Source organism: Nocardiopsis sp. NPDC058631 (assembly GCF_042716955.1).
Lineage (GTDB): Bacteria > Actinomycetota > Actinomycetes > Streptosporangiales > Streptosporangiaceae > Nocardiopsis.
Genome location: NZ_JBHXQY010000002.1, coordinates 1 through 57,671 on the forward strand (window position 1 = coordinate 1; position 57,671 = coordinate 57,671).

General features: G+C 70.1%; 46 protein-coding genes, 1 tRNA gene and 1 pseudogene (1 of these 48 running past the window's edge). 38 read left to right on the forward strand and 10 right to left on the reverse strand.

Annotated features, from left to right (window positions below; translation table 11 throughout):
* The first annotated feature begins 289 nt into the window (after positions 1 to 289).
* From ACFWTE_RS01200 to ACFWTE_RS01220, 5 genes are all read left to right on the forward strand, one after another.
* Positions 290 to 802 (forward strand): MauE/DoxX family redox-associated membrane protein, encoded by a 513-nt coding sequence (locus ACFWTE_RS01200; RefSeq protein ID WP_378776705.1) that lies wholly within the window; start codon positions 290 to 292, stop codon positions 800 to 802.
* Positions 803 to 854: 52 nt separating this feature from the next.
* Entirely contained in the window at positions 855 to 1,835 is a 981-nt protein-coding gene (locus tag ACFWTE_RS01205) for a DsbA family protein (protein WP_378776707.1), read from the forward strand.
* A 55-nt stretch (positions 1,836 to 1,890) separates the two neighbouring features.
* A complete protein-coding gene (gene lgt, locus ACFWTE_RS01210; protein ID WP_378776973.1) occupies positions 1,891 to 3,003 on the forward strand; it encodes a prolipoprotein diacylglyceryl transferase in 1,113 nt (370 codons plus the stop codon).
* A 96-nt stretch (positions 3,004 to 3,099) separates the two neighbouring features.
* Positions 3,100 to 4,332, forward strand: coding sequence for a hypothetical protein (locus ACFWTE_RS01215; protein ID WP_378776709.1), 1,233 nt, complete (start codon positions 3,100 to 3,102; stop codon positions 4,330 to 4,332).
* A gap of 156 nt (positions 4,333 to 4,488) precedes the next feature.
* Complete coding sequence (locus ACFWTE_RS01220) at positions 4,489 to 5,538, forward strand: hypothetical protein (protein WP_378776711.1); 1,050 nt, start codon at positions 4,489 to 4,491, stop codon at positions 5,536 to 5,538.
* A gap of 91 nt (positions 5,539 to 5,629) precedes the next feature.
* Here the strand turns inward: ACFWTE_RS01220 and ACFWTE_RS01225 are convergent, their stop codons facing one another.
* Positions 5,630 to 7,501 (reverse strand): bis-aminopropyl spermidine synthase family protein, encoded by a 1,872-nt coding sequence (locus ACFWTE_RS01225; protein ID WP_378776713.1) that lies wholly within the window; start codon positions 7,499 to 7,501, stop codon positions 5,630 to 5,632.
* Positions 7,502 to 8,075: 574 nt separating this feature from the next.
* Here ACFWTE_RS01225 and gltB point away from each other — a divergent pair.
* The 4 genes from gltB to ACFWTE_RS01245 all read left to right on the forward strand — a co-directional run bounded on the left by gltB (position 8,076) and on the right by ACFWTE_RS01245 (position 15,759).
* Positions 8,076 to 12,632, forward strand: coding sequence for a glutamate synthase large subunit (gene gltB, locus ACFWTE_RS01230; protein ID WP_378776715.1), 4,557 nt, complete (start codon positions 8,076 to 8,078; stop codon positions 12,630 to 12,632).
* Between the two features lie 32 nt (positions 12,633 to 12,664).
* Positions 12,665 to 14,137, forward strand: a complete 1,473-nt coding sequence (locus tag ACFWTE_RS01235) for a glutamate synthase subunit beta (protein WP_378776717.1) — start codon at positions 12,665 to 12,667, stop codon at positions 14,135 to 14,137.
* 264 nt (positions 14,138 to 14,401) lie between these two features.
* Positions 14,402 to 14,785 carry a DUF2784 domain-containing protein gene (locus tag ACFWTE_RS01240; protein ID WP_378776719.1) on the forward strand — a complete coding sequence of 128 codons (384 nt, stop codon included), beginning with the start codon at positions 14,402 to 14,404 and terminating at the stop codon, positions 14,783 to 14,785.
* A gap of 74 nt (positions 14,786 to 14,859) precedes the next feature.
* Positions 14,860 to 15,759, forward strand: coding sequence for a prenyltransferase (locus ACFWTE_RS01245; protein ID WP_378776975.1), 900 nt, complete (start codon positions 14,860 to 14,862; stop codon positions 15,757 to 15,759).
* Positions 15,760 to 15,863: 104 nt separating this feature from the next.
* Here the strand turns inward: ACFWTE_RS01245 and ACFWTE_RS01250 are convergent, their stop codons facing one another.
* Positions 15,864 to 16,571, reverse strand: a complete 708-nt coding sequence (locus tag ACFWTE_RS01250; protein WP_378776721.1) for a maleylpyruvate isomerase N-terminal domain-containing protein — start codon at positions 16,569 to 16,571, stop codon at positions 15,864 to 15,866.
* 167 nt (positions 16,572 to 16,738) lie between these two features.
* Between ACFWTE_RS01250 and pyk the strand changes: the two genes are divergently transcribed.
* A complete protein-coding gene (gene pyk, locus ACFWTE_RS01255) occupies positions 16,739 to 18,172 on the forward strand; it encodes a pyruvate kinase (protein ID WP_378776723.1) in 1,434 nt (477 codons plus the stop codon).
* Positions 18,173 to 18,295: 123 nt separating this feature from the next.
* Here the strand turns inward: pyk and ACFWTE_RS01260 are convergent, their stop codons facing one another.
* The 3 genes from ACFWTE_RS01260 to ACFWTE_RS01270 form a co-directional block, all read right to left on the reverse strand.
* A complete protein-coding gene (locus tag ACFWTE_RS01260; protein WP_378776977.1) occupies positions 18,296 to 19,255 on the reverse strand; it encodes a DUF1266 domain-containing protein in 960 nt (319 codons plus the stop codon).
* Between the two features lie 208 nt (positions 19,256 to 19,463).
* Positions 19,464 to 20,249, reverse strand: coding sequence for a transcriptional regulator (locus tag ACFWTE_RS01265; RefSeq protein WP_378776725.1), 786 nt, complete (start codon positions 20,247 to 20,249; stop codon positions 19,464 to 19,466).
* A gap of 103 nt (positions 20,250 to 20,352) precedes the next feature.
* Positions 20,353 to 20,435, reverse strand: a tRNA-Leu gene (locus tag ACFWTE_RS01270).
* Between the two features lie 146 nt (positions 20,436 to 20,581).
* Here ACFWTE_RS01270 and ACFWTE_RS01275 point away from each other — a divergent pair.
* The 5 genes from ACFWTE_RS01275 (at position 20,582) to ACFWTE_RS01295 (ending at position 25,749) form a co-directional block, all read left to right on the forward strand.
* Complete coding sequence (locus tag ACFWTE_RS01275) at positions 20,582 to 21,145, forward strand: ANTAR domain-containing response regulator (protein WP_378776979.1); 564 nt, start codon at positions 20,582 to 20,584, stop codon at positions 21,143 to 21,145.
* Between the two features lie 329 nt (positions 21,146 to 21,474).
* The gene (locus ACFWTE_RS01280; RefSeq protein ID WP_378776727.1) at positions 21,475 to 23,034 is read left to right on the forward strand and encodes a branched-chain amino acid ABC transporter permease; all 1,560 of its coding nucleotides are present in this window, start codon (positions 21,475 to 21,477) and stop codon (positions 23,032 to 23,034) included.
* Between the two features lie 12 nt (positions 23,035 to 23,046).
* Positions 23,047 to 24,036: a branched-chain amino acid ABC transporter permease gene (locus tag ACFWTE_RS01285; protein ID WP_378776729.1), complete on the forward strand. Its 990-nt coding sequence runs from the start codon at positions 23,047 to 23,049 to the stop codon at positions 24,034 to 24,036.
* Entirely contained in the window at positions 24,026 to 24,895 is an 870-nt protein-coding gene (locus tag ACFWTE_RS01290; protein WP_378776731.1) for an ABC transporter ATP-binding protein, read from the forward strand. Before ACFWTE_RS01285 ends, ACFWTE_RS01290 begins: the two co-directional genes overlap by 11 nt.
* Positions 24,892 to 25,749, forward strand: a complete 858-nt coding sequence (locus ACFWTE_RS01295) for an ABC transporter ATP-binding protein (RefSeq protein WP_378776733.1) — start codon at positions 24,892 to 24,894, stop codon at positions 25,747 to 25,749. Before ACFWTE_RS01290 ends, ACFWTE_RS01295 begins: the two co-directional genes overlap by 4 nt.
* Before the next feature lie 248 nt (positions 25,750 to 25,997).
* On the opposite strand, the gene ACFWTE_RS01300 is transcribed toward ACFWTE_RS01295, so the two are convergent.
* Both ACFWTE_RS01300 and ACFWTE_RS01305 read right to left on the reverse strand, forming a co-directional pair.
* Positions 25,998 to 27,242 carry an ABC transporter substrate-binding protein gene (locus tag ACFWTE_RS01300; protein WP_378776735.1) on the reverse strand — a complete coding sequence of 415 codons (1,245 nt, stop codon included), beginning with the start codon at positions 27,240 to 27,242 and terminating at the stop codon, positions 25,998 to 26,000.
* A gap of 501 nt (positions 27,243 to 27,743) precedes the next feature.
* Positions 27,744 to 28,172 carry a PaaI family thioesterase gene (locus ACFWTE_RS01305; protein ID WP_378776737.1) on the reverse strand — a complete coding sequence of 143 codons (429 nt, stop codon included), beginning with the start codon at positions 28,170 to 28,172 and terminating at the stop codon, positions 27,744 to 27,746.
* Between the two features lie 119 nt (positions 28,173 to 28,291).
* On the opposite strand from ACFWTE_RS01305, the gene polA reads away from it, so the two are divergent.
* The 5 genes from polA to coaE all read left to right on the forward strand — a co-directional run bounded on the left by polA (position 28,292) and on the right by coaE (position 34,917).
* Entirely contained in the window at positions 28,292 to 31,105 is a 2,814-nt protein-coding gene (gene polA / locus ACFWTE_RS01310; protein WP_378776739.1) for a DNA polymerase I, read from the forward strand.
* A 64-nt stretch (positions 31,106 to 31,169) separates the two neighbouring features.
* Positions 31,170 to 31,613 carry an alternative ribosome rescue aminoacyl-tRNA hydrolase ArfB gene (arfB, locus tag ACFWTE_RS01315; RefSeq protein ID WP_378776741.1) on the forward strand — a complete coding sequence of 148 codons (444 nt, stop codon included), beginning with the start codon at positions 31,170 to 31,172 and terminating at the stop codon, positions 31,611 to 31,613.
* Positions 31,614 to 32,052: 439 nt separating this feature from the next.
* Entirely contained in the window at positions 32,053 to 33,555 is a 1,503-nt protein-coding gene (gene rpsA, locus ACFWTE_RS01320; RefSeq protein WP_378776743.1) for a 30S ribosomal protein S1, read from the forward strand.
* A 176-nt stretch (positions 33,556 to 33,731) separates the two neighbouring features.
* Entirely contained in the window at positions 33,732 to 34,244 is a 513-nt protein-coding gene (locus tag ACFWTE_RS01325) for a GNAT family N-acetyltransferase (RefSeq protein WP_378776745.1), read from the forward strand.
* A 70-nt stretch (positions 34,245 to 34,314) separates the two neighbouring features.
* The gene (gene coaE / locus ACFWTE_RS01330; protein ID WP_378776747.1) at positions 34,315 to 34,917 is read left to right on the forward strand and encodes a dephospho-CoA kinase; all 603 of its coding nucleotides are present in this window, start codon (positions 34,315 to 34,317) and stop codon (positions 34,915 to 34,917) included.
* A 34-nt stretch (positions 34,918 to 34,951) separates the two neighbouring features.
* On the opposite strand, the gene ACFWTE_RS01335 is transcribed toward coaE, so the two are convergent.
* The gene (locus ACFWTE_RS01335) at positions 34,952 to 36,061 is read right to left on the reverse strand and encodes a hypothetical protein (RefSeq protein ID WP_378776749.1); all 1,110 of its coding nucleotides are present in this window, start codon (positions 36,059 to 36,061) and stop codon (positions 34,952 to 34,954) included.
* Between the two features lie 160 nt (positions 36,062 to 36,221).
* Between ACFWTE_RS01335 and uvrB the strand changes: the two genes are divergently transcribed.
* From uvrB to ACFWTE_RS01355, 4 genes are all read left to right on the forward strand, one after another.
* Positions 36,222 to 38,318, forward strand: a complete 2,097-nt coding sequence (uvrB, locus tag ACFWTE_RS01340) for an excinuclease ABC subunit UvrB (RefSeq protein ID WP_378776752.1) — start codon at positions 36,222 to 36,224, stop codon at positions 38,316 to 38,318.
* A gap of 193 nt (positions 38,319 to 38,511) precedes the next feature.
* The gene (locus ACFWTE_RS01345; protein WP_378776754.1) at positions 38,512 to 38,970 is read left to right on the forward strand and encodes a DUF3060 domain-containing protein; all 459 of its coding nucleotides are present in this window, start codon (positions 38,512 to 38,514) and stop codon (positions 38,968 to 38,970) included.
* A 371-nt stretch (positions 38,971 to 39,341) separates the two neighbouring features.
* Entirely contained in the window at positions 39,342 to 40,337 is a 996-nt protein-coding gene (locus ACFWTE_RS01350) for a GNAT family N-acetyltransferase (RefSeq protein ID WP_378776756.1), read from the forward strand.
* Positions 40,338 to 40,434: 97 nt separating this feature from the next.
* Positions 40,435 to 41,358, forward strand: a complete 924-nt coding sequence (locus tag ACFWTE_RS01355; RefSeq protein WP_378776758.1) for a hydroxymethylglutaryl-CoA lyase — start codon at positions 40,435 to 40,437, stop codon at positions 41,356 to 41,358.
* A 48-nt stretch (positions 41,359 to 41,406) separates the two neighbouring features.
* Here ACFWTE_RS01355 and ACFWTE_RS01360 read toward each other — a convergent pair whose 3' ends face one another.
* The gene (locus tag ACFWTE_RS01360; protein ID WP_378776760.1) at positions 41,407 to 41,769 is read right to left on the reverse strand and encodes a hypothetical protein; all 363 of its coding nucleotides are present in this window, start codon (positions 41,767 to 41,769) and stop codon (positions 41,407 to 41,409) included.
* A gap of 61 nt (positions 41,770 to 41,830) precedes the next feature.
* Between ACFWTE_RS01360 and ACFWTE_RS01365 the strand changes: the two genes are divergently transcribed.
* The 14 genes and pseudogenes from ACFWTE_RS01365 to der form a co-directional block, all read left to right on the forward strand.
* Positions 41,831 to 42,166, forward strand: coding sequence for an ArsR/SmtB family transcription factor (locus ACFWTE_RS01365; RefSeq protein ID WP_378776762.1), 336 nt, complete (start codon positions 41,831 to 41,833; stop codon positions 42,164 to 42,166).
* On the forward strand, positions 42,166 to 42,885 hold the full coding sequence (locus ACFWTE_RS01370; RefSeq protein WP_378776764.1) for a cation transporter: 720 nt from the start codon (positions 42,166 to 42,168) through the stop codon (positions 42,883 to 42,885). Before ACFWTE_RS01365 ends, ACFWTE_RS01370 begins: the two co-directional genes overlap by 1 nt.
* Before the next feature lie 388 nt (positions 42,886 to 43,273).
* A complete protein-coding gene (locus ACFWTE_RS01375; RefSeq protein ID WP_378776766.1) occupies positions 43,274 to 44,914 on the forward strand; it encodes a CTP synthase in 1,641 nt (546 codons plus the stop codon).
* 41 nt (positions 44,915 to 44,955) lie between these two features.
* The gene (locus ACFWTE_RS01380) at positions 44,956 to 45,624 is read left to right on the forward strand and encodes an NUDIX domain-containing protein (protein ID WP_378776768.1); all 669 of its coding nucleotides are present in this window, start codon (positions 44,956 to 44,958) and stop codon (positions 45,622 to 45,624) included.
* 138 nt (positions 45,625 to 45,762) lie between these two features.
* Positions 45,763 to 46,725 (forward strand): tyrosine recombinase, encoded by a 963-nt coding sequence (locus ACFWTE_RS01385; protein WP_378776980.1) that lies wholly within the window; start codon positions 45,763 to 45,765, stop codon positions 46,723 to 46,725.
* A gap of 251 nt (positions 46,726 to 46,976) precedes the next feature.
* Entirely contained in the window at positions 46,977 to 47,936 is a 960-nt protein-coding gene (locus ACFWTE_RS01390; protein ID WP_378776770.1) for a ParA family protein, read from the forward strand.
* Positions 47,909 to 48,322 (forward strand): hypothetical protein, encoded by a 414-nt coding sequence (locus ACFWTE_RS01395; RefSeq protein ID WP_378776772.1) that lies wholly within the window; start codon positions 47,909 to 47,911, stop codon positions 48,320 to 48,322. The genes ACFWTE_RS01390 and ACFWTE_RS01395 overlap by 28 nt, the downstream gene beginning before the upstream one ends.
* A gap of 130 nt (positions 48,323 to 48,452) precedes the next feature.
* Positions 48,453 to 49,298, forward strand: a complete 846-nt coding sequence (locus tag ACFWTE_RS01400; RefSeq protein ID WP_378776774.1) for a segregation and condensation protein A — start codon at positions 48,453 to 48,455, stop codon at positions 49,296 to 49,298.
* Entirely contained in the window at positions 49,295 to 49,885 is a 591-nt protein-coding gene (scpB, locus tag ACFWTE_RS01405) for an SMC-Scp complex subunit ScpB (protein WP_378776776.1), read from the forward strand. The genes ACFWTE_RS01400 and scpB overlap by 4 nt, the downstream gene beginning before the upstream one ends.
* The gene (locus ACFWTE_RS01410) at positions 49,872 to 51,713 is read left to right on the forward strand and encodes a pseudouridine synthase (protein ID WP_378776778.1); all 1,842 of its coding nucleotides are present in this window, start codon (positions 49,872 to 49,874) and stop codon (positions 51,711 to 51,713) included. The genes scpB and ACFWTE_RS01410 overlap by 14 nt, the downstream gene beginning before the upstream one ends.
* Positions 51,714 to 51,844: 131 nt before the next feature.
* Positions 51,845 to 52,207: a chorismate mutase gene (gene aroH, locus ACFWTE_RS01415; protein ID WP_378776982.1), complete on the forward strand. Its 363-nt coding sequence runs from the start codon at positions 51,845 to 51,847 to the stop codon at positions 52,205 to 52,207.
* Between the two features lie 68 nt (positions 52,208 to 52,275).
* A complete protein-coding gene (locus ACFWTE_RS01420; protein WP_378776780.1) occupies positions 52,276 to 53,493 on the forward strand; it encodes a prephenate dehydrogenase in 1,218 nt (405 codons plus the stop codon).
* Positions 53,494 to 53,707: 214 nt separating this feature from the next.
* Positions 53,708 to 54,424 carry a (d)CMP kinase gene (gene cmk, locus ACFWTE_RS01425; protein ID WP_378776782.1) on the forward strand — a complete coding sequence of 239 codons (717 nt, stop codon included), beginning with the start codon at positions 53,708 to 53,710 and terminating at the stop codon, positions 54,422 to 54,424.
* Between the two features lie 284 nt (positions 54,425 to 54,708).
* A pseudogene (gene der / locus ACFWTE_RS01430) lies at positions 54,709 to 56,151 on the forward strand (ribosome biogenesis GTPase Der); the annotation flags it as partial.
* Between the two features lie 152 nt (positions 56,152 to 56,303).
* Here the strand turns inward: der and ACFWTE_RS01435 are convergent.
* Positions 56,304 to 57,671, reverse strand: partial view of an MFS transporter gene (locus tag ACFWTE_RS01435; protein ID WP_378776784.1) — the 3' portion only. Its footprint extends 90 nt past the window's final position; the window shows 1,368 of its 1,458 coding nt (coding positions 91-1,458); its start codon lies beyond the right edge, outside the window; its stop codon occupies positions 56,304 to 56,306.

Genomic DNA, 57,671 nt, shown 5'->3' on the forward strand with positions numbered 1-57,671 from the left:
GCCCCCTGACGGGGGCGGCCCACCGCTCTTCGCGCCTGGTCAAAAGCAGGGTTAAGAGGGTGAGAATCGGGTGAGAGGCCCACTCCGGGACCCCGGAAACACTCTCCCGGAGGCCGCGTCGGTGGTGTGATGGCGGTGCCGCGCTCCCTCGGCTGCCCGACGCCGCCCTCCGGATCCGGGCGCAGCGTCACGGACTCACCACAGTCAGTAGGATGTGACGCGACACGTAGAGCAACGGAGCAGACACCGAAAGCGACACAGAGCCCCCTACTCCCTGAAGGCCGACGCGATGGACACACCCGACGAATCCCCCACCACCCTCGCAGCCCCCCGATCCCGCTGGGAGGCCGTCCAACCCTGGCTCACCCTCGCCTGCCGGGTAGGCCTCGCGGCCGTCCTCGTCTTCGCCGCCGTCTCCAAGTTCCCGCCCGCGCTCTCCGTCCAGGCGGTCGAGGCCTACGACCTCTTCCCCGACGAGATCGCCATGCTCATCGGCTACACGCTCCCCCTCTTCGAACTCGCCCTGGCCGTCCTCCTCCTCGCCGGACTCGCCACCCGCTACGTCGGAGCCGTCAGCGCGATCCTCATGGTCCTCTTCATCGCCGGGATCGTCTCCGCCATGGCCAGGGGCCTCAACATCGACTGCGGCTGCTTCGGCGGCGGCGGGCAGGTCGACCCGGGGGAGACCACCTACGGGCTCTCCATCGCCCGCGACATCGCCTTCGCCGCCATGGGCGCCGTCATCGCGGTCTGGCCCCGGTCACCCTTCGCCCTCGACCGCGCCATCGGACTGTTCCGATGACCCCGGAACCCACCACGGTCGACCACCTCCAGCAGTAGAAACAGGGGAAAGCATGGGGAGTGAAGCGCGCAAGCGCTCCCGCGAGAAACTCAAGGAACAGCGGGAACGGGAGAAGAAGACCGCCAAGCGCACCAAGACGCTCATCGTCCTCGGCGCCGCCGCCGCCGTCATCGTCCTGATCGTCGGCATCGGGTTCGCCGTACTCAACGCCGACCGCCGCGACGCCGGGTTCGAGGGGGCCCTCCCGCCCCAGACCCTCCAGGAGGACGGCAGCGTCGTCCTCGCCCAGGAGGGCGTCCAGGCACCCGTCGTCGAGGTCTACGCCGACTTCCAGTGCCCCGCCTGCCGCCAGTTCGAACTGCTCAACGGCGGCGTCCTCAAGCAGAGCGCCGCCGACGGCGAGGCCATCGTGCACTACCGGCCGGTGAGCATCTTCGCCCAGCAACCCGTGCCCATCAGCAGCAACTCGCTGCGGGCCGGCGCCGCAGCCCGCGCCGCAGCCCAGCACGGCTACTTCGTCCAGTACAACGACATCCTCTTCGAGAACCAGCCCACCGAGGGCAACGAGGGGTTCACCGTCGACGAACTCAAGGACTGGTACCGCCAGACCGACGCCTCCGCCGAGCAGGAGGGCGAGTTCGACCAGCGGATCGACGAGGAGGCGGCCGTCGTCACCACCTTCACCGAGGACTACCTGCCCGCCCTCACCGAGGACGCCATGGCCGAGATCGGCGAGGAGACCCTGGGCACCATGGTCCTGTCCGACCTGATCGCCTGGGGAGCCGACAACGGGCACGACCCCGGATTCCTCGACGGCACCTACACGGGCGAGATCATCACCGCCACGGGAACGGCTTACACTCGCTACAGCGGAGACAACACGTTCCGCGGCACGCCTTCCGTGTACATCAACGGCGAGTTGCTCGACAACAACACCGCCATGACGGTCAGGGGCCTCAACGAGGCGATCGCCTCGGCGGACGCCGGTGAGGTCGACACCCAGCCGATGGGTGACGGGGGTGGCGCGGAGTAGCACCCCTGACAACACCCCCCGCACGCGGGGCGAACCCGAGAGCAGAGCAGTGACACTGTCGTCGACAGCTTCTGAGGGCGCGGCCGAACTCGGCCGCGCCCTCGCGGCCATCCCCAGCCCGCAGATCAACGCGATCCCGATCGGCCCCCTCCAGATCCACTTCTACGCACTGTGCATCCTCGCGGGCGTCATCGTCGCGGTGGTCTGGAGCGAACGCCGCTGGGCAGCCATGGGCGGTGAGAAGGGCACCGTCATGGACATGGCGGTCTGGGCCGTGATCCTGGGCCTGATCGGTGGCCGCCTCTACCACGTCATCAGCGACGCCCAGCTGTACTTCGGCGAGGGGCGCGAACCCATCCGCGCCCTGTACGTGTGGGAGGGGGGCCTGGGCATCTGGGGCGCCGTACCCCTGGGCGCCGTCGGCGTGTGGCTGGTGGCGCGCAAGCGCGGGCTGTCCATGTCCAAGCTCTCGTTCGCCATCGCGCCCACCATCCCCCTCGCCCAGGCCATCGGCCGCTGGGGCAACTACTTCAACCAGGAACTGTTCGGGGCGCCCACGGACGTGCCCTGGGCCGTGGAGATCCTCCCCTACCCCGAGGGCCACCTGCGCCCCGGGATGGAGTTCGGCGTCACCACCTACCACCCCACGTTCCTCTACGAGTCCCTGTGGTGCCTGCTCCTGGCCGTCCTCCTGGCCTGGGCCGGACGCCGCTTCGAGGGCTCCCTCCAGGGCGGCCGGCTCTTCGCCCTCTACGTCATGGGCTACTGCGCGGGCCGGTTCTGGATCGAGTACCTGCGCGTGGACCCCGCCAACGACTTCCTGGGCATGCGCCTGAACAACTGGACCTCCATCGTCGTCCTCCTCGGCGCGCTCGCCTACTTCGTGTGGGCGGGACGCCGCATCGACTCCTTCTCCACCGCCGTCCTCCCCCACGGACACGACGCCGGCACCCAGGTGTTCGGCGCCACAGCCGGCAGTGAGGTTGCCGACGAGAGCACCGTCTACAGCGCCGTGGACAGCGAGGAATCGGCGCTCGGAACACAAACGGGCAGCTCAGAGGAGGCGGGCACGGAATACCACCCGAGCCCTGAGCGATCTAGTACCGAGGGCTCGACCGAGAACGACGCCGGAGACACGGGAACCGATTCCGGGGCGAAGCCCGAGTAGAGCAGGGCTCCCACGCGCGTCGGCCGTGTCCGACCGCGGAGCGGAGAACGCCCTGCACCTTTCGAGCAGACCACGGGTTGACGATTGAGAAAGACCGTGAGCAGAGCTGAGTCCGGGTACGGCCGCAGGGGTCGCCGAGGCGGTTCACGCCGCGCCGACCAGGCCTACACCGAGGACCACGCCGACGACTACGGCCACGACGAGGGCCACGAGCACGACTATGACCCCGAGGAGGACTTCTCCGCGGAGTACGGCCACACCACCACGCCCTCCGACGACACCGCCGACCGGGCCGGTGACGACGAGGGGTACGACGACCACGACGGCTACGAGGACGAGGACGAGGGCGGCGCGCACGCCGCGGAGGAGGCCACCGGCACCCGGCGCTCCTCCCGCCGCCGCAAGGGGCGCGGCGCGTCCGCGGCCGGACCGTCGCGGCGCAAGGCGTCCGGCGCCAAGCGCGGCGGGGTCGGCAAGGTCTCGGCCTTCTCGGCCTCCGCGATCAAGAAGGTCTCGGTCCTGGGCGACCGGCCCAACCAGATCGTCTACACCCTCGCGGAGCAGAGCAAGCGCAAGCGCGGCACCGCCGTCCTGGGCGCACTGCTGGGAGCATTCAGCATCGCTCTGGTCACCCTCCTCGGACTGCTGTCCTTCCAGCTCTTCACCGGATCGGGGGGCACCGTCCTGAGCGGCGACGACACGGTCGTGGCACCACCCGAGGGACACAGCACCCTCACACCGGAGCTGTACCTGTCCGAGCCCAACCGGGAGGACGTGTTCGGCGCCATCGAACAGCGCCCCGAGGACGCCGAACCGATGACGGAGGAATCCGTGTTCGGCTCGGTCGACGAGATCGGGCTGGACGACATGACGCTGGAGCTGCGCCAGAGCAGCGTCACCGACTCCTGCACGTCACTCGTGTGGGGTGAGGACGTGGGCCAGTCCCTGATCGACGCGAACTGCATCCAGGCGGCCACCGGTGTGTACACCGACGCCGACGAGGAGCACATCGCCCAGGTCACGGTCTTCGACCTGGCCAACGTCGACGAGGCCACCGAGGTCGCGGACTCCCTGGACCCGACCAACGCGGAGAACGGCGCCGGATTCCTGCTCACGCAGAACGGCAACGACATCCCCGGCCTCCAAGAGGGTTACAGCCAGGCCAACTCCCAGGTCATGGGCCACTACCTGGCCGTGTTCTGGGTCGCCGACACCGACGGTGCCGAACCCGACGACAACGCCGACATGGCGACGCTGAGCGTGGCCTCCATGAACGCCGCGCGCTTCGTCTACGAGGAGGTCGTCGAGGTGGAGCAGGCCGAGGAGTAGGCCTGTCCAGCCCTGTCGGACACCCCGATAGGATCTCGGACAGATCGACCCTTCCGCCAGGGTCGTGCGGGGCGGGGTGCTTCCGCCCCTCTCCCCAAGCGAACCGGGTCGGCCACGTGCGCGTGGCCGGCCCGCATCCGAGGAAAGGTCCACTGGGTGTCCCCTTCTGAACCGCCGGCGTCCGGTCCTGCCGGACGCCGGAGGAAAAACAGCGAGTCCGACGAGGTGTCGGCGGAGCGGTACTCCCGCACGGGTGGGCGCCGCCGGGCCGGAGGCCGCAGGAAGCAGGAGTCCGCAGGACGTCGAGGCCGCCCCCTCCTCGTGGTGGCCGGAGTGGCCGTCGTGGCCCTGGCGGTCCTGGGCACCGTGGTGTACCTGGGCCTCGGAGACGACGACGGAGCCGACCAGGCCGCCCAGCAGACCCGCCCCGTCGCGTACAGGGTGATCGACACGGGCCGCATGAACGACGTACTGGCCTCCCGGGAAACCGACAGCCGCGCCCTCAACGCGGGCGAGCTGTTCGAGAGCCGTAACGCGGAGATCTCCAGCCAGGAGATCGACTTCGTGCTCCGCGACGCCGACCTGAACGAGGACTGCTCCGCCGCCGTGTGGGGGGAGCAGATCCAGGCCGCCCTGGCCGACGCCGACTGCACCCAGGCCGGCCGCGCCACCTACGTGTCCGAGACCTACTTCGGCGTGACGGCCGTGTTCAACCTCGCCGACGTCGAGGGCAGCCGGGCCGTCGCCGCCGCCATGAACCCGCCCGAGGAGGCCGCGGGCGGCGGGGAGACCGACGAGGACGGCGCCCCGACAGAGAACACCGGTTTCGTACTGCCGCCCTCCGGCGCCGACCCGTTCGACCGCCTGGGGCAGGGCTACAGCGCCAGCGACGCGATCGTCAGCGGCCACTACCTGGTCGTGGTCTGGGTCCAGCCCACCGGATCGGACTCGGTCGAGGAGAGGGTCAGCCTCTCCGGCCCCCTCGTGGCCCTGGCGAACTTCCGCGACCCGCTCTACCGCCGGATGGTCCAGCTGGACGACTCCGGCGCCGGAACCGACACCGGTACGCAGGACGGGACCGTGGAGGAACCGGCCGGGACCGACGGCGTGGTGCAGGACCCGGCGGGAACCGACGGCACCGTCCAGGACCCCGCGGGCACGGACGGGACCGTCCAGGACCCGGCGGGAACCGACGGCATCGGCTGAACCGCGCAAGGAGGGGCCCGGAGGACACGTCCTCCGGGCCCCTCCCCGTTGCGGCACCCCACCCTCCCCGGGGCTCACCCGGGGAGCGGCACTACACCTGGGCGAGCAGGGCGGCGGCCACGCCCCGCAGCTCCGCGAAGCGGTGCTCGGGCAGGTCGAGCAGGGAGTGCCCGGACAGCCACCACGGCGCGGTGGACACAGCCTGGCGCGCGGTGCGCTTGTTGACCGGACGGCCCCTCCACGCACACACCTCGACGAGCCCGGCCCTCAGAGTGGCGGTGAGCGTTCCGTGCGCACGCTCCTGCACGTGGACCAGGAGGAGGTCGACAGCGGCCTCCAAACCCTCGGAGGCGTCCGCGCCCACCGCCTCCGCCGCCCCGGGGCCCGTCCCGGCCGGGCCCGCCGGAGCCGCGTCGCCCCGGGAGAGCGCACTCCGGGTCAGGCGTACCGCGGTCAGGTCGTCGGCACCGAACCCGCGCAGGAACCGCACCCGGAACCGGGGCTCCACCAGGGCACGCAGCCCCCGCTGGCCCGCGGCGTCGCGCACGCACGCCGCCGACGAGGGGACCAGGGCGTACACGGTGTCAGCGGGCGAGGCCAGCGCCGCGCGGGCCGCCAGCCGTTCCCACCCGCCGGTCAGGTTCAGGACGGCGCAGCGGCCCCCGGGAGCGGGCGCCTCCATCCAGGTGGACAGCCGCACCCTGCCCGACCCCGACACCTCGGCGGGCCACTCGCCCACCAGAGCCGGCTCCGCGCCCGCGACGCCCGCGGGTCCGTCCTCCCCGCGTCCTTCGCCCGTGTCCTCGCGGACACGGGCGAGCACGGCGCGGGCGCGCTCCGCGTCGAGCCCGCCACGGGCCTCCTTGGCGTTCACACCCTGGCTGTACACCCGGGCCGCGTCGCCCGAGGGCGGCGGCAGGGTCCGCGCGAGGGGCCGGAGCACGTAGAGGTCGGAGGCGGCCCCGATCGACTCCGCGCCGTGGTAACGGTTGAAGTCCGGCCAGACCGCCTCGAACAGCAGGTCCATGCGGGCCAGCCGCGACTGGGTGGTGGCCGCCAGCTTCGGGGTGGTCTCGCTGGCGCCGTAGGCCACCAGGACCCGTCCCCGGCGGGGGTCGGCCATCCCCTCCACACCTCGGCGCACGAACAGTTCCACCCCGTCGGCGGTGTACGGCGGATCGGTGAACACCACGTCCGCGACCCCGCGCACCGTGGGCGGCAGCCCGAGCCGCAGGTCGGCCGTGTGCGTGCGCACTCTCAGGTCCAGCCTGGCGGCCAGTGCGTCGATGTGGGCCAGCACGCGCTCGTCGATGTCGACGACCTCCGCACGGGCCCCGGGGCACACGAGCGTCAGCGCGATCGAGGTCAGGTCGTGGTCTCCCACACACAGCAGCACCCGGTCGTGGAGGTCGAACCGCGTGGCCAGGAACAGGGCCCGGCGCAGCGCCGTCTCGGCGGTCGCGGTGACGTGGTCCAGGTCCAGGTCGGAGGCGGGCCCCTCGGCGACGGCGCGCGTCAGCTCGGCCCTGGCGCGGGCGTACCGGGGCAGGAGGTGGGCGACGGGGTCGGCGAGGTCGTCGGAGGCCGCGCCGGCGTAGTCGGCGGGCCGCACCAGGCGCACGCGGCCCTGGCGGCCTCCGCTCTCGGTGACGAGCTCACCCGCCTCGACCAGCTCCTTGAGCAGGGACGACACCAGCGTGTAGGCCACACCCGTGGCCTGCACCAGGTCGTCGGTGCTCCACCACCGGCCGTTCGCGAGCAGTGCGAGGACCCGGAGCGGCCGGGGCGCGTTCACGCCGTACTCGTGCACCAGCCGGTACGCGTCCGCGGGTAGCGGCGGGGCACCGCCGGGCGGGTGCGCGGCGGAGGTGCCCGAAACCGTGACGCCAGAGGCTCGGGTGGTGTGGTCGGAGGGCGCGGAACAGTGCTCGTCCGGGCCGGGGGAAGTCGGGTGGCCTGCCATCCACCGATCGTCCCACGGGTCGGCGGGTGGCCGTGGCCGCGCAGGTCAGAGTGCCTGAACACGGGTGAGGGAGATATCACTCCCCCGCGGGGCCCGGGCCCCCTTGGGAGGTGGGTTAACACCGGGGTAATGTGGGTCAGCGGCGCGCGACGTCATGCGATCCTGCGGTGGAACGCCGACCCACAGTCGGTGTTTTATCCACTTTGGGAGGTTTAGCGGGGTTCCCTCGTGGAAAAACCGGCTAGGCCAGCCCTCATCGGGAACAACCGAGAGGGACAGCACCGCCCCCCAGGGGGAGCGAACCGCGACCAACGGCGCACCGCAGCGCCATTTGGTCTAGACCTGCGATTCGCATCGCGGCTGGACCAGCATGTATAAGAGAACCTGCCCGCAACGGGCGACCCGACCGCCACCGGCGACCACGAGGACGTGGCCGCACAACGGTAGCGGGCACGGCACCCACAGCCGGGAACCGCCGCCTCCGCGGCAACACAACTCCATCCGCACGCAGCAGGGCCAATGTCGTCCCAGATGCGCTTTTCACGAAGCCGACAAAAGACGACAGGGAGGGTAGATGCCCGCTGCTCAGGTGCGACGTTCGTCCGTCCGAACGAACGCAGAATCCACTTCCCAGGGCCTGTACGACCCCACCTTCGAGCACGACGCCTGCGGTGTGGGCTTCGTCGCCGACCTCACCGGCCGTCGCAGCCACAACATCGTCGAGCAAGCGCTCACCGTACTCCGCAACCTCGACCACCGAGGCGCCAGCGGAGCGGACCCCGACGACGGCGACGGCGCGGGCATCCTCACCCAGATCCCGCACGAGCTCTACACCCAGGTCTGCGACTTCACCCTCCCCGAAACCGGCGCCTACGCCACCGGCATCGGCTTCCTCCCCGTCGACGCCGCCGAACGCGCCACCGCCGTCGACGCCATCAACGCCATCGTCACCGACGAGGGCCTGACCCTCCTCGGCTGGCGCGAACTGCCCTTCGAACCCCAGTACAGCGGCCCCGCCGCCCGCGAAGCCATGCCCTACTTCGGGCAGCTCTTCATCACCGGCACCAAGGGCACCCCCACCGAGGGCCTCACCGGCATCGAACTCGAACGCCACGCCTACTGCGTCCGCAAGCGCGCCGAGCACGAGACCGACGTCTACTTCCCGAGCCTGTCCCCGCGCACCATCGCCTACAAGGGCATGCTCACCACCCCGCAACTCGAACCGTTCTTCCCCGACCTGTCCGACCGGCGCTACACCTCCGGCCTCGCCCTGGTCCACTCACGGTTCTCCACCAACACCTTCCCGTCCTGGCCGCTCGCCCACCCCTTCCGCTACGTCGCACACAACGGCGAGATCAACACGGTCAAGGGCAACCGCAACATGATGCGCGCACGCGAGGCCAAACTCGCCAGCGACCTCATCCCCGGCGACCTCGACCGCATCTTCCCCATCGTCGACCCCGACGACTCCGACACCGCGTCCTTCGACGACGCCCTCGAACTCCTCCACCTCGGCGGACGCACCCTCCCGCACGCAGTGCTCATGATGATCCCCGAGCCCTGGGAGAACCACACCGAGATGGACCCGGCCGTCCGGGCCTTCTACGAGTACCACTCCACCCTCATGGAGCCCTGGGACGGCCCCGCCTCGGTGTCCTTCACCGACGGCACCCTCGTCGGCGCCGTCCTGGACCGCAACGGACTGCGCCCCGGCCGCTACTGGGTCACCGAAGACGGCTTCGTCGTCCTCGCCAGCGAAGCCGGCGTCCTCGACATCGACCCCGCCACCGTCGTCCGCAAGGGACGCCTCCAGCCCGGACGCATCTTCGTCGTCGACACCGCCCAGGGCCGCATCATCGAGGACGAGGAGATCAAGGCCGAACTCGCCGCCGAACACCCCTACCAGGAGTGGATCGACTCCGGCGTCCTACGCCTCGCCGAACTCCCCGCCGCGGACCCCGTCCCCGTCACCGAACTCAACCTCGCCCAGCAGGTGTTCGGCTACACCGAGGAAGAACTCCGCATCATCCTCACCCCCATGGCCCGCACCGGCGCCGAACCCATCGGCTCCATGGGAACCGACACACCCGTCGCCGCGCTCTCCGACCGCTCCCGACAGCTCTTCGACTACTTCTCGCAGAACTTCGCCCAGGTCACCAACCCGCCCCTGGACGCCATCCGCGAAGAGATGGTCACCAGCCTGTCCACCCTCCTCGGCGCCGAACACAACATCCTCGACGCCGCACCCGGCGACACCCAGCGACTCGTCCTGCCCACACCCGTCGTCGACCAGGCCGAACTCGCCGCCATCATCGCCGCAGGCCACCACAACCCGGCACTCAAGACCTTCACCATCGACGGCACCTACCCCGTCGACGGCGGAGGCGACGCCCTCTCGGCACGCCTCGACCAGATCAACACCGAGGTCACCCAGGCCATCGCCGACGGCGCCCACATCCTCGTGCTCAGCGACCGACGGGCCGACGCCGACCGCGCACCCGTCCCCTCGCTCCTGCTCACCGGCTCCGTCCACCACCACCTGGTACGCGAGAAGACCCGCACCGAGGTCGGCCTCCTCATCGAGGCCGCCGACATCCGCGAATGCCACCACGTGGCGCTCCTCGTCGGCTACGGCGCCTCCGCCGTCAACCCGTACCTGGCACTCGCCACCGTCCGCGACATGGTCGAACGCGGCACCCTCGGCGGCGTCGACGCCGACACCGCCGTCCGCAACACCGTCAAGGCGTTCGGCAAGGGCGTCCTCAAGGTCATGTCCAAGATCGGCGTGTCCACGGTCAGCTCCTACACCGGAGCCCAGATCTTCGAGGCCCTCGGCCTCGGCCAGGACGTCATCGACCGCTGCTTCACCGGAACCACCTCCCGCCTCGGCGGCGTCGGCTTCGACGTCCTCGCCGAAGAGGTCGCCATCCGCCACCGCCGCGCCCACGCCGCCAACCCCAACGCCCACCGGCGCCTGGACGTCGGCGGCGAATACCAGTGGCGCCGCGAGGGCGAACCCCACCTCTTCAACCCCGAGACGGTCTTCAAACTCCAACACTCCACCCGCACCCGCACATACGAGATCTTCAAGGAATACACCTCCAAGATCGACGACCAGGCCGAGAAGCTCATGACCCTGCGCGGACTCTTCCGCCTCCGCGAGGGCGTACGCGAACCCGTCCCCATCGACGAGGTCGAGCCCGTCTCCGAGATCGTCAAGCGCTTCTCCACCGGCGCCATGTCCTACGGCTCCATCTCCGCCGAGGCACACGAAACCCTCGCCATCGCGATGAACCGCCTCGGCGGCAAATCCAACACCGGCGAGGGCGGCGAGGACCCCGCCCGCTTCACCCCCGACGCCAACGGGGACCTGCGGCGCAGCGCCATCAAGCAGGTCGCCTCCGGCCGCTTCGGCGTCACCTCCCACTACCTCAGCAACGCCGACGACATCCAGATCAAGATGGCCCAGGGCGCCAAGCCCGGCGAGGGCGGCCAGCTGCCCGGCCACAAGGTCTACCCGTGGATCGCCCACACCCGGCACTCCACCCCCGGCGTCGGACTCATCTCCCCGCCGCCCCACCACGACATCTACTCCATCGAAGACCTCGCCCAGCTCATCCACGACCTCAAGAACGCCAACCCGGCCGCACGCGTCCACGTCAAGCTCGTCTCCGAAGCAGGCGTGGGCACCGTCGCCGCAGGCGTCTCCAAGGCCCACGCCGACGTCGTCCTCATCTCCGGCCACGACGGAGGAACCGGCGCCTCGCCGCTCACCTCCCTCAAGCACGCGGGCACACCCTGGGAACTCGGCCTCGCCGAAACCCAGCAGACCCTCCTGCTCAACGGCCTGCGCGACCGCATCGTCGTCCAGGCCGACGGCCAGATGAAGACCGGACGCGACGTCGTCATCGCCGCACTGCTCGGCGCCGAGGAATTCGGCTTCGCCACCGCACCCCTCGTCGTCTCCGGCTGCGTCATGATGCGCGTCTGCCACCTCGACACCTGCCCCGTCGGCGTCGCCACCCAGAACCCCGCCCTACGCGAACGGTTCTCCGGCAAGGCCGACCACGTCGTGAACTTCTTCGAGTTCATCGCCCAAGAGGTCCGCGAGTACCTCGCCCAGCTCGGCTTCCGCAGCATCGACGAGGCCATCGGCGCCGTCGACCTGCTCGACACCACCGAAGCCGTCACCCACTGGAAGGCCCAGGGCCTGGACCTCGCACCGATCCTCCACGAGGTCGAACCCCGCACCGGCGACCACCGCACCCACCGCCGCACCCAGGACCACGGCCTGGAGAAGGCCCTGGACAACACCCTCATCCAACTCAGCGAAGGCGCCCTCGACTTCGGCCGGCCCGTCAAGCTCGAACTGCCCGTACGCAACGTCAACCGCACCGTCGGCACCATGCTCGGCCACGAGGTCACCAAGCGCTACGGCGCCGACGGCCTCCCCGACAACACCATCGACGTGTCCTTCACCGGATCCGCAGGACAGTCCTTCGGCGCCTTCGTGCCCAAGGGCGTCACCCTGCGCCTGTCCGGCGACGCCAACGACTACGTCGGCAAGGGACTCTCCGGCGGACGCGTCGTCGTCCGACCCTCCGCCGACACCCAACTCGTCGCCGAGGACCACATCATCGCCGGGAACGTCATCGCCTACGGAGCCACCTCCGGCGAGATCTTCCTCCGCGGCATCGTCGGAGAACGCTTCTGCGTCCGCAACTCCGGCGCCCTCGCCGTCGTCGAAGGCATCGGCGACCACGGCTGCGAGTACATGACCGGCGGCCGCGCCGTCATCCTCGGCCGCACCGGACGCAACTTCGCCGCCGGCATGTCCGGCGGAGTCGCCTACGTCCTCGACCTGGACACCGAGCGCGTCAACACCGAGATGGTCGAGATCGACGCACTCACCGACGAGGACCGGACCTACCTCACCGACGTCCTCACCCGCCACCACGCCGAGACCGGATCGGCCGTCGCCGAACGGCTCCTCGCCGACGGCGACACCGCACTCACCCGGATCGCCAAGGTCATGCCTCGCGACTACAAGCGGGTCCTGCTCGCCCAGGCCGAGGCCGAACGAGACGGCCGCGACGTCAACGAGGCCGTCATGGCCTCCGCGCAGTCCTGAGCGCCGGCCCACACGAGAGGAGGAGAAACACCATGGCCGACCCCAAGGGTTTCCTGAAGACCACCGAGCGAGAACTCCCCAAGCACCGCCCCGTCGACGTCCGCATCCAGGACTGGCGCGAGGTGTACGAGGACTTCGACCGCGCCACCGTCACCAAGCAGGCCTCACGCTGCATGGACTGCGGCATCCCGTTCTGCCACAACGGCTGCCCCCTCGGCAACCTCATCCCCGAGTGGAACAACCTCGTCCACACCCACGACTGGGCCGAGGCGATCGAACGCCTGCACGCCACCAACAACTTCCCGGAGTTCACCGGACGGCTCTGCCCCGCACCCTGCGAATCCGCCTGCGTGCTCGGCATCAACCAACCCGCCGTCACCATCAAGAACGTCGAAGTCTCCATCATCGACCGCGCCTGGGACGAGGGCTGGGTCAAGCCCCTGCCCCCCACCACCCGCACCGGCAAGAAGGTCGCCGTCGTCGGCTCCGGCCCCGCCGGACTCGCCGCCGCCCAGCAGCTCACCCGAGCCGGACACGACGTCACCGTCTACGAACGGGCCGACCGCATCGGAGGCCTCCTCCGCTACGGCATCCCCGAGTTCAAGATGGAGAAGCGGCACATCGACCGCCGCCTCGCCCAGATGACCGCGGAAGGCACCACCTTCCGCACCGGCACCGACATCGGCGCCGACATCACCGTCGACCAGCTCCGCGCCGACCACGACGCCGTCGTCCTGACCGGCGGCGCCACCGCCTGGCGCGACCTGCCCGCACCCGGACGCGAACTCAAGGGCATCTACCAGGCAATGGAATACCTGCCCCTGGCCAACAAGGTGCAGGAGGGCGACTACGACCGCGCCCCCATCCACGCCGAGGGCAAGCACGTCATCGTCATCGGCGGCGGCGACACCGGAGCCGACTGCGTCGGCACCGCCCACCGCCAGGGCGCCGCCTCGGTCACCCAGCTGGAGATCATGCCCAAGCCCCCGGCGAAGCGGCCCGACCACCAGCCCTGGCCGACCATGCCGATGCTGTACAAGGTCACCAGCGCCCACGAAGAGGGCGGCCGGCGGCTCTACTCCGTCAACACCCTGGAGTTCGTCGGCGACGACGACGGCAACGTCCGCGCGCTGAAGCTGGTCGAGGTCAAGCGAGGGGCCAACGGCTTCGAGCCCGTCGAGGGCACCGAACGCGAGATCCCCGCCGACCTGGTCACCCTCGCCATGGGCTTCGTCGGACCCCAGAAGGAGGGCCTGCTCGAACAGCTCGGCGTCGAACTGGACGGGCGCGGAAACGTCGTACGCGACAACGACTACCGCACCAGCGTCGACGGCGTGTACTGCGCCGGCGACATGGGCCGCGGCCAGTCGCTGATCGTGTGGGCCATCGCCGAGGGCCGCTCCGCAGCCGCCGGCGTCGACCGCTTCCTCACCACCGGCAGCGACCTGCCCGGCGGAACCACCCTGCCGGTGGCCATCCCGCCGACCGAGCGCCCCCTGGTCTAGAGGGCACACCGCTCAGCGGCACACACGGCAGCGCACCACGCCTCGGGCGCGGGGGGACCACACCCCCCGCGCCCGAGGCGTTCGCGCACTCAGGCGCACGCAGCCCAGGGCGCCCCGCGCCCTCCGTCCACAGGCCGACACACCCCCTGGCCCGACAAGCCACCCACAGCGACAATGGAAACAGGGAACCCGACCAGCGCCCACGGGACCCCACGACGGGCCCACCACCGGCGCCCGCACACAACGCCACCCGAGGACGAACACATGGTCTACCGGCTCATCGGCGACACCGCCATGGTTCTCCACCTGCTCTTCCTCGCCTACGTCACCCTCGGCGGGTTCCTCGCCTGGCGCTGGCCCCGCACCATCTGGCCCCACATCGCCTGCGCCCTCTACGGCCTCGGCATCACCGTCATCGGATGGACGTGCCCCCTCACCACCCTCGAAACCTGGGGCCGCGAACAAGCCGGACAAGCAGGACTCCCACCCACCGGCTTCATCGACCACTACCTCACCGGCGTCATCTACCCCCCCGAACACCTCCTCACCGTCCAACTCGCCGTCGCCGCCACCATCGCCGCATCCTGGACCGGCTACCTCATCCGCCACAGAAAACGCAGACACCACACGGTCCCGAACCGACCGTAAAGATCGCGGATGGATTACCCCCCGAGCTGTTCTCCGCACCCCACCCCAGACGTACCGTCGAAGACATGATCGTCGTGACCTGGGACTCCTTCCGCACCGCGGAACACTTCACCATGCGCAACGCCCGCCTCATCGACCGGCACCGTTTCGCCCACCTCTTCCAGAACGGCCCCACCGAACCCGTCCGCCAAGCACTCGCCGCCTACCGCAACCTCGACGGCGGATACGGCAACGGACTCGACCCCGACCTCCGCGGCCACGCCAGCCAACCCGCCGCCATCGAAATCGCCCTGCGCTACCTCGACCAACTCGGCCCCATCCCCGCCGACATCGGCCTCGGCATCTGCCGCTACCTCACCACCGTCAGCGACCCCGACGGCGGAACCCCACCGGTCCTGCCCAACGTCCGCTACAGCGAAGCCGCACCCTGGTGGCAACACCGGGACGGCCACACCGCCGACCTCGGCCTCACCGCCCTCATCGCCGGCTACCTCCACAAACACCACATCAGCCACCCCTGGCGCGACCTCGCCACCGCCTGGTGCTGGAAACACATCGACAACCTCCACTGGACCAGCCCACACGAAGCCGTCGGCATCTGCACCTTCCTCCAGCACACACCCGACCGGCACCGCGCCATACAGACCATCAACCGCCTCTACGCCATGATCCGCGCCGTCATCGACGTCAACACCAAACCCAGCGGACAACAACACGTCCACACCGCACTCGACCTCGCCAACGACCCAGGCCACATCGCCCGCCCCCTCTTCACCGAGGCCGAAATCAACCGCACCCTCGACTACTTCGAGCAGAGCCAACGCCCCGACGGCGGCTGGGACGCCACCTGGGACCACTGGGACACCGCCGCCACCCTCGAACGCGAAGGCATGCGCACCATCCAACGCCTACGCATCCTCCGCGCCTACGGCCGCGTCGCCGCGTTCCTCCCACCACCACGCCGCGACCGCTGAACACCCACCCACAGGGCCCGGCCAACCGACCGGGCCCCGCACCCACGGTCCCCACAAGGGCACCAACAGGCCAACAAACAACCCAAAACCCCGCACACCACCCACTACCCCAACGTCAAAAACCGCACCCCCGACGCCTCCCACACCCCCCGAACCCCAACACCCCCACGCCCCGTCACCGCACGCACCGCCGCCAACCCCCCCACACGACCCGACAACGCACCCGGCACCAACCCCTCAACCGCCACCGGATCCGCCTCCCCGAACAACAACCCCCGCACCACATCCAAAGCCCCACCACACACCCACGGCTCACGCCCCAACGCATCCGCCAGATCCAACCCGTGCAACGACGCCTCCACCACCCGCGTCACCAGAAAATCCGACAACAACATCCGATCACCATGCCGCGTCACCACCATCCGATCCACCGGCTCCGCAGCCAACCGCGCCACCAACGAAGACCACCGCCCCCGCAACACCCGCCCCGCCTCACCCGCATCCTCCCGACACGCCGCAGCCTCCACAGCCGAACCCACCCGCCGCGCGTTCACCCCCGCCGAAAACCGCACCCCCGGCCGGTAATACTCCCCAGCAGAAACCAACCCCCCACCCGTCACCGAAGATTCACCATCCAACATCCGCTCCACCTGCAACACCGCCCCCACCGTGTGCGCCGCCAACGCCGCCACATCCCACGGCACACACCGCGTCACCACCACCGCCTCCTCCTCCGACAACCCCCACAACACCGCATCCAACGACGCCACCTCGACCGCCAACGCACCCAGCACCACATCACGCGAGAACACAGAACCTCCCAGAATCCCAACCGACACAGGCAACCTACAGAAAGCCCCCACACCACCCAGAACCCAGTTCGTGCAACGCCCCAGTTCGTCTTCCCGCAGCCTGAGATACGTCCATTCGCAACCTGGTTTAGACCACTGCATCCCTCAGACGCTCTAAAGTGATACGTGTGACACGTCGAGCAAAAATCGTCGCGACCCTCGGTCCCGCCACGTCGAGCACGGAAGTACTCCGCAAGCTCGTCGACGCCGGACTCGACGTCGCCCGCATCAACCTCAGCCACGGAACCTACGACGACCACAGCGCCAGCCTCGCCAACCTGCGCGAAGCCGCTGAGTCAGCCCAACGAGCAGTCGGCGTCCTCGCCGACCTCCAAGGCCCCAAGATCCGCGTCGGCACCTTCCCCGACGGACCCGTCGAACTCCACGCCGGAGACGAATTCATCGTCACCATCGACGACGTCCCCGGCGACGCCACACGCGTCTCCACCACCTACAAGGGCCTCCCCGGCGACGTCCGCCCCGGAGACCGCGTCCTCATCGACGACGGCCGCATCGCCCTCGAATGCACCAAGACCACCAGCACTGACGTCCACACCCGCGTCATCTACGGCGGCACCGTCTCCAACCACAAGGGACTCAACCTCCCCGGCGTCTCCGTCAGCGTCCCCGCACTCACCGAAAAAGACGAAGCAGACCTGCGCTGGGCCCTCCACCAGGGCGTCGACATGGTCGCCCTCTCCTTCGTCCGCAGCCCCGCAGACGCCGAGGAATGCCACCGCATCATGGACGAAGAGGGCATCACCGTCCCCCTCATCGCCAAAATCGAAAAACCCCAAGCGGTCGAACGCCTCCAGGACATCATCGAGGTCTTCGACGGAGTCATGGTCGCCCGCGGCGACCTCGGCGTCGAACTCCCCCTCGAAAACGTCCCCATGGTGCAAAAACGCGCCGTCGAACGCTGCCGCGACAAGGCCAAACCGGTCATCGTCGCCACCCAGATGCTCGAATCCATGATCGGATCACCCCGGCCCACCCGCGCCGAAGCCTCCGACGTCGCCAACGCCGTCCTCGACGGCGCCGACGCCGTCATGCTCTCCGGCGAGACCAGCGTCGGCCAGTACCCCATCGAGACCGTCGAGACGATGGCCCGCATCGTCTGCGCCGCAGAACAAGAATCCCTGCGCGCCTCGCACATCCTCAACCGGGTACCCGAAACCACCGGCGGAGCCATCGCCCGCGCCGCCGCCGAGATCGGCGCCACCATCGGCGCCAAGGCCCTCGTCGCCTTCACCATGTCCGGCGAGACCGCCCGACGCCTGGCCCGCTACCGGTCACCCATCCCGCTCCTGGCGTTCACCACCGAGGACGCCACCCGCGGAACCCTCTCCCTCACCTGGGGAGTGGAGACCAACCAGGTGCCCTGGGTCGACAACACCGACGACATGGTCCGCCAGGTCGAAGCCGAACTCCTCCAGCTCGGCGACTACACCAAGGGCGACAAGGTCGTCATCGTGGCGGGCAGCCCGCCCGGAACCACCGGATCCACCAACTCCCTGCGCGTCCACCGCCTCGGCGACGCAGTCGCGCTCGGAAACGCGTAGGACCAGGCGCCCGACCAGAGGCGCCCGCTGACGTGCCGCATCAGGTCCGGCCCGGAGGAACGGCGTATGAGCCGCGCCGCCCACCGGGTCAGGACCAGGTGCGGCCGACGTGTCCCCGGGCCCCTACGGCTCCGGATGGGCCGCCAGCCCACCCTCGGGAATGACCCGCTCCAACGGCATGTCCCACGGCAACAGGTTCCACGGACTCCGCACCTCCTCGGTGAGCAGGCCCAGAGCAGCCCACACCCGGTCCGACCCGCCGTGGTCGCCCTCCACACCCTTGTCCGGCCACAGCAGGTACCCCGCGTGGAAGGCCGTCGACAACTGCTGCCACGACGAGTACCGGCGCTGGAGGTCGGAGGCCACCCGCCGCAACAGTGTCTGCGTCTCCACCGGACTCAACCAGTCCAGGGTCGCGCCCCCGCACACCAACCGGATGACGTGCACGGACCGCCACCACTGGTACGCGCCGATGATCACCGTCTCGTCGGCCTCACCGGCCTGCGTGACCACACGCAGCCGGGACACCTGCTCCGGGGTCAGTAGAACATGCGCCCCCGTCGCCCGACCGCCCTCGCCCTGCGGGAACCGCGACCGGGCGATCCCGCTGCCCAGGTCCACCACCAGGTCCAGCGAGGGACTGGTGTGCAGTTCGCCCAGGAGTCCCTCCACGGCGGTCAGGAGCGACTCGCGGTCGGTCACCTCCCACTGGCGCTCCAGCAGGCGCCGGTAGCGGCGGCGCAGTGACGGACGGGCGACCACGTCCCAGGGCTCGGCGAGCGCCACACGGAAGGGAGCGGCCACGGCGGCGGCCCAGCGCTCCGTGCTCAACGGCGCGTCCGGGTTCTTGGTACGCACGGCGGGGGACTCGCGGGCGCCGATGACCAGCTCCGCGAAGGAACCGGCGACCAGGGCCGCAGCGGGAAGGAACGACCAGCCGGGTTGCCCCACGGCCACGAGCAGGACGACGAGCAGTGCGAACGGCGTCAGCAGCCACGGCTGGCGGCGCCGGGAGCCCCAGGCCACGACGACCCAGGCGCCGATAACCAGTGCGCCGACGATTCCGGCCACCGCGGTCAGCACCTGCTGCTCCTCTCCTGAGAACTCGTTCCTGATCTTCAAGGATCGGGGACGGGCGACTGCCGGGGCGACCGAACCCACGGGTTGTACTCAGGTTGTGGCCGTGATGTGACCGGTTCGGCCGCCTTGCCCCGGGATAAAGTGACAAAAGGCCTATTTAGGGCCGTACTGGCCGGGTAGCTATGCAGGTTCCGGCCCGGCTGGCCGAACCTCAGTACTTGGGCCCGACGAACTCGTCCATCCGCGCCACGGCGGCCTTCTGGGCTACCGAGACGATGAAGGCGTCGTGGTGCGGGGGTTTCTCCTCTACTCGTCGTTTCCAAGCGATGCCGAGTCGGTCGAGGCCGTTGGTGAGGAGGTCGCTGATCTCCTGAGACGTGTTGGAGAAGAAGTAGCGCGGGTACTCGTAGTACTTCCATCCCTCGCCTGTCTTCTTGCGCACACGGTTGGAGACACGGCAGCCGTCGGAGTGGATCAGGCCTCGCACGAACGATGGGGTGTGGTCGTCGACTATCTGCTGTTGCCAGGGGTCGAGGACGATCGGCCGGGAGTGCTTCATCCCTCTGCCGTTCTGGGGGAAGACGCAGCGCCAGTGCTTCGAGGCCCCCTTGACCTCTGTGCAGCCCTTCCGCCGAACTCGGAAGACCTTCACAGGGAAGACCTTGGGTATCGCTTCAGCGCACTCCTCGATCAGGCCGGGCCATGTGTCGGAGCACGCGATTGACAGGTAGTCGACTCCGTTGCGGATGTGACCGATGTACCCGTCCCCCAGGTAGAGGCCGAGTAGGTAGCTGTAGGCCGCAGGGTCCACATCCCCGTTTGCGCAGACGGGGCAGTAGAAGCTTCGGTCGGCCGTGGTGTGAGGAGCGCGCCTGGTGCCGTAGCGCCAGTGCCGGAGCGCCTGGACAGAGACGCTGCACTGTGCGGCGATGGCGTGGTCGGTCATACCCAAGGCCTTGAGGCGCAGGGTCTCGTCAACGATTTCGCGTGAGTGCATAGCGTGAATGCTTGCTCACGCATACGACATTATTCTTTGCTGTCCCAGAGCGGGCAAACGAGAAGAGCCGCCCTGGGGCGGCTCGTCGAGGAGGGGCTGGGAGTGCCGGAAGTGGGATTCGAACCCACACACTCTTGCGAGCGGGGGCTTTTGAGGCCCCTATGTCTACCATTCCATCATTCCGGCCTGTATGTCCGGTTTGCTCCGGAGCGTCGAAAACGGTGATGCTCAGCCAACGGTGGTGTCACGATTGGCGCGCATTGCCGGTCCCGACGCTCAGCATCCTAGCGGATCTCTGTAACCTCGTGTACGTGACGAGGACGCAGAGCCGTGTGGTGATCGCGGAAGATGAGGCCCTGATCCGCCTGGACCTCAAGGAGATGCTGGAAGAGGACGGTTACGCCGTCGTCGGCGAGGCCGGTGACGGGGAGACCGCTATCCGGCTTGCCCGGGAGCTCAAGCCCGACCTGGTGATCACCGACATCAAGATGCCGGTGCTCGACGGCCTTTCCGCCGCCGAGCGCATCGCCGGGGAGCGCATCGCCCCGGTCGTCATCCTGACCGCCTTCTCCCAGCGTGAGCTGGTGGAGCGCGCGCGGGACGCCGGGGCCATGGCCTACCTGGTCAAGCCGTTCAACAAGGCGGACCTTGTGCCGGCGATCGAGATGGCCACCTCCCGCTACGCCGAACTGGCGGCGCTGGAGTCGGAGGTCAGCAACCTCCAGGACCGTCTTGAGACCCGCAAGCTGGTCGAGCAGGCCAAGGGGCTTCTCCAGAGCCGCCACGGGATGAGTGAGCCCGAGGCGTTCCGGTGGATCCAGAAGAATTCGATGGATCGGAGACTGACCATGAGGAAGGTCGCGGAGACGGTCGTCGAGACCCTCGGGGGACAGTAGGCCGACCAGGCCGACCCCCATGACGCTGAACTGGGGCCGCACCCGACCGGGTGCGGCCCCGGCGTCGTTCTGGGGTGTGCCGGGCGGAGGAGAGGTGCGTGGCGGTTCGTCGGGGGGCGGAAGCGAGACGAATGGCCACCGTCAACGGGTGATCAGTACCAGTTTGATCTCGTTTGCGCACAATGGGGTGACGGTTGGGTCACGTGGCTTTAGCCCTGCTGAATGATCAGCCTAAACCGGGCTAAACTCGCCGCACCGAACAGTAAAGGACAAGCGGTACCGAATGCTCACATTTGGTGCCGCCACCCTCAGATGCGCAAGGAGCGCGCGTGCGCACACGTCTCGTGACCGTGTTGCTCGCCCTGATCACCGCCATCCTGGTGATCCCCGGGCCAGTGGCAGCGGCAGACGAACAGGGCGGTGAAGCGCTGCACGGTCAGATTCTCAACCCGGACAACCGGGATCAAGGTGTCGAAGGCATCGGGATCACGGTCTACGGCGGTGAGGACGAGATCGGAGCAGCGGAGACCGACTCTGATGGAATGTGGGAAGTGGAGCTACCCGAACCGGGTACCTACCGCGTAGTGGTGGACCAGGAGTCCGTCCCCAGCGAGTTCGTCGTACGAGAGGGCATCATCGTCGACGGCGAGACCGAGGTCGAGGTCGAGGCCGATGACCGGCGTCCCCTCATCGTGGCTCTCGAGGGCGTCGGCGCCGGTGAGGACGACGCCTCGGCGTCCCCCTCGGAGGACGCCGCCGAGGACTCCGGTGACGAGGTCGCGGGGGAGGACGGGGCGGTCGCGCCGACGACGGGCGGTGGCAGCTCCTTCGGTGCGAAGTTCCTTCAGCTGACCGTGTCGGGGATCCTCTTCGGCCTGGTGATCGCGATCTCCGCGATCGGCCTGTCGCTGATCTTCGGTACGACGAAGATGATCAACTTCGCCCACGGTGACATGGTGACCTTCGGTGCGATGGTGGCGCTGCTGTTCAGCACGGGGGCGGCGGGTCTGGGCAACTCCCTGTTGGCGATCTTCGCCGGTCTTGGGATCGCGGTCCTGATCGGCGGGTTGTTGGAGGGCAGGCTCTCCCGGACGGTGTTGATCGTCGCCCAGTGGGTCGCGATCTTCGGCGGTATCGCGCTGGCGACGACGCTGGGTGTGATGGGCGACGCGATCGGGTGGCAGGTGCCGCTGTGGTTGGCCGCCGGGCTCGCCGTGGTGATGGGTGCTGTCCTGGGCGGGTCGATGGAGCGTTACATCTGGCGTCCGCTGCGGCATCGCAACGTGGCGCTGATCCAGATGTTCATCGTGTCGATCGGTCTTGCCCTGATCCTGCGCCATGTGATCCTGGTGATCTTCGGTGCGGGGCGCAACCGTTATGCGGGTTATCAGATCCAGGAGCTGGTCGAGTTCGGTCCGGTGGCGATGGCGCCGCGTGATCTGGTGATCATGGGTGTGGCGATCGCGGTGCTGGTGGCGGTGGCCTGCCTGTTGCAGTTCACCCGGATCGGCAAGGCGATGCGTGCTGTGTCGGACAACCGGGACCTGGCGGAGTCGTCGGGTATCGACGTGGACCGGGTGACCTTGTACGTGTGGGGTCTCGGTGGTGGTCTGGCGGCGCTGGGCGGTGTGCTCTACGGGCTCAACCAGGTGGTCGAGTACGAGATGGGCTTCCGTCTGCTGCTGCTGATGTTCGCCGCGGTCATTCTGGGTGGTCTCGGTACGGCGTACGGCGCGATGGTCGGTGGTCTGGCTGTCGGTCTGGTGGCGATGCTGTCCACCTTGTGGTTCCCGTCCCAGCTCATGCAAGCGTGGGCTCTGGCCCTGATGATCCTCATGCTGCTGGTCAGGCCTCAGGGCCTGCTCGGTCGGCGCGAGCGGGTCGGCTAGGAGAGGTAGACGATGGACATCCTTTCGATCCTCGCCGAATCAACCCGTTCGGCGTTCGGTCCGATCGCGGCGATCTATGCGCTCGCTGCTGTCGGTCTCAATATTCACTTCGGTTACACGGGCCTGCTGAACTTCGGTCAGGTCGGTTTCATGCTGGTGGGCGCGTACGGCGTCGGGATCAGTGTGGCGGTGTTCGATCTGCCGCTGGCTGTTGGTTTCGGTGCGGGTTTGTTGTGCGCGCTGGTGTTGGCGCTGCTGTTGGGTATTCCGACGCTGCGGTTGAGGGCGGACTACCTGTCGATCACGACGATCGCGGCGGCGGAGGTGATCCGTCTGGTGTATCGGGCGGGTTTCGCGGAGCCGTTGACCGGTGGTGCGTTCGGTCTGCAGAACCTGTCGGCGGACTTTCGGACGCTCAACCCGTTCGACGCGGGTGAGCGGTACGGGTTCGGTCTGTTGGCGTACAACGGCAACCACTTGTGGGTTCTGGTGGTGACGTGGGCGCTGGTGGCTGTGATGGCTGGTCTGACGTGGATGTTGATGCACAGTCCGTGGGGGCGTGTCATCAAGGGCATCCGGGAGGACGAGGAGGCGGTTCGCAGCCTGGGCAAGAACGTGTTCGCGTACAAGATGCAGGCGCTGGTGCTGGGTGGTCTGATCGGTGCGCTGGCGGGCTGCATGCTGGCGGTGTACCAGGCGTCGATCCAGCCGGACCAGTTCAAGCCGCAGGTGACGTTCTTCCTGTGGGTGATCTTGTTGTTGGGTGGTGCCGGGCGTGTGTTCGGTCCGATTCTGGGCGCGATGGCGTTCTGGTTCCTGATGACCTTCACCGACGGTGTGCTCCAGGGCATGGGTGCTCTGGGTTGGCTGCCGTTCCTGGACAGTCCTGACTACGGTGCGATTCAGCTGGCTTTCGCCGGGTTGATGCTGGTGGTGCTGATCGTGTTCCGGCCGCAGGGCATCATCGGCGACCGTAAGGAGATGTTGGTCAATGTCAAGTGACGAGGCGAACGTCGGCGCGGGTGTCGACCGGATGGTCGGCGCGGAGCCGGTTCCGGGTTCGGTGAAGTCGGATCCGATCCTGGTGGTTGATGGTGTTCGGCGTTCGTTCGGCGGTCTGACCGCTGTGGACGTCGGGCATGTGGAGGTGCAGCGGGGGACGATCACGGCGTTGATCGGTCCGAACGGTGCGGGTAAGTCCACGTTGTTCAACCTGTTGACGGGGTTCGACCGGGTGGACAAGGGCCGGTGGACGTTCGAGGGTCGGGCGATCAACGGCAGGCGTGGTCATCAGGTGGCGCGTGCGGGGATGGTGCGGACGTTCCAGTTGACGAAGGCTCTGACCCGTATGACGGTGTTGGACAACATGTTGCTGGGTGCGCAGGGCCAGTTCGGTGAGCGGATGGCCGGTGCGTTCCTGCGTCCTGTGTGGCAGGGGCAGGAGCGGGCGAATACGGCGCGTGCGTTGGATCTGTTGGAGCGTTTCAAGCTCATCGACAAGCGTGACGACATGGCGGGTTCGTTGTCGGGTGGTCAGCGGAAGCTGTTGGAGATGGCTCGTTCGCTGATGACGGATCCGAGCATGATCATGTTGGACGAGCCGATGGCGGGTGTGAATCCGGCGTTGGTGCAGTCGTTGCTGGGGCACATCACGGCGTTGCGTGACGAGGGCAAGACTGTCTTGTTCGTCGAGCACGACATGGACGTGATCATGGGCATCAGTGACTGGATCGTGGTGCTCGCGCAGGGGCAGGTGATCGCTGAGGGGCGTCCTTCGGACATCCGTTCCAACCAGCAGGTGATCGACGCCTACCTGGGTGCCCAGGAGGAGACGGTCGAGGCCCAGGGGAGTGACGAATGACTGAGAACGGCGATCTGGGGCCCGGCCCGGACGGGGTTCCGGCTGTGGCCGCGGAGGCGGCTGGGGTTCAGGAGCACCGTGAGGAGGTCTTGGAGCAGGCCCGGGCGGAGGCTGTGGAGGTGGGTGGTCCGGAGGACTACCTGCTGTTGGCCAGGGATCTGGTGGCTGGTTATGTGCCGGGGGTGAACATCCTGAACGGGTGCACCCTGACTCTCACCGAGGGTGAGGTCGTGGCGATCATCGGTCCGAACGGTGCGGGTAAGTCGACGCTGATCAAGACGATCTTCGGGTTGATTCCGGTGCGTGAGGGCGGTTTGACGCTGCGGGGTGCGAGTATCGCGGGTCTGCCGGCGCACAGCCTGGTGGAGCGCGGTGTGGGGTATGTGCCGCAGACGCAGAACGTGTTCCCTTCGTTGAGTATCGAGGAGAACTTGCAGATGGGGGCGTATCTGCGGCCCCGTTCGTTCGCGGAGCGGTTCGGGGTGGTGGCTGACCTGTTCCCGTTGTTGGGGGAGCGGCGTAAGGCCAAGGCGGGTTCGCTGTCGGGTGGTGAGCGCCAGATGGTGGCGATGGGTCGTGCGTTGATGATGAATCCGTCGGTGCTGTTGTTGGACGAGCCGACGGCGGGTCTGTCCCCGATTTATCAGGAGGAGGTGTTCCAGCGGGTGAAGGAGGTCAACGAGACGGGTGTTTCGGTGGTCATGGTGGAGCAGAACGCCCGTCGGTGCCTCCAGATCTGTGATCGGGGTTATGTCCTGGATCAGGGGCGTAACGCGTACACGGGTTCGGGTGGGGATCTGTTGAACGATCCGAACGTGATCGAGCTGTACCTGGGGACGCTCGCGAAGGGCTGACCGGGGTGTGTGTGGGGGGCGGGGCCTGCGGGTCCCGCCCCTTCGTCGTGTGCGGGGGTGGGCGGGTCCGGGGGCGTGGAGGGGTGTTGCCGGGGAGGAGTTGGTGGGCGTTTCGCCGGTCGGGGGTCTGGGCGGGAGCGGAAGGTGGGGGTGGGGGGAACGCGGAAGGCGCCCCGGGTGGTTTCCGGGGCGCCTTCGTGGTGCTGCTGTCGGGAGCGGGTCACCGTGTGGTGTCGTCCCGGCGGGGGTTATTCGACGTTGTGCTCCTCGTAGGCGAGGATCTCGTGGCCGTCGTCTCCGAAGTGGAAGATCTCGAAGGTGGCGGCGGTCGGGTCGCCGTTGTCGTCGAAGTCGATGTTGCCGCTGACGCCCTGGTAGTCGATCTCCTCACCGTCGGCGAGGAGGTCGCGGCACTCTTCGAAGCTGCCGCACTCGGTGCCTTCGGGGCGGCTGATGTTGGGCAGTTCGGCCACGTAGTCGGACGGGGCGACGCTGTCGGCGGCCTCGGCGGCCAGGGCGATGGCGGTGACGCAGTCGTAGACCTGCGGGGCGAACTGGAAGACGTCCAGTTCTTCGTTGAACGCGGTCAGGCCCTCGGTGAACTCGGGGTTGTCCGCGCTGGGCGCCACGCCGGTGATGCCGTTGACGCTGTCGGGGTCGTCCGCGTTCACGGTCTCGCCGAGGCCGGTGTCGTTGAGGCCGTCGGTGATGAAGAGCTGGTCGCCCTCGATGCCGGACTCCAGGAGCTGGGCGATGACCTGGGCGCCCTCCTCGAAGGCGATGAGTGCGACGGCGTCGGGCTCGTCGCCGCTGACGGCGTTGACGACGGAGTCGAAGGTGGTGGCCTCGGGGTCGTAGGTCTCGTTGACGGTGACCTGGGCGCCGAGGCTCTCCAGTTCGGTCTGGAGGCCTTCGGCGTAGCCGCGGCCGTAGTCGTCGCCTCGGGAGACGAGGGCGACGTTCTGGTGGCCGGCGTCGGCGATGGTGCGGGCCATCACGATGGAGGAGAGGGCGTCGCTGGGGGCGGTGCGGAAGTAGTAGCCGCCGTCCTCGATGTCGCTGAGTTCGGCGGCGGTGTTGGAGCCGGAGCACTGGACGATCTCGGCGCCGGTGATGGTGTCGTAGGTCGCCTGGGTCATGCCGGAGGCGGCGGCGCCGATGACGGCGTTGACCTCGTCGGCGACCAGGGCGTTGGCGGCTTCGTTGGCCTGGGCGTTGTCGCCGGCCTCGTCGCCCTCGATGATGGCGGGGACCTCGGTGCCGAGGATGCCGCCGGCGTCGTTGATCTCCTGGACGGCGTACTGGGCCGCGGTGATCTGGGGCGGGCCGAGGAAGGAGAGGCTGCCGGTCTGGGGGTAGAGGGCGCCGAAGGTGAACTCGTCGCCGCCGCTTGCGTCGCCGCCGCCGTCGCCGCTGTCGCTGCCACACGCGGTCAGCCCGAGTACCAGGGCCGCGGTTGCGGCTGTGAGGCCTAGGACCTTCTTGCTTGCCATGATCGTGGTCGCTCCGTTCAACCGGCGAAGCACGCGTCGCGTGTCGCAGCGGTGCCGTTGTTGCGTGTGCGCCCTGATGTCCGCGGTGTGTGGCATGACTTAATCAGGAGCGTTAGCGGAGCTTAATCATGGATGTTCTGCCGCGGAAAGCACATTTCGGGCGTTGGTGCCGACTCGCCGTCATGCTGTTACGGCTCTGTAGTCATCGCGGGGATCTCAGTGCTTCCGGTTGGACGGTCAGGAACTGTGTGCACACGGAGGGCAGCATTCTGTCGCGATGACCAGGCATGACGGAGCCCGACCGTCAAGGGTGGCGGTCGGGTCGGTGGAAAGTCACAGAAGTGCCGGACGGCGCTCTGAAGTGGTCCTTACTGAATTGGGAAAAACTCTTGGCCGTTATGCGGTGCGGTGTCGTGGGCGTCGTCGGGGCGGCCGGGTCCGGGTTCGCGGCGCGTTCCGTGTGACCCGTCCGTCCGCCGTTTTGCGACGTCTCGGCGACCGTTACGCCTGGGGCATGTCGCGGAGCATGCACGTGAGCCGGGAGGTGCACACCTTGCGGCCCCGGTCGTCGGTGATGGTGATGTCCCAGGTGGCCAGGGTGCGGCCGAGGTGGACGGGGGTGGCCACACCGGTGACGTGCCCCTCGGTGGCCGAGCGGTGGTGGGTGGCGTTGATCTCGATGCCCACGGCGATGCGGCCGAACTGGTGGGCGTGGATCGTGGAGCCGATGGAGCCCAGGGACTCGGCGAGGACGCAGGAGGCGCCGCCGTGGAGGAGCCCGAACGGTTGGACGTTGCCCTCCACCGGCATGCGGCCCACCACGCGTTCGGCGGAGGCCTCGGTGACCTCGATGCCCATGGTCTCGCCCAGGCCGCCGGTGAGGGCGCCGGTGTCGAGTACCTGGCGCAGTGCCTCGGAGTCCGTCGTCATGATGTGTGCCTTCCGATTGGGTCGAAACGAGCCCGGGTCGGGCGAATCCCCCCGGGTCGGGGGCGGGGTCCTCACGGTGGTGGCCGCGAAGTGTCCGCTCCGCATCCTAGGATTCGTCTGTGGTGACGAATCGAGAGACCCCCGACCAGACATCCCAGGCCAGCGCCGGGGCGGGTAGTACCGCCTCCGCCGGTGGCGGTGGGCGCCCCCGCCTCCTTCTCCTCGACGGCCACTCGATGGCCTTCCGGGCGTTCTTCGCGCTGCCCGTGGACAAGTTCGGCACGAGTACCGGGCAGTCGACCAACGCCGTCTACGGTTTCGCGTCGATGCTGGTCAAGTTGTTGCGCGACGAGGAGCCCACCCATGTTGCCGTGGCGTGGGACCTGTCGGGCCCGACGTTCCGCCACGAGCAGTACGAGGAGTACAAGGGCGGGCGGTCCGAGACCCCGCCCGAGTTCCCGTCCCAGGTGCCCCTCACCCAAGACCTGATGCGGCTGATCGGTGTCGCCAACCTGTCGGCGCCGGGGTTCGAGGCCGACGACGTCATCGCGACCCTGGCCCACCAGGGCGGTGAGGCCGGGATGGAGGTGCTGATCGCCTCCGGTGACCGTGACGCGTTCCAGCTGGTCACCGACTCCTGCACGGTTCTGTACCCGGGTAAGAGCCTGTCCGATCTGCGGCGGATGGACCCGGCGGCGGTCGAGGAGAAGTACGCGGTCTCCCCGGAGCGCTACCGCGACCTGGCGGCGCTGGTGGGGGAGAAGGCCGACAACCTGCCGGGTGTGCCGGGGGTGGGGCCCAAGACGGCCGCCAAGTGGATCGCCAAGTACGGGTCCCTGGACGAGCTGATCGCCCACGCGGACGAGATCGGCGGCAAGGCGGGGCAGAACTTCCGCGACCACATGGACGACGTTCTGCGCAACCAGCGCCTGAACCTGCTCGCCACGGACGTGGAGTTGGGCGCGGACGTGGCCTCGCTGGTGCTGGGCGAGGTCGACAGGGCGGGGATCGACGCCCTCTTCGACAATCTGGAGTTCGCCTCCAACCTGCGTGAGCGCCTGTACGCGGTCCTGCGGATCGACGAGGGCGGTGGTCCGGGGGAGGGCGGGGTCGGGGCCTCCGAGGGGTTCTCGGTGGATCTGGCGGTGGCCGGTACCGGGGAGCTGGCGGCGTGGCTGGGGGAGCACGCCGCCGCGGACACGTCCACCGAGGACACGCTCACCGCGCAGGCCCCGGCGGGGCTCGCGCTGGATGCGGCGTGGGGTCGGGGGACGGGGCGGGTCGACGCGCTGGCGATCTGTGTGCCGTCCGGTGCGGCGGTGTTCGTCGACCCGACGGTGCTGGACCCGGCCGACACCGATGCGCTGGCCGCGTTCCTGGCCGACCCGGGACGCCCCAAGGTGGTGCACGAGTACAAGGGCGCCCTGTTGGCGCTGGGCGCGCACGGGTGGACGCTGGGCGGTGTGGTCAGCGACACGGCGCTGGCCGCGTACCTGGCGCAGCCGGGGCAGCGCCGGTTCGATCTGGCGGACCTGTGCCGCAAGTACCTGGGCCGGGAGTTGGAGGAGGACACCGCGGGGGACCAGCTGTCGCTGGACCTGGGTGGTGGCGAGTCGGGTTCGGGCCGTCAGCACCTGTTGGCGGTGCGTGCGGCCGCCACCCGTGACCTGGCCGGTGTGCTGGCGGCGGAGCTGGACAAGCGGGGCGGTACGCACCTGCTGGCCGACGTGGAGCTGCCGTTGGTGGATGTGCTGGCGCGGTTGGAGCGGGCGGGGATCGCCGCGGACCGCGAGTACCTGGAGGGGCTGCAGGGGGAGTTCGCGTCCGAGGCGCGGGGCGCGGTGGAGAAGGCGCACGAGGTGGTGGGCCGGGAGTTCAACCTGGGGTCGCCCAAGCAGCTCCAGCAGGTCCTGTTCGAGGATCTGGGCCTTCCCAGGACCAAGAAGATCAAGACGGGGTTCACGACCGACGCGGACGCTTTGGCGTGGTTGGCGACGCAGACCGACCACGAGCTTCCGGGGGTGCTGCTGCACCACCGGGACCAGACCAAGTTGCGGACGACGGTCGAGGGTCTGATCAAGACGATCGCCGACGACGAGCGCATCCACACCACGTTCAACCAGACGGTGGCGGCGACGGGGCGGCTGAGTTCGACCGATCCGAACCTCCAGAACATCCCGGTGCGCACGGACGTGGGTCGGCGTATCCGGCGGGCGTTCGTGGTGGGGGAGGGGTTCGACGAGCTGTTGACGGCGGACTACAGCCAGATCGAGCTGCGGATCATGGCGCACCTGTCGGGTGAGCAGGCGCTCATCGACGCGTTCAACAGCGGTTACGACTTCCATGCCCAGATGGCCTCGCAGGTGTTCGGTGTGGGGGTGGAGGAGGTCGACGGGGAGGCGCGCTCCAAGATCAAGGCGATGAGCTACGGCCTGGCCTACGGGTTGAGTGCCTACGGCCTGTCGCAGCAGTTGGGGATCACCCCGGACGAGGCCAAGCGGTTGATGGAGGACTACTTCGCGGAGTTCGGCGGGGTGCGCGACTACCTCCACTCGGTGGTGGAGGAGGCGCGCCGGGTCGGGTACACGGAGACGATCCTGGGGCGGCGCCGCTACCTTCCGGACCTGACGAGCGACAACCGGCAGCGGCGGGAGATGGCGGAGCGGATGGCGCTCAACGCTCCGATCCAGGGGTCGGCGGCCGACATCATCAAGGTGGCGATGCTCCAGGTGGACGCGGCGCTCACCGATCGGGGGCTGTCCTCGCGGGTACTGCTCCAGGTGCACGACGAGCTCGTGGTGGAGGTCGCTCCGGGCGAGCGCGAGGAGGTCGAAAACCTCGTGACGCACGAGATGGGCTCGGCCTATGCTCTGCGTGTCCCGCTGGGCGTCTCGGTCGGCAGCGGGCAGAACTGGCACGACGCCGCGCACTGAGCGGCGCGTGGGCGGCCCCGGTCCGGGGCCGCCGTGAGGGAAGTGGGAGGCGGGGACGGTGGCGGTGCGCAGTGGGGATGCCGAGGCCGGCGGGCTGACCGTGGGATCGGTCACTGTTCCCGCCGACGCCCTGGTGTGGCGGTTCTCCCGGTCGTCGGGGCCGGGCGGGCAGCATGTCAACACCTCCGACACCCGGGTGTCGCTGTCCCTGGACGTGGCGGGGTGTGAGGCGCTGGGTGAGGTGCGGCGCGAGCGGGCGCTGGAGCGTCTGCGGGGGCGCCTGGTGGGCGGGGTGTTGACGGTGACGGTGCAGACGCACCGGTCGCAGGTCCGCAACCGTGCCGAGGCGAGGGAGCGGATGGGGTCGCTGTTGGCCGAGGCGACGTCGCCGCCGGCGCGCGGGCGGCGGGCGACCAAGCCGGGGCGGCGGGCCAAGCAGCGCCGGTTGGACGCCAAGCGGCGACGAGGTGACGTCAAACGGTCACGTTCCCGTCCGCCTTTGGACTGACCGGAACCGGGGTCTGGAATTTTTTTCCTGGGTGTTCGGCAGGTGTCCTGCGGATGTCCGCACAGCTCCCCGCGGGGGGCGGTGCGCCCGTGCGGACGTGGGTGTACCGTCCAGTTGATCTTGGCCGCCATGCTCGGGTAGGTTGCGGCCATTGTGCCCTTCGCCGGGTTGGCGGCCCGGGGTTCCGATTGACCAGGACGCCCTTGTCTCATATTCTGGCGGAACCGTTGTGGGTTCGTGCGGGCGGCTGCCGTCTCCGAGTAGGGGACTGAGGTGTCGCGCCGCTCCGGTCACCACTCTGGAACCAGGCGGCTGGTGTCCACCGACGGATTCGGTTCTGTCGGGACCCTGCTTTCTGCCTCTGGATGACGGATCGACGGGCTCGAACCCGCGGCATGCCCATTTCCTGAATCTGTCCGTATCCGGAGTCCACCCACAAATGACGAGCAGCACCGAGGCCACCTCGACACCCCAGGTAGCGGTCAACGACATCGGGTCCGAGGAAGCCTTCCTCGCGGCGATCGACGAGACCATCAAGTACTTCAACGACGGTGACATTGTCGAGGGCACCATCGTGAAGGTCGATCGAGACGAGGTCTTGCTCGACATCGGCTACAAGACCGAGGGTGTGATCCCCTCCCGGGAACTGTCGATCAAGCACGACGTCGACCCCGGTGAGGTCGTTGCTGTCGGCGACCAGGTCGAAGCCCTCGTTCTCCAGAAGGAGGACAAGGAAGGTCGACTGATCCTGTCCAAGAAGCGCGCCCAGTACGAGCGCGCCTGGGGCACGATCGAGAAGATCAAGGAGGAGGACGGCGTCGTCACCGGCACCGTCATCGAGGTCGTCAAGGGCGGCCTCATCCTCGACATCGGACTGCGGGGCTTCCTGCCGGCGTCCCTCGTCGAGATGCGCCGTGTGCGCGACCTCCAGCCGTACGTCGGCCGGGAGCTCGAAGCGAAGATCATCGAGCTGGACAAGAACCGCAACAACGTGGTCCTGTCCCGTCGCGCCTGGCTGGAGCAGACCCAGTCCGAGGTTCGCCAGACGTTCCTCAACACCCTCCAGAAGGGTCAGATCCGCAAGGGCGTCGTCTCCTCGATCGTCAACTTCGGTGCCTTCGTGGACCTGGGCGGCGTCGACGGCCTGGTGCACGTCTCCGAGCTGTCCTGGAAGCACATCGACCACCCGAGCGAGGTTGTCGAGGTCGGCCAGGAGGTCACCGTCGAGGTTCTCGACGTGGACATGGAGCGCGAGCGCGTCTCCCTGTCGCTCAAGGCGACCCAGGAAGACCCGTGGCAGCAGTTCGCCCGGACCCACCAGATCGGCCAGGTCGTTCCCGGCAAGGTCACCAAGCTCGTTCCCTTCGGTGCGTTCGTGCGCGTCGAGGAGGGCATCGAGGGTCTGGTCCACATCTCCGAGCTGGCCGAGCGCCACGTCGAGGTGCCGGAGCAGGTCGTGCAGGTCGGTACCGAGATCTTCGTCAAGATCATCGACATCGACCTCGACCGCCGTCGCATCAGCCTCTCGCTGAAGCAGGCCAACGAGAGCGTCTCGCCGGACCAGGTGGACTTCGACCCCACCCTCTACGGCATGGCGGCCGACTACGACGAGCAGGGCAACTACAAGTACCCCGAGGGCTTCGACGCGGACTCCGGCGAATGGCTGGACGGCTTCGAGGCTCAGAGGGACGAGTGGGAGCGCAGCTACGCCGAGGCGCAGTCCCGCTTCGAGGCGCACCGCAAGCAGGTCGAGGAGGCCCGTGCGGCCGAGGCCGACGCTGCGAACGCGCCCGCCCCGGAGGAGGAAGAGGAGTACACGGACGGTGGCGGTGGTGCCCCGAGCACCGGTTCGTCCGCCTCTGAGTCCTCCAACAGCGGCGCCCTGGCCTCTGACGAGGCTCTGGCCGCTCTCCGCGAGAAGCTCGCGGGTGGCGAGGCCTAACCAGGTGGTCCTCTAGGATCCTCTGACAGCCGCGAAGGGCCGTCCCCGGTGGGGGCGGCCCTTCGTCGTGCCCGGGGCCGCCCGGCGCCCGGTCCGCGCGGGCCGCCCGCCGGCCCGGCGGTGCCGGGCTAGGGTCGGTGGCGTGCCCCGGCGGGCGGGGCGTGTGAGGAGACGACGTGTTCGACATCCACCCGGCCACCCCCGCGGACGCCGGTGAGGTCTTCACCCTCCAGCGGGCGGCGTTCGTCGACGAGGCGCAGGCCTACGGCGACCCGTTCGTCCTCCCGCTCACCGAGAGCCTGGACAGGATCGGCCGGGTCCTCGCGCAGGAGGACGCCCTCGTCCTCAAGGCCGTGGACGGGGCCCGGATCGTGGGGGTGGTCCGCGCTGCGACCGGTGGGACCAACGCCGTCATCGGCCGTCTGGCGGTCGCCCCCGACCAGCGCCGCCGCGGTATCGCGCGTGCGCTGCTCACCCGGGTGGAGGAGGGGTTGCGGGCCCGGTACCCGGGCCTGACCTCCCTCACCCTGTCCACGGGCGCCCAGAGCGCGGGGGAGCAGCGCCTCTACCGCGAGCGCGGGTTCGCGGAGACCTCGCGGGAGCGTGTGGCCGACCACCTCGTGATGGTGCACATGCGCAAGGAGGTCGTCCCGGCGGTGCGGTCCGGTGCGGTGGGGGCGCGGGGGTGAGGGTCCGGTCCCGTCGGAGGGGGCGGGGCGCCAGCGACGGGGCCGGGGCGGGCCCTTTAGGGTTCGGAGCATGCTGAAAGTGGGACTGACCGGAGGGATCGGCTCGGGCAAGAGCACGGTCTCGTCCGCACTGGCCGCCTACGGCGCGGCCGTCGTCGACGCCGACGCGATCGCCCGGGAGGTGGTCGAGCCGGGGACGCCGGGGTTGGCCGCGGTCGTCGCGGAGTTCGGGGAGCAGGTGCTGGCCCCGGGCGGCGGGTTGGACCGGCCGAGGCTGGGGGAGGTCGTCTTCGCCGACGAGGGCAGGCTCGCCGCGTTGAACGCGATCGTGCACCCGCTGGTCGCACAGCGCAGCGCCGAGCTGATGGAGGAGGCGGTGGCGTCCGGGGTGGAGGTCGTCGTCTACGACGTCCCGCTGCTGGTGGAGAACGGTCTGGGGTCCCTCTACGACGTGGTCGTGGTGGTGGACGCCCCTGACGGGGTGCGGGTGGAGCGGGTCGTGGAGAACCGGGGTGTGCCGCGGGAGCAGGTGTGGGCGCGGATCCGTGCGCAGGCCGACCGGGACACCCGGCTGGCCGCGGCGGACGTGGTGGTCGACAACTCCGGTTCCCCGGAGGAGTTGCGCGAGCGCGTCGCCCGGTTGTGGGAGGACCTCCTCGCACGCGCGGTGTAGCGGTGGGGGCGGGGGCTGCGTTGCGGGGCACGGTTCAGGACGTGTCGTCCTTCCCGCCCCGGTGGAGGGTCTGGGTCAGGGACGAGCCGGCGTCGACGGCCTCGCGCACCAGTTCCTCGCGGACGGAGCGGGCGGCCTCGACGCTGAGCAGGCTGTCGTCGAGTTCCTCCGTGTGCATCGTGTCCCTGGAGGAGGTCAGCGCCAGGTCGGCGTAGGCCCCGGCCCGGTCGGCGATCGCCTGGCACTGCTCCCACTCGCGGTGGGCGGTGAGGGCGGCGTGGACGCGCTCCCCGTAGCCGGTCAGCACGCCGATGCGGTCGGCGATCGCCCGGTGGGCGCGCGCCACCGCCTCCTTCTGCGGTTCGAGGGCTCTTGTGACCTGTGGGGACACGGCCTCGCGTGTGCGCTGCACCAGTTCCTTGCGCAGTGAGCGCAGCCGCAGCAGTTCCTGGGACAGCCGCCACTCCTCCTCCCGGAGCAGGGGGAGGGTGTGTTCGGCGTCGAAGGAGCCGCCGAGCACGCGGGCTGCCTCCTCCACCCGGTCCGTGGCCTGCTGGACGCGCGCGAACAGGTGGGCCTCGGGCTCCTCGTGGCGGGTGGCGTAGCTGTAGGGGCGGCCGAAGTCCTCGGGCAGGACGTAGCGGTCGTGGTGTTCGGCGGCCAGGCGGGGCACCATGTTCGGGCGCATGATGGCGGCGGTGCCTCCCGCTGCGGCGGCCAGGTAGAGGGCGGCGGTGGCGGGGTCCCCGGGGACGAGGGTGTGGAGCGGCCCGAGGGGCTGGTCGAGGAGCACGCGTGTGAGGAGGACCCCGGCCGTGGAGACGGGCAGGGCCCAGAAGGAGTGCATGACCAGGTCGGCCCAGTCGTCGGCGAAGGAGCCCCGGAGGGAGACCAGCCCCAGGACGGTCACCGTCGTGCCCAGGCAGAGCAGGGCGAGCAGGGCGGCTCCGAGGGCGGGGGCGAGAAGGGTGGCGACGGCCAGGGAGGTGCACCCCGTGGCGGTCAGGAGGGCGAGCTGCCTCCAGGTGGGCCGGTGGGGTGTTCCGGCGGAGGCGGGGAGGAGTCTTTCGGGGCGGGCCCTCATGCGCGCGACCGTGCGCGGGGGGAGGCCGGGGTCGAAGGTGGGTCTGGAGGGGTGGGGCACGGCTGGCACCTCGTCTCGGGGCGCGGAGCGCTGGTTTTGATGGTAACTCCGGTGTCCGGGACGCCCAGGGATGTCATGGGCGGTCTGTAGCGTTAGGGGTGAGGGGACAGGGGGGTGGCGCGGGAGCGCCCCACCGGCAGGAGCGGGAGAAGAGGGCGACGTGCGACCGGTCAGCGGCATCAAGCGCAGTGAGGCGCCGTTCGAGGTCATCTCGGACATGACACCGGCGGGGGACCAGCCGGGGGCGATCGCCGAGATCTCCAAGAGGGTGCGTGAGGGGGACCAGCACACGGTCCTGCTCGGCGCGACCGGTACGGGCAAGACGGCGACGGTGGCGTGGACGGTGGAGCAGCTCCAGCGGCCGACCCTGGTGATGCAGCCCAACAAGACTCTGGCGGCGCAGTTCGCCAACGAGCTCCGGCAGATGCTGCCGGGCAACGCGGTCGAGTACTTCGTCTCGTACTACGACTACTACCAGCCCGAGGCGTACGTCCCGCAGAGCGACACCTTCATCGAGAAGGACTCCTCGATCAACGACGAGGTGGAGCGGTTGCGCCACTCGGCGACCAACTCGCTGATCACCCGCCGGGACACGATCGTGGTGGCGTCGGTGTCGTGCATCTACGGCCTGGGCACCCCGCAGGAGTACGTGGACCGGATGGCGCAGCTGTCGGTCGGCATGGAGGTCGACCGCGACCAGCTGCTGCGCCGTCTGGTGGACATGCAGTACGCGCGCAACGACACCGCGTTCACGCGGGGTACGTTCCGGGTGCGCGGGGACACCATCGAGATCATCCCGGTGTACGAGGAGCTGGCGATCCGCATCGAGATGTTCGGTGACGAGGTCGAGCGGCTGCTGACGCTGCACCCGCTCACCGGGGAAGTGCTGGGGGAGAGCCAGGAGATGTTCATCTTCCCGGCGTCGCACTACGTGGCCGGTGAGGAGCGCACCGAGCGGGCGATCGCCTCGATCGAGGCGGAGCTGGCCGAGCGCCTGGCCGATCTGGAGGGGCAGGGCAAGCTGCTGGAGGCGCAGCGGTTGCGTATGCGCACCACGCACGACCTGGAGATGATGCGGCAGCTGGGAAGCTGCTCGGGCATCGAGAACTACTCACGGCACTTCGACGGCCGTGAGCCGGGGAGCGCGCCCAACACCCTGTTGGACTACTTCCCCGAGGACTTCCTGCTGGTGTTGGACGAGTCGCACGTGACCGTTCCGCAGATCGGGGCGATGTACGAGGGCGACGCCGCACGCAAGCGCACGCTGGTCGACCACGGTTTCCGGCTCCCCTCGGCCATGGACAACCGGCCGCTGAAGTGGGAGGAGTTCACCGGGCGGATCGGGCAGAGCGTGTACCTGTCGGCGACGCCGGGCCGCTACGAGCTGCGCCAGGGCGGCGGCGACGTGGTGGAGCAGGTCATCCGCCCGACCGGGCTGGTGGACCCGCAGGTGCTGGTCAAGCCCACGGAGGGGCAGATCGACGATCTGGTCCACGAGATCCGGGAGCGGGCCGAGCGCCAGGAGCGGGTGCTGGTGACCACTCTGACGAAGAAGATGGCGGAGGACCTCACCGACTACTTCGCGGAGCTGGGCATCCGGGTGCGGTATCTGCACAGCGAGGTGGACACGCTGCGCCGGGTGGAGCTGCTGCGGGAGTTGCGGGTCGGGGAGTTCGACGTGCTGGTGGGCATCAACCTGCTGCGTGAGGGCCTGGACCTGCCCGAGGTGTCGCTGGTGGCGATCCTGGACGCGGACAAGGAGGGTTTCCTGCGTTCGGCGACCTCGCTGATCCAGACGATCGGCCGCGCGGCGCGCAACGTCGCGGGCCAGGTGCACATGTACGCGGACAACGTGACGGACTCCATGCGGGCGGCCCTGGACGAGACGGACCGGCGCCGGGAGAAGCAGTTGGCGTACAACGCCGAGCACGGGATCGATCCGACCCCGCTGCGCAAGCAGATCGCCGACATCCTGGACTCGTTGAACCGCGAGGACGTGGACACCGAGGAGCTGATGGCCTCCGGGTACCGTTCCAGCGGCCCCCAGGGGGCCAGGGCTCCGGTGCCCGCGCTGGGTGAGCGGGCGAACGTGTCGATGATGCCGCGTGCGGAGCTGGCCGCGCTGATCGAGCAGTTGGGCACGCAGATGCACCAGGCGGCCACCGATCTGCACTTCGAGCTCGCGGCCCGGTTGCGGGACGAGATCGGTGAGCTGAAGCGGGAACTTCGCGGGATGGATGCGGCTGGTGTGAAGTGAGGTGAAGGTGGTGTCAGACCCCTGCTGGGCAGGGGTCCCGGCCGTGGTGCGCCCCGTCTGAAGTACTCCGATCGGTCTCGAAAGAGGCACGTTTTGGAAACGATGAGGTCGCGCAGTTACCTCCGCGTGACATACTCTTGGCCTTGCGCAGGACGTATGTCGTAATTGCCGGGTATTCGGCTGTGGGGGACGCATGAGGGTTCGGTATCTGGTGGGCGCGGGCGGGGCGCTGGTGTCCGCAACCCTGACCACCGCCCTGCTCACCGGTTGTGGACTGGCCTTCGGGCAGGACGAGCCGGGCGAGCCCCCGGGTGCCCCGCTCCCGGAGGGGGCCACCCGGGAGGCCGTGGTCCCCGAGCACAACGTCATCAACGACGACGTCCTCATCATCGTGGACGACGGCGCCGAGGTCAGCGAGGAGTGCGGGGACCGTGAGGTCGTCGTCGCCGCGGACGACGCCGTCGTGGTCCTGGACGGGGACTGCGGCCTGGTGCGCGCCACCGGCCGGGGGTCGACCGTGGATGTGGGATCCGCGGACAAGATCGTGCTGGTCGGGGTGGACAACACCGTCTCCTTCGCCTCCGGCGACCCCGAGGTGATCAACCACGGTCGCAACACCACCGTCACCGAGGGCGGCTCCGCCGGGGAGTGATCCGGGGCGGGGGGTACGGTCCCCGACCGGGGACCGCTGACGGTGTGGAAGGATTCCGTGTCGGTGCGTTGACCGCCCCGGCATCCGAGAGTGACCTTGGATCCGTTACCGTGGTGCGCGTCCACTCGCCCCCGCGCGGGGGCGGGGATGAAAGTTTCAGGCGGGTGCGACCGCGCGGAGTGAATTTTCTGTGGCGGTTCACGGTTTCGTTCTCCCTTTCGGTTCCGAGGCGGTACGGTCGTTTCGTTCCGCCCGCGGTGCATCCGGTCCCGTCGGTGCGGCACGATGGTCACGGGCGGCGCCGCGCACCGTTTCGGCCGACCGGTCAGGGGACGCGCGCTTGACGTGAGGACCCGCTAGGGGAGGGGTGGATGAGCGGTTATGTCGCGCGGGTGCGGCACGATGAGTCGCCCGGAGGCGACGTCGGCCTGGACCCGTTGGTGCAGTCGGCCGCGCAGCGCTGGGTCGCCGCGGACCCCCTGCTGCCAGAACCCGTCAGTTTCGCTCCGGGTTCCTACCCGCTGCTGACCGTCAGCGACGAGGACGGTCGCACGGTCGCCGCGGGCACCATGCACTACACCTGGTACCAGCCCGGCGAGGTCGGCCGGATCTGGGGCGTGCCCGACCAGCACTGGCTCACCCCCATCGTGGGCGGCCCGGACCCCGGTCGCGCCCTGGACTCCCTGCTGACCAGCTGGCGCGACCAGTTGGAGGACCTGCCGACCGGTACCGGCTCGGAGTCGGCCGCGCTGGTGAGCTGGCCCGCGCGTGACGTGTGCGGGATCATCCCGTTGCAGCGCCACGGCCTCCAGCCCTACACCGTGCTGGCCGCCCGGCAGCGCCGGCGCGGAGTCCCCCCGTCGCTGCCCCCGCGCGACGTGACGATACGGCTGGCGGACCGGAGCGACCTCACCCAGGTGGTGAGCCTGCTGATGGAGGAGCACCGGTACGAGCAGCACTTCGGCGGGGTGTTCCTGCAGCCGGACACCGCCGAGCAGACCCGGGAGGTGGCGGCGCGGGCACTCAACCGTTCGCGTTCGTGGATCTGGCTGGCGGAGCGCCGCGGCCGAGCCGTGGGGCTGCTGTGGGTGTCGCCGCCCGAGCGCTCCCGCTGGGCCAAGCCCCTGGTCAACGCCCGGCCGATCGCGCACATCGGTTACGGGGTGGTGATCGCGGACGAGCGCGGCAACGGGATCGGCACCGCCCTGGTGGGGCAGGCGCACCAGGCCCTGGACAGTCACGGCGTGGGTGTGTCGGTGCTGAACTACGCGGCGATGAACCCGCTGTCCGGGCCGTTCTGGCACCGGATGGGGTATCGCCCGGTGTGGACGACCTGGGAGGTCCGCCCGGCGCTCGCCCTGCGCTGACCAGCGGTGGGGCGCGGGCCACCCCGGCGCCGGGGTGGCGGGCAGGGCTCCATTAGCCTGGGCGCAGAACGCGACGGGGCGTGGAGAGGCGGGGACGATGAGCACGGACGACCGTGGGCCCGAGGGTGCGGAGCACGTCGAGATCGTCGAGGTGGGGCCGCGTGACGGCCTCCAGAACGAGGCGACGACGCTGTCGGTCGAGGACCGGATCGACCTGATCGACCGTGCCGCGGCGGCCGGGGCGCGTCGTATCGAGGCGGTCAGCTTCGTCAACCCCAAGCGCGTACCGCAGATGGCGGGGGCGGAGGAGATCATGGCGGGCGTGCGCCGCGCGCCGGGGGTCTCCCACATCGGTCTGGTGCTCAACCGGCGCGGCCTGGACCGCGCGGTGGCCGCCGGGGTGTCGGAGGTCAACGTGGCGGTGCCCGCCACGGACGGGTTCTGCGTCCGCAACCAGGGGTGCACGGTCGACGAGATGCTGGACGCCCTGGCCGGGATCGACACGGAGCTGTCGGGAACGGGGATCCCGCTGAGCGTCACCGTCTCGACCGCGTTCGGCTGTCCGTTCGACGGTGAGGTCGAGCCGGAGCGGGTGGTCGAGGTCGTCCGGCGCATCGCCGACACGGCCGCGGTGGAGGTCGCCCTGGCCGACACGATCGGGGTGGGCGTGCCCCGCCAGGTGAGGGACCTGCTGGGCCGGGTCGCCGAGGTCGCGGACGGCCGTGCCCTGCGCTGCCATTTCCACAACACCCGCAACACCGGCTACGCGAACGCGCTCGCGGCGGTGGAGCAGGGGGTGCGCGTGCTGGACTCCAGCCTGGGAGGGTTCGGCGGGTGCCCGTTCGCGCCCGCCGCGACCGGCAACATCGCCACCGAGGACCTGCTGTACATGCTGCACCGCAGCGGCCTGCACACGGGCGTGAGCCTGGCGGAGGCGGCCGCGCTGGGGGAGTGGATGGGGGAGCGCCTGGGCAAGCAGCCTCCCGCCTACCTGGGGCGCGCCGGCGGTTTCCCGGCCTGACCCGCCGCCCCGGGGCGGCGCCGGGGAGGGCCGTACGCCCGGGACCGGTCACCCCGTGGGGCGCGGGAGCGCGCCCAGGAACCGCGCGGCCTCCTCGGCGGGGCCTGCGGGCGCCGGCCGGGCGCCGGGTGCCAGGCTCACGTGGAGCAGTGTGCGGGGCCGCCCCGCGTCCACCACCCGCAGGTCCAGGAACGCGCAGCACTCCCGCTCGGCGGCCACGAGGGCCTCCAGAGCGCGCGTGTCCCCGGCCGGAACCTCCCAGACGTACCCGTCCTGCCCGCGGTGCCCGCGAGCGTTCCGCAGCAGGTCGCGCCAGGCGGTGATCCGTCGGCGGTACGCCTGCGCGTCCAGTGCGCACTCTTCGTCCGCGGCCGCGAGGGGCAGCGGACGGCGGTGGTTCTCCTCTGCCACACCCACCACATCCTATTGTTCAGGGTTTTGTGGATTCAGGATTCTATGTATGGTTGTGCGCATGCTGCGAGTAGCCACCGAGATCGACGCCCTGGCCCGGTTCGGCCGCGCCCTGGCCGACCCCATTCGCTGCCGGGTCCTGCTGGTCCTGCGGGAGGGCCCCGCCCACCCCGCCGAACTGGCGGAGGAGCTGGATATCAGCCGCACCCGGCTCTCCAACCACCTGGCCTGCCTGCGCGACTGCGGGCTGGTCGTCACCGTCCCCGTCGGCCGCAGGGTCCGCTACGAGCTCGCGGACCCGCGGATCGGACACGCCCTGGGTGACCTGCGCTCGGCCGTGCTCGCGGTCGAGACCGACCGGACCTGTGTCGACGCGGACGAGGAGGGGTGCTGCTGATGGCCGGGACCACCGCGCCGACGGCCGGTCCGAAGCGCCGGGCCCTCCTCACCCGCCGCATCCGGCTGCTGGTGGCGGCCACCATCGCCTACAACGTCGTCGAGGCGGTCGTGGCCATCGCCGCCGGGCGGGCGGCCTCCTCGTCCGCGCTCGTCGGCTTCGGGCTGGACTCCCTGGTCGAGGTGTCCTCCGCGGCCGCCGTGGCCTGGCAGTTCTCCGCCAGGGAGGAGTCGGTGCGCCGGGCACGCGAGTCCCGGGCCCTGAAGGTCATCGCGGTGGCGTTCTTCGCCCTCGCCGCCTACGTCACCGTCGAAGCGGTGCGCGCCCTGTCCGGCGCGCACGGGGCCGACCCCTCCCCGGTCGGGATCGTGCTCGCCGCCCTGTCGGTGGCGGTCATGCCGTTCCTGTCCCTGGCCCAGCGCCGCGCCGGGCGCGAACTCGGCTCGGTGACGGCGGTCGCCGACTCCAGGCAGACCCTGCTGTGCGCGTACCTGTCCGCGGCCCTTCTGGCGGGACTCCTGCTCAACGCCCTCCTGGGGTGGGCCTGGGCCGATCCGGCCGTCGCCCTGCTCATCGCCGCCCTCGCGGTGAAGGAGGGCCGCGAGGCATGGAGGGGCGACGCCTGCTGCGCGCCCGCCGGTATCGCCCTGACCGCCAGGGGCGGGGCCGCCGAGGAGGACGGCTGCTCCTGTCCTTCGGGCTGCTCCTGCCGCCCCTGACCCGGACGGCCGGCGGGTCGCCGGGCGCGGTCCCGCCCCCGGCGTTGCCGGGTGTGGTGTTCGTCGCCGTGCGGGGGCGCGTCGGCTCCCGTGCGCGCCCCCGCACGGCGACGGATCAGATGATTTTTCCGGCCGGGGGCTGGGGTGCGGAGGCCCGTGACGTGCGCCGGAGCCCTTTCCGCGCAGGGGATGCGTGCTGGTGGGTCCCGGGAACACCTGTGCGGTGCAGGGCGTTCCCAGGTGAGTGCAGACGGGGGGCCTGTTATCCTGGTGCCCCGTGGAGTCCGGCGGCCTGAGCGAAGATCCCAACGCCCGCGACCGGACCGCCGCACGGCCGCTCAGCTCGTCCCGAGCCCGCCGTAGCCACTCAACCCACGGGAGCAACACTTTGGCATCCGCCGCGAGTACCAAGCACCTTTTCGTTACTGGCGGCGTCGCCTCCAGTCTTGGCAAGGGCCTCACCGCCTCCAGCCTGGGACGACTCCTGAAGTCGCGCGGCCTGCGGGTCACCATGCAGAAGCTGGACCCCTACCTCAACGTCGACCCGGGGACGATGAACCCCTTCCAGCACGGCGAGGTCTTCGTCACCGACGACGGGGCCGAGACCGACCTGGACGTGGGTCACTACGAGCGCTTCCTCGACGTCGACCTGTCCGCGACGGCCAACGTCACCACCGGGCAGATCTACTCCAGCGTCATCGCCAAGGAGCGCCAGGGCGCCTACCTCGGTGACACCGTGCAGGTCATCCCGCACATCACCAACGAGATCAAGGCGCGCATCTACGCGATGGACGCCCCCGACGTCGACATCGTCATCACCGAGATCGGCGGCACGGTCGGCGACATCGAGTCGCAGCCCTTCCTGGAGGCGGTCCGCCAGATCCGCCACGAGATGGGCCGGGAGAACTGCTTCTTCCTGCACGTCTCCCTCATCCCCTTCCTCGGCCCGGCCAAGGAGATGAAGACCAAGCCCACCCAGCACTCGGTGGCGGCGCTGCGCAGCATCGGCATCCAGCCCGACGCCATCGTGTGCCGGTCGGACCGCCCCATCACGCAGAGCCTCAAGTCCAAGATCAGCCTCATGTGCGACGTGGACGAGGCCGGAGTGGTCTCCACCCCCGACGCACCCTCCATCTACGACATCCCCAAGGTGTTGCACCGGGAGGGCCTGGACGCCTACGTCGTCCGCCGCCTGGGCATGCCCTTCCGGGACGTGGACTGGACCGAGTGGGACGAGCTGCTGCGCCGCGTCCACCAGCCCGGCCACGAGGTCACGATCGCGCTGGTCGGCAAGTACATCGACCTGCCCGACGCCTACCTGTCCGTGAGCGAGGCGCTGCGCGCGGGCGGGTTCGCCACCGACACCCGCGTCAACCTGCGCTGGGTGGCCAGCGACAACTGCGCCAGCCCGTCGGGTGCGGCCTCCGAGCTCGACGGCGCCGACGGCGTGCTCATCCCCGGCGGTTTCGGCGTGCGCGGTATCGAGGGCAAGCTCGGTGCGATCCGCTACGCCCGCGAGAACGGGGTGCCGCTGCTCGGCATCTGCCTGGGCCTGCAGGCGATGGTCATCGAGTACGCGCGCAACGTGCTGGGGCTGGCGGGTGCCAACAGCACCGAGTTCGACGACAAGGCCGTCGACCCGGTCATCGCGACGATGGCCGACCAGACCGACGTCGTGGCCGGGGAGCGGGACATGGGCGGGACCATGCGCCTGGGTATGTACCCGGCCGCCCTGGGTGAGGACACCGTCGTCCGCGACCTCTACGAGGGCTCCGGGCAGGTCTCCGAGCGTCACCGCCACCGCTTCGAGGTCAACAACGCGTACCGTCCCCGGTTGGAGGAGGCGGGTCTGGTGTTCTCCGGGCTCTCCCCTGATGGCAAGCTGGTGGAGTACGTCGAACTGCCCCGGGACGCGCACCCGTTCTTCGTCGCGACGCAGGCGCACCCGGAGCTGCGTTCCCGCCCGACCAGGGCCAACCCGCTCTTCCGCGGGCTGATCTCGGCGGCTCTGGAGCACAAGGTCTCCTGACCGCCGGCCCGGGTGGGGGCACGATCCTGAGAGGCGATCCCATGCCCAGTGACACCCACCCGGCCGAGAGCGGGACCACGGGGGCGGACGCGAAGGTCGCGGACGCCCCCGAGTCGTGGCCGGTGGACCGGTCCGAGGTGCGCTACCGCAGTGCCAGGGTCGCGATGCGCACCGACTGGGTGCAGATGCCCGGAGCCGCAGGCGTGGGCACCAGCGTCGCGGCCCGCGACTTCATGCAGCACCCCGGTGCCGCCGCGGCCCTGGCCCTGGACGACGAGGGCCGGGTGCTGCTGCTGCGCCAGTACCGGCATCCCGTCCGGCAGACCCTGTGGGAGCTGCCCGCCGGCATGATCGACGTGGAGGGCGAGGGTCCGCTCCCCACGGCCCGGAGGGAGCTGGTCGAGGAGGCGGGGCTGCGCGCCGAGCGCTGGTACGAGCTGCCCGACTTCTTCCCCAGCCCGGGGTTCTCCGACGAGCGCATCCACGTGTTCCTGGCCCGGGGCCTGTCCGAGGTCCCGGCCGAGGAGATCGACTTCGTGCGTGAGCACGAGGAGACCGACCTGGCCGCGGAGTGGATCCCCCTGGAGGCCGCGGTGCGCCTGGTCATGGAGGGGCGCCTGCACAACGGCCCGACCGTGATCGGCATCCTCGCCGCGCACGCCGCCTCCGCAGACGGTTTCGCGTCCCTGCGCGAACTCCCCGCCGGCTGATTCGTGGGCGACGAACCGGGCGCGGCCCTGCCCGAGGGCCCCGGATCCTTCGCGCCGCCCCCACCGCGGGGGCGGGAGTCGCCTTCCGGCGCACGAGGGGCCCCGGGGGACCCGGCGGCGTCCGCGGGCGCGGGGCCGCTGGCCCAGGTGTGCGCGGCGTTCCTGGACCACCTCAGCGCCGAGCGCGCCCTGGCCGCCAACACCCTGCTGGCCTACCGCCGTGATCTGCGAAGGTACTCCGAGTACCTGGTGTGCGCCGGGGTCGCCTCCCTGGAGGGGGTGGGCCCCGCCCAGGTGGGCGGGTTCCTGCGCGCACTGCGGGAGGGGGAGGGCGGGCGGCCCCCGCTCGGTGCGGCGTCGGCCGGGCGGGCCCTGGCCGCCGTGCGGGGCCTGCACCGGTTCGCCGTGCGCGAGGGGTGGGCCGTCAGTGATCCGGCGGTGGAGGTGTCCCCGCCGGTGCCGCCGATGCGGCTTCCCAAGGCGGTGCCGTTGGAAACGGTGGAGCGCCTCCTGGCCGCCGCGGGCCCCTCCGGGCCGGGCGGGACCCCGTCCGACGGGGACCGCGCAGCCCTGCTGGCCCTGCGCGACCGCGCCCTGCTGGAGGTCCTGTACGGGACCGGGGCGCGTATCTCCGAGGCGGTCGGTCTGGACGTGGACGATGTCGTCGACGCCGTGGACGGGGACGAGGCCGTCGGCCTGGTGCGGTTCCGCGGCAAGGGCGGCCGGGAGCGCGTGGTGCCCCTGGGCTCCTACGCCCGGCGGGCGCTGTCCGCGTACCTGGTGCGGGCGCGGCCCTCCGTGGCGGCCTCCGGCCGGGGCGGGCCGGCGCTGTTCCTCAACGCCCGCGGGGGGAGGCTGACCCGGCAGGGCGGCTGGGGGGTGCTGGCGGCCGTGGCGGCGCGCGCCGGGGCCGAGGGGGTCTCACCGCACACGCTCAGGCACTCCTTCGCCACGCACCTGCTCGACGGAGGTGCCGATATTCGCGTTGTGCAGGAGTTACTGGGGCACAGTTCGGTCACCACCACCCAGATCTACACACTTGTGACAGTGGAAAGGCTGCGTGAGGTGTACGCGTCGAGTCATCCGCGAGCGCGGCGCTGACGTGGCGCAACGGCGGCGCAAAGGCCTGTCCGGCGGGCGAAGTGGAAGAACGGGGTTCCCCCGTTCGATTTCCCCCGGAGGCGAAGGCGTGGGATTCTACCCATACGTTTCGTTGAAGTGCGCCGTGTCGGCGATCTAGAGTCGCCGCACAGAGGTACGTTGCTGTCGACATATTGAGTTTCCGACGGCCGCCGGGCGCAGGGGGTGTGGCACCTTCGGCCCCGGCCGGCCCGTAGGGGAGGTCAAGGGTTGTGAACTGGGCGGAGGACGACGTGGCTGCGAACACCGCACCCGTCGGCGAGGAGGCACTCGCCGACCCGGTGACCAACCCCTGGGGGACGACACGCAACACGGGGGCCGACCTGCACAGCAAGAGACCGGAACGCAAATATCCGGAGCCCGAGCCGTTGGACGAACACGGCCCGGCACGGATTGTAGCACTCTGTAATCAAAAGGGTGGGGTCGGTAAGACCACCACCACCATCAACCTCGGTGCGGCCATCGCCGAGTACGGCCGCCGGGTCCTGCTGGTCGACTTCGACCCGCAGGGTGCCCTGTCCGTCGGACTCGGCCGACTCGACCCGCGCGAACTGGACCTGACCGTCTACAACCTGCTCATGCAGCGGGACGTGACGGTCGAGGACGTCCTGCTCAAGACGGACATCGACGGTCTGGACCTGATCCCGAGCAACATCGACCTGTCGGCGGCCGAGGTGCAGCTGGTGGGCGAGGTGGCGCGCGAGCAGATGCTCGGCCGGGCCCTGCGCCCGGTGATCAACGACTACGACGTCGTGCTGATCGACTGCCAGCCCTCGCTGGGCCTGCTCACCGTCAACGCGCTCACCGCCGCGGACGGCGTCATCGTGCCGCTGGAGTGCGAGTTCTTCGCGCTGCGCGGTGTGGCACTGCTCATGGACACCATCCAGAAGGTCCAGGAGCGGCTCAACGAGGAACTCGTCATCGACGGGTTCCTGGGCACCATGTACGACCCTCGCACGCTCCACGCGCGCGAGGTGCTGTCCACGATCATCGACGGATTCGGTGACAAGGTCTACGGCACGGTCATCAACCGCACCGTGCGCTTTCCGGACGCCACCGTGGCGGGCGAGCCCATCACCAGGTTCGACCCGACCTCGGCCGGGGCCAACGCCTATCGGAACCTGGCCAAGGAGGTGCTGGCTAGGTGGCCTCTCAGCGGTCACGGCGCGTGACGCTACCCGGGGCGGACGAGCTCTTCTTCCGTCCCAGCGGCACCGAAGAGGTGTCGGAAGAGACCGAACGCCAGCACACGGCACCGGAGCAGGGCAGAAGGAACGAGGCGCCGCAGCCGCGCGGCACGTCGGGGGGCTCGTCCGGCACCAAGGTGCTCGGCGCGCCCAAACCGAGCGGGCGGCAGCGCCACGACGAGAAGATCACCGTCTACGTCTCCGGGCCCGAGCTTTTGGCCCTGGAGCAGACACGGCTCTCTCTGAGGGCGGAGCACGGGCTGTCGGCCGACCGCGGCCGCCTGGTCCGTGAGGCCGTCGCGGTGCTGTTGGCCGACTTCGAGGAGAACGGCCAGGCCAGCATGCTGGTCCGCCGTCTGACCGAGGGCTGAGCGGCGGCCGGGGCGCGTGCCGGTACCGGAGGGGGTGCCGGTTCGACGACGGAAGGGTGCGGGTGTCACCGGTGGGGTCGGGCCGGTGACACCCTTGTGCGTATGAGTGAGACGACGTGGGGCCGCGGCCATGGCGGCTGAGCGGAGCCCGGTGGACACCGCAGAGGTGGACGAGAACGCCTTCCAGGTGCACCTGGACAACTTCGAGGGTCCCTTCGACCTGCTTCTCGGGCTCATCTCCAAGCACAAGATGGACATCACCGAGGTGTCCCTGTCGAAGGTCACCGACGAGTTCATCGCGCACATCCGCACGTTCGGCGACGACTGGGACCTGGACCAGGCCAGCAACTTCCTGCTGGTCGCGGCGACCCTGCTGGACCTGAAGGCGGCCCGGCTGCTGCCGCGCGGCGACGTCGAGGACGAGGCGGACCTGGCCCTGCTGGAGGCCCGCGACCTGTTGTTCGCGCGGCTGCTCCAGTACCGGGCCTACAAGGAGGTCGCCTCGTTCATGCGCGCCCGGCTGGCCTCGCAGGGGCGCCGCTACGCGCGCGCCGTCCCCCTGGAGGAGCAGTTCGCGGCGCTCAGGCCCGAGGTGCTGTTCCGTCTGGGCCCGCAGGAGTTCGCGGCACTGGCCGGACTGGTCCTCACCCCCCGGGAACCTCCGAGCGTGCCCGTCACCCACATCCACCAGACCAAGACCTCCGTCAAGGAGCAGGGCGATCTGATGGTCGCCGAGCTGCGCGAGCACGGGCGCCTGACGTTCGCCGAGCTCACGGCGGCCTGCACCGGTACGTTCGAGGTCATCGCCCGGTTCCTGGCCCTGCTGGAGCTGTACCGGACCTCCAGTGTGGGGTTCGACCAGCCCGACCCCCTGGGGGAGCTTTTGGTCACCTGGACCGGCGGCGAGGACCGGGTCGAGCTGGAGAGCGAGTACGACGAGACGGACCCGGTGGAGCCGGGGGAGGAGCCGGAGTGACCAGCGAGGACACGATCGGGGTGGCCGGGGTCAGCGCCCCGCCCACCCTGCGGCGCGACCTGGAGGCCGTGCTGATGGTGGTGGACCAGCCGGTGTCGGAGTACGAGCTGGCCAAGGCGCTGGACGTGCCCGTCACCGTCGTCTCCGCCGCACTGGAGGACCTTTCGCGGGAATACACCGAGCAGGGGCGGGGTTTCGACCTGAGAGCGGTGGCCGACGGATGGCGTGTGTACACGCGTCCCGAATGCGCCGACGTCGTCGAGCACTTCCTCAAGGAGGGGCAGGAGGTGCGGCTCACGCAGGCCGCACTGGAGACGATGGCGGTGGTGGCCTACCGGCAACCGGTCTCCCGTGGCAGGGTCTCCGCAGTACGCGGTGTCAACTGCGACGGAGTTATGCGTACCCTCGTACTGAGGGGCCTGATCGAAGAGGCCGGACACGACGCAGAGTCCGGTGCGCAGCTGTATCGGACCACCTCCTATTTCCTGGAACGGTTGGGCCTACGAGGCCTCGACGAGCTGCCTGATCTGGCACCGTTCCTCCCCGACGACATCGAAGGTCTAGACGACACCGGTGAGCACACCTAACGAAAGTTCCCGCGGTGCGCGGGACGACGCCCCGCGCGGTGAGCGCGGCGACTACGACAACCGCGGCGGCCACGGCCGCCGCGACGACCGCCCCCGTGGCGGTCAGCGTGACGACCGCGGCCCCCGTGGCCGCGACGACCGACGCCCCTCCGGCGACCGCGACAACCGTTCCGGTGGTGACCGGGGTGGTTACCGGGGTCGTGACGACCGGGGCAGCCAGGGTTCGGGTGAGCGCCGCTCGTTCGGCGGCGACCGCGACAACCGCGGCGGCTACCGGGGGGACCGGGACAACCGCTCCGCCGGCCAGGGCTCGGGCGAGCGCCGTGAGTTCCGCGGCAACCGTGATGACAGCCGTTCCGGTGGTGACCGTGGTGGGTACCGCGGCAACCGTGACGACAGCCGTTCCGGCGGCGGCCAGGGCGACCGCGGCGGCTACCGCGGTGGCCGTGATGACAGTCGTCCCGGTGGTGACCGTGGTGGGTACCGCGGTGGCCGTGATGACAGTCGTCCCGGTGGTGACCGTGGTGGGTACCGCGGTGGCCGTGATGACAGTCGTCCCGGTGGTGACCGCGGCGGCTACCGCGGTCGCGACGACCGGGGCAGCCAGGGTTCGGGTGAGCGCCGCTCGTTCGGCGGCGACCGCGACAACCGCGGCGCGGGCGACCGCGGCGGTTACCGGGGCCGTGACGACCAGCGCGGCGGCGGACGTTTCGAGCGGGGCGGACGCGGCCCCGGCGGCGGGCGCGACGACCGCGGCGGCCAGGGTTCGGGGGACCGCCGTTCGTTCGGCGGCGACCGCGACAACCGGGGTTCGGGCGACCGGCGCGAGTTCCGGGGCGGTCGTGACGACAACCGTTCCGGCGGTTACCGCGGCGGACGCGACGACCGGGGGCGCGGCGACAGCCGTCCCCACGGTGACCGCGCCAGCCGTGCGCGCGACGAGCGCCGCGCCCAGGGCGGGCGCGAGGGCACGCCGGGCGGGCCCAAGAGCGAGAGCCAGCTGTCGAAGGCCGCACGTGAGCGCCTCAACGCCCTGCGCGCCGACTTCGACCCCAAGGACGAGGACGGCGTCGAGGAGGGCCGCGACACCTACACCGACGTGGAGGGCGGCGTCCGCCTCCAGAAGGCGCTCGCCGCTGCCGGTGTCGCCAGTCGGCGCGCCAGCGAGGAGATGATCGCCGCCGGACGCGTCAGCGTGGACGGCCAGGTCGTGCGCAGGTTCGGGGCCAGGGTCAACCCCGAGGCGTCCGAGATCCGCGTGGACAACATGCGGGTCGTCACCGCACCGGACAAGCTGTACTTCGCGCTCAACAAGCCGCGCGGCGTCGTCAGCACCATGTGGGACCCGGAGGGCCGCCCCACCCTGGCCGACTACACCGGCCAGACCGAGGAGCGGATCTTCCACGTCGGCCGGCTGGACACCGAGACCGAGGGTCTCATCCTGCTGACCAACGACGGCGAGCTCGCCAACCGGCTCACCCACCCGCGCTACAAGGTCGTCAAGACCTACATCGCGAAGGTGCCCGGTCCGGTCCCGCACCGCGTCGTGCGCGAGGTCCAGAAGGGCATCGAGCTGGAGGACGGCCCGGTCCAGGTCGACTCCTTCCGCGTGGTCGAGAACGAGCCCCCCAAGGCGCTCGTCGAGATCCGGCTGCACGAGGGCCGCAAGCACATCGTGCGCCGCCTCATGGAGGCTGTCGGCCACCCGGTCGCCGACCTCGCGCGCACCCAGGTCGGTCCGATCGACCTCAACACCCTCAAACTGGGTACGATGCGGGCCCTGACCTCTCGCGAGGTCAGTGAGCTCTACTCCGCGGCCGGTCTGTAGGGGCGTCTGTAGATACAGTTGACGGCGGTCGCCGCCCCGGGATCCTTCCGGGCGGCGGCCGCCGTTCCCGTTCCGGGAGCGGACCGGTGAACGACGACTACGACGACTACGACGACAAGGCGGGATCGAACGTGGCGGTACGGGCCATCCGCGGTGCGGTGCAGGTAGACGCGGACGAACGCGAGCAGGTGCTGGAGGCCACGGCCGAGCTGGTCGCGGAGGTGATGCGGCGCAACGCCCTGGAGACCGACGACGTGATCAGTGTGCTCTTCACCGCCACCCCCGATCTGACGAGCGAGTTCCCGGCTCTGGCGGCGCGCAAGACCGGCTTCACCGACGTGCCGCTCATGTGCGCGACCGAGATCTCCGTCCCGCACGCCCTGCCGCGTGTGGTGCGGCTCATGGCGCACGTGGAGACGGACCGGCCGCGCGCCGAGTTGCAGCACGTGTACCTGCGCGGTGCCCAGGCGCTGCGGTTGGACATCGCGCAGTAGGTGGCGTTCCGGTTCCCCTGCCAGGTCGTAGGCTTGGGTGACCAGTACACACCGGAGGCGGGGGAGAAGTGGGTAACACCAGCGGCACGGCCGGGGGCGGGGAGCACCGGCAGGCGGTACGCCGGGTCACGGTGATCGGGACCGGGCTGATCGGTACGTCCATCGCCCTCGCCCTGAGGGCCCGCGGCGTCGACGTCACGCTCTCGGACCCGGACCCCGCGTCTTTGCGGCTGGCCTGCGACCTGGGCGCCGGGAGGCCCCTGGAGGAGTCCTCGGACCCCTCGGCGGCACCCGCCGACGTCGCGGTCGTCGCGGCCCCGCCCGCGGTCGTCCCCGCGGTGCTGCGCCGCGCCCAGGACCGGGGGCTGGCCCACGTGTACACGGACGTGGCGAGCGTGAAGGCGAGCGTTCTCGCCGAGGCCGAGCGGCTGGGCTGTGACATGGCCACGTTCGTTCCGGGGCACCCGATGGGCGGCCGGGAGAAGCAGGGGCCGGGTGCGGCCCGCGCCGACCTGTTCCTGGGGCGTTCGTGGGCGCTGTGCCCCACGGGCAAGGCCGGCCCGGAGACCGTCGCGGCGGTGTCGGAGATCGCGCGCCTGTGCGGCGCGGATCCGCTGGTTCTGGACGCCGGGGCCCACGACCGCGCTGTGGCGCTGGTCTCGCACGTCCCGCACGTGGCGTCGTCGGCGGTGGCCGCGCGGCTGGTGTCCGGCGACGCCGCCGCCCTGACCCTGGCGGGGCAGGGCGTGCGGGACGTCACCCGGGTGGCGGGCGGCGACCCCGCCATGTGGACGGAGATCCTCACGCACAACGCGGCCCCGGTCGCGGATGTGCTGGACGCTGTGGCCGCCGACCTCGCCGCGACCGCCGACGCCCTGCGCGGGGTGGCTGCGGGGGCGGGCACGGGTGTGCTGCCCGGGGGCGCCGAGCCGGTGCCGGGCACGGTGGAGGCGGGCGGGCCGTTCGCCGGAGCGGAGGCTCTCGCGCCGGTGCGCGACCTCCTGGACCGGGGCAGGGCGGGGCACGGGCGCATACCCGGCAAGCACGGCACGGTGCGGCTGCCCGAGTACACGGTGATCCCGGTGGTGATCCCCGACGAACCCGGGACGCTGGGCCGCCTGTTCGCCTCCTCCGCCGCCGCGGGGGTCAACATCGAGGACGTGCGTATCGAGCACACCCCCGGGCTGCCGCTGGGTGTGGCTGAGCTGCACGTGCTGCCCGAGGCCGTGGACACGTTCGTGCGGGCGCTCGCCGCCGACGGGTGGTCGGTCCACCCCGGAACCTGACACCCGCACCGGAGCTGTCGAGGGCCGTCCCCGCGGCGCCGTGTGCGGGCGTGCAGGCCGCGGCCCGGTGGCGGGGGAGCCCCGAGGTCCCCGGCGCCGCCGGTGCCGGCCGGGCGCGGACGGTCCGAACCAGCCGATTCCAGTCAAGAGCAGCCCGCGGCCACGGGTACGCTGGGGCGTCGGTACAAGTGAACGTCACCAGGAGTCAACGGTAGTGAGCGCGCAGGACAACACCGAGGGCATCGTCATCGCGATCGACGGTCCCTCCGGGTCGGGCAAGTCGAGCACCTCCCGGGGTGTGGCCAAGGCGCGGGACCTGCGTTACCTCGACACCGGCGCGATGTACCGTGCGCTGACCTGGTGGATGCTCGACAACGGTGTGGACGTCGACGACGCCGCGGCGGTCGCCGCCGCCGTCGAGCGTCCCGTGATCACCATGGGCACCGACCCCGACGCCCCCACGGTCTCGGTGGACGGCCGCGACGTGGCCGCCGAGATCCGCGGCAAGGACGTCACGGGCAGCGTCAGCGCGGTCTCGGCCGTGCCCGAGGCCCGTGAGCTGCTGGTGCGCACACAGCGCGAGGTCATCGCCGCCGCGAGGGCCGAGAGCGCGGGTATCGTGGTCGAGGGCCGCGACATCACGACCGTGGTCGCCCCCGACGCCCCGGTCAAGCTGTTCCTGACCGCGAGCCCGGAGGCCCGCGCCCAGCGGCGCAGCAAGGAGGTCCGCAGCAGCGACGTCGCCGCCACCCAGGCCGACCTGGCCCGGCGCGACAAGCTGGACTCCAATCGGGCCCACTCGCCGCTGACGCAGACCGCCGACGCCACCGAGCTCGACACCACCGGGCTGACCCTGGACGAGGTCGTCGCCCTCGTCGTCAAGCTGGCCGACGAGGTCCGCGACCGCCGGGCGGCTTCGTCCCAGGAGTGATCCGGTGCGCCGGGGCGGCCCCGGTCGCGGGGTCGGTCCCCCTCGCCGGGGGCGGACCGGGCGTGCCGGTCGGAGTGCCGGCCCGCTGACACCGGCCTTCCAGGCCGAGAACACACCCCTTCGGGGGAACACACGGACATCCACGGGGGTTCCTCCCCCGTGGCCAGTACGCGGGCGCCGTCGGCGCCCGCGCGGACCCGACAGGCCCCGGGACACCGGGGCGGGTCGACCATTCGCATCCTCGCGTCACGCATCCTGGGCGCGCGGGGACCCAGAACCGGGAGCAGTACATGAGTGACTTCGACATCTCCGACGTCGGCTACGAGGGGTTGGACAGCGCGGAATCCGCGGCCGTCCCCGTGGTGGCCGTGGTCGGACGCCCCAACGTGGGCAAGTCCAGCCTGGTCAACCGCATCATCGGCCGCCGTGAGGCCGTGGTGGAGGACGTGCCGGGTGTGACGCGTGACCGGGTGGCCTACGACGCCGAGTGGCAGAACGCCAAGTTCACGCTCGTCGACACCGGCGGCTGGGAGACCAGCGTCAGCGGGTTGGCCGCCATGGTGGCCCGCCAGGCGGAGTACGCCGCGCAGACCGCCGACGTGATCCTGTTCGTCGTGGACGCCACGGTGGGCGTCACCGACGCCGACGCCGCCGTCACCCGGGTGCTGCGCGCCACGAAGCGCCCCGTGATCCTGGCCGCCAACAAGGTCGACGGCAACATGCAGGAGGCCGACGCGCTCGCCCTGTGGCAGCTGGGCGTCGACCAGCCGTACCCGATCAGCGCGCTGCACGGACGCGGCACCGGTGACCTGCTGGACGCGGTCGTGGAGGCGTTCCCCGAGCAGCCCGTCGGCGACGCCGAGGACGAGGGCGAGGACGGTCCGTCGCGCATCGCCCTGCTCGGACGCCCCAACGTGGGTAAGTCCAGCCTGCTCAACCGTCTCGCGGGCGAGGACCGCGTGGTCGTGGACTCCGTGGCGGGCACGACCCGTGACGCGGTCGACGAGCTGATCGACCTCGGCGGCAAGACGTGGAAGTTCATCGACACCGCCGGTATCCGCCGCCGGTTCCGCGCCCTCCAGGGCGCCGACTACTACGCCACGATGCGCACGGGCACGGCCCTGGAGCGGGCCGAGATCGCCGTGGTCCTGATGGACGTCAGCGAGCCGCTCGCCGAGCAGGACATCCGCGTCGTGGAGCAGGTCGTGGAGGCCGGGCGCGGCCTGGTCCTGGCGTTCAACAAGTGGGACATCCTCGACGAGGAGCGCCGGAACTACCTGGAGAAGGAGATCGACCGCCAGCTGGCGCGCGTCTCCTGGGCGCCGCGCGTGAACGTCTCGGCCAAGACCGGCCGTCACATGGAACGGCTCGTTCCGGCGATCGAGACGAGCCTGGCGGGCTGGAACCAGCGCATCTCGACCGGTCAGCTGAACAACTGGCTCAAGGACCTCGTGGCCGCGACCCCGCCGCCGGTGCGCGGCGGCAAGCAGCCCAAAATCCTGTTCGCGACGCAGGCGGGTTCGCGTCCGCCGCACTTCGTCCTCTTCACCACCGGGTTCCTGGAGGACAACTACCGCCGCTTCATCGAGCGCCGCCTGCGGGAGGACTTCGGGTTCGACGGGTCCCCGGTGCACATCAGCATGCGCATCCGTGAGAAGAAGGGCGCCGTTCCGGGCCGCGCCTCCAAGGGCAGCATGCGCCCGGACCGCAAGCACCGGCGCCGCTAGCGGCGCCGGGCGCGGCTCCACCGGTCACGTCCGGGGCGCGCCGCACCGTCGACACACAGGGGGAGCCTCCCGTCGGGGGCTCCCCCCGTCGTTTGTGCGGTGTGCGCGTGCGGGGCGTGAGCCGCGGGGTGCGCGTCCCCGGGCCGGGGCGGTCAGGAGCCGGAGGGCAGCCTGCGCACGTTGCTGGGCGGTACGAACCCTCCCGAGTCCCGGCTCCTCCTGGGATAGGGCGGGCGGGAGCCCTCCCGTTGGGTGCTGCGGTACGAGGCCTCCATGGCGGGTGCGCCCGGCAGCGGCCGGTTCGCGCTCTCGCGCATGTGCCACACCACCACGAGCCCCACCACGCCCGCGATCATCAGCAGCCAGGCCGGTGAGTACAGGTTCCCGGTGGACTGCACGAGCGATTCGGCGATGAGCGGGGTGGTGCCGCCGAACAGCGCCACCGACACGTTGAAGCTGATGGCCAGGGCGCCGTAGCGCACCTTCGTGGGGAAGAACGCCGGCAGGGCGGCCGGGGCGGCACCGGAGAAGTGCACCAGGGTCACCGCGAGCACCACCATGCCCAGGGCGACGGTCCACACACTGGCCTGTTGCAGCAGCCAGAACGCGGGCAGTGCCAGCACGATCGAGGCGATGCTTCCGGAGAGGAGGACGGGTCTGCGCCCCACCCGGTCGCTGAGGCGCCCGAACTGGGTGACCGCGAGCAGCATCAGCACCATGGCGGCCAGGGTCATCACCAGCGCGAGCGTGGAGCTGTAGCCGAGTTCGGACTCCATGTAGGTGGGCATGTACGCCGTCACCATGTAGTTGTTGACGTTGAAGACCATCACGAGTCCCAGGCACAGGAGGATGTTGCGCCACTGGCCCAGGACCGTCTCCCGGAGCTGGCCCTTGCGGCGCACGCCTTCGGCGTCCTTGGCGAAGCCGTCGGTGTTCTGGTCGAAGACCGGGGTCTCCTCCAGCTTGACCCGCAGGTAGAGGCCGATGGCGCCCAGTGGGAGGGCGAGCATGAACGGGACGCGCCAGCCCCAGGCGAGCATGCCCTCCGAACCCAGCGCCAGGGTCATCACGGTGACGATGGTGGCACCGCCGACGTAGCCGCTGACCGTGCCGAACTCCAGCCAGGAGGTCAGGAACCCCCGGCGCCGGTCGGGTGCGTACTCGGCGATGAAGGTGGTGGCGCCGCCGTACTCGCCGCCGGTGGAGAACCCCTGGAGCATGCGGGCGACCAGTAGTAGGACCGGGGCGGTGACACCGATCGTCGCGGCCGACGGGATGAGCCCGATGGAGAACGTGCTCACCGCCATGAGCAGCATCGTGACGGCGAGGACGCGCTTGCGGCCGACCCGGTCGCCCAGGGGGCCGAAGAACAGGCCGCCGAGGGGGCGGACCAGGAAGGCGGCGGCGAACGTGGTGAAGGTGGCGATGAGCTGCACGCCCCCGGACTGGGACGGGTAGAACACCAGGCCGATGGTGACGGCGAGGTAGCTGTAGACGCCGAAGTCGTACCACTCCGTCGC

Bases quoted from the DNA above. Each gene is read 5' to 3' on its own strand.
- ACFWTE_RS01350 (WP_378776756.1), top strand. From the start codon at position 39,342: ATGAGCGGTTATGTCGCGCGGGTGCGGCACGATGAGTCGCCCGGAGGC.
- ACFWTE_RS01235 (WP_378776717.1), top strand. From the start codon at position 12,665: ATGGCCGACCCCAAGGGTTTCCTGAAGACCACCGAGCGAGAACTCCCC.
- ACFWTE_RS01370 (WP_378776764.1), top strand. From the start codon at position 42,166: ATGGCCGGGACCACCGCGCCGACGGCCGGTCCGAAGCGCCGGGCCCTC.
- ACFWTE_RS01265 (WP_378776725.1), bottom strand. From the start codon at position 20,249: ATGCACTCACGCGAAATCGTTGACGAGACCCTGCGCCTCAAGGCCTTG.
- ACFWTE_RS01295 (WP_378776733.1), top strand. From the start codon at position 24,892: ATGACTGAGAACGGCGATCTGGGGCCCGGCCCGGACGGGGTTCCGGCT.
- ACFWTE_RS01300 (WP_378776735.1), bottom strand. From the start codon at position 27,242: ATGGCAAGCAAGAAGGTCCTAGGCCTCACAGCCGCAACCGCGGCCCTG.
- ACFWTE_RS01240 (WP_378776719.1), top strand. From the start codon at position 14,402: ATGGTCTACCGGCTCATCGGCGACACCGCCATGGTTCTCCACCTGCTC.
- ACFWTE_RS01355 (WP_378776758.1), top strand. From the start codon at position 40,435: ATGAGCACGGACGACCGTGGGCCCGAGGGTGCGGAGCACGTCGAGATC.
- ACFWTE_RS01305 (WP_378776737.1), bottom strand. From the start codon at position 28,172: ATGACGACGGACTCCGAGGCACTGCGCCAGGTACTCGACACCGGCGCC.
- ACFWTE_RS01205 (WP_378776707.1), top strand. From the start codon at position 855: ATGGGGAGTGAAGCGCGCAAGCGCTCCCGCGAGAAACTCAAGGAACAG.
- ACFWTE_RS01400 (WP_378776774.1), top strand. From the start codon at position 48,453: ATGGCGGCTGAGCGGAGCCCGGTGGACACCGCAGAGGTGGACGAGAAC.
- ACFWTE_RS01200 (WP_378776705.1), top strand. From the start codon at position 290: ATGGACACACCCGACGAATCCCCCACCACCCTCGCAGCCCCCCGATCC.
- coaE (WP_378776747.1), top strand. From the start codon at position 34,315: ATGCTGAAAGTGGGACTGACCGGAGGGATCGGCTCGGGCAAGAGCACG.
- ACFWTE_RS01365 (WP_378776762.1), top strand. From the start codon at position 41,831: ATGCTGCGAGTAGCCACCGAGATCGACGCCCTGGCCCGGTTCGGCCGC.
- ACFWTE_RS01380 (WP_378776768.1), top strand. From the start codon at position 44,956: ATGCCCAGTGACACCCACCCGGCCGAGAGCGGGACCACGGGGGCGGAC.
- ACFWTE_RS01290 (WP_378776731.1), top strand. From the start codon at position 24,026: ATGTCAAGTGACGAGGCGAACGTCGGCGCGGGTGTCGACCGGATGGTC.
- gltB (WP_378776715.1), top strand. From the start codon at position 8,076: ATGCCCGCTGCTCAGGTGCGACGTTCGTCCGTCCGAACGAACGCAGAA.
- rpsA (WP_378776743.1), top strand. From the start codon at position 32,053: ATGACGAGCAGCACCGAGGCCACCTCGACACCCCAGGTAGCGGTCAAC.
- ACFWTE_RS01345 (WP_378776754.1), top strand. From the start codon at position 38,512: ATGAGGGTTCGGTATCTGGTGGGCGCGGGCGGGGCGCTGGTGTCCGCA.
- ACFWTE_RS01225 (WP_378776713.1), bottom strand. From the start codon at position 7,501: ATGGCAGGCCACCCGACTTCCCCCGGCCCGGACGAGCACTGTTCCGCG.
- ACFWTE_RS01285 (WP_378776729.1), top strand. From the start codon at position 23,047: ATGGACATCCTTTCGATCCTCGCCGAATCAACCCGTTCGGCGTTCGGT.